Annotated in this window: 47 protein-coding genes (1 of these 47 running past the window's edge); 27 read left to right on the forward strand and 20 right to left on the reverse strand. The window is 54.7% G+C overall.

Annotation, left to right across the window (positions count from 1 at the left end):
• The first annotated feature begins 47 nt into the window (after positions 1-47).
• Complete coding sequence (locus tag B3075_RS02225) at positions 48-794, forward strand: PEP-CTERM sorting domain-containing protein (protein ID WP_290489514.1); 747 nt, start codon at positions 48-50, stop codon at positions 792-794.
• A gap of 168 nt (positions 795-962) precedes the next feature.
• Here the strand turns inward: B3075_RS02225 and asnS are convergent, their stop codons facing one another.
• The 4 genes from asnS to B3075_RS02245 form a co-directional block, all read right to left on the reverse strand.
• Positions 963-2,330, reverse strand: a complete 1,368-nt coding sequence (gene asnS / locus B3075_RS02230) for an asparagine--tRNA ligase (protein ID WP_343125171.1) — start codon at positions 2,328-2,330, stop codon at positions 963-965.
• 108 nt (positions 2,331-2,438) lie between these two features.
• Positions 2,439-3,719 (reverse strand): C39 family peptidase, encoded by a 1,281-nt coding sequence (locus B3075_RS02235; RefSeq protein ID WP_290489510.1) that lies wholly within the window; start codon positions 3,717-3,719, stop codon positions 2,439-2,441.
• A 230-nt stretch (positions 3,720-3,949) separates the two neighbouring features.
• Positions 3,950-4,267, reverse strand: a complete 318-nt coding sequence (gene trxA, locus B3075_RS02240) for a thioredoxin (protein ID WP_012419743.1) — start codon at positions 4,265-4,267, stop codon at positions 3,950-3,952.
• 38 nt (positions 4,268-4,305) lie between these two features.
• Positions 4,306-4,995 carry a hypothetical protein gene (locus B3075_RS02245; protein WP_094136768.1) on the reverse strand — a complete coding sequence of 230 codons (690 nt, stop codon included), beginning with the start codon at positions 4,993-4,995 and terminating at the stop codon, positions 4,306-4,308.
• A gap of 188 nt (positions 4,996-5,183) precedes the next feature.
• Here B3075_RS02245 and B3075_RS02250 point away from each other — a divergent pair, with 188 nt between their 5' ends.
• From B3075_RS02250 to B3075_RS02275, 6 genes are read left to right on the forward strand one after another with little or no spacing between them, the layout of a single operon-like run.
• Positions 5,184-5,864: a hypothetical protein gene (locus tag B3075_RS02250; protein ID WP_290489505.1), complete on the forward strand. Its 681-nt coding sequence runs from the start codon at positions 5,184-5,186 to the stop codon at positions 5,862-5,864.
• 15 nt (positions 5,865-5,879) lie between these two features.
• Positions 5,880-7,064 (forward strand): HlyD family efflux transporter periplasmic adaptor subunit, encoded by a 1,185-nt coding sequence (locus B3075_RS02255; RefSeq protein ID WP_290489504.1) that lies wholly within the window; start codon positions 5,880-5,882, stop codon positions 7,062-7,064.
• A gap of 19 nt (positions 7,065-7,083) precedes the next feature.
• Positions 7,084-8,310: a prenyltransferase/squalene oxidase repeat-containing protein gene (locus B3075_RS02260; protein ID WP_290489502.1), complete on the forward strand. Its 1,227-nt coding sequence runs from the start codon at positions 7,084-7,086 to the stop codon at positions 8,308-8,310.
• A 3-nt stretch (positions 8,311-8,313) separates the two neighbouring features.
• Positions 8,314-9,567 carry a prenyltransferase/squalene oxidase repeat-containing protein gene (locus B3075_RS02265; RefSeq protein ID WP_290489501.1) on the forward strand — a complete coding sequence of 418 codons (1,254 nt, stop codon included), beginning with the start codon at positions 8,314-8,316 and terminating at the stop codon, positions 9,565-9,567.
• A gap of 8 nt (positions 9,568-9,575) precedes the next feature.
• Positions 9,576-10,709, forward strand: coding sequence for a glycoside hydrolase family 43 protein (locus B3075_RS02270; protein WP_290489500.1), 1,134 nt, complete (start codon positions 9,576-9,578; stop codon positions 10,707-10,709).
• A gap of 20 nt (positions 10,710-10,729) precedes the next feature.
• A complete protein-coding gene (locus B3075_RS02275) occupies positions 10,730-11,203 on the forward strand; it encodes a hypothetical protein (RefSeq protein ID WP_290492011.1) in 474 nt (157 codons plus the stop codon).
• On the opposite strand, the gene B3075_RS02280 is transcribed toward B3075_RS02275, so the two are convergent.
• Positions 11,200-11,619 (reverse strand): hypothetical protein, encoded by a 420-nt coding sequence (locus B3075_RS02280; RefSeq protein WP_290489497.1) that lies wholly within the window; start codon positions 11,617-11,619, stop codon positions 11,200-11,202. The two genes, B3075_RS02275 and B3075_RS02280, sit on opposite strands and share 4 nt — an antisense overlap.
• A 151-nt stretch (positions 11,620-11,770) precedes the next feature.
• Here B3075_RS02280 and B3075_RS02285 point away from each other — a divergent pair, with 151 nt between their 5' ends.
• From B3075_RS02285 to B3075_RS02315, 7 genes are all read left to right on the forward strand, one after another.
• A complete protein-coding gene (locus B3075_RS02285; protein ID WP_290489495.1) occupies positions 11,771-12,694 on the forward strand; it encodes a LysR substrate-binding domain-containing protein in 924 nt (307 codons plus the stop codon).
• 118 nt (positions 12,695-12,812) lie between these two features.
• Entirely contained in the window at positions 12,813-13,835 is a 1,023-nt protein-coding gene (locus tag B3075_RS02290; RefSeq protein ID WP_290489493.1) for a YeiH family protein, read from the forward strand.
• 377 nt (positions 13,836-14,212) lie between these two features.
• Positions 14,213-15,286 carry a pyridoxal-phosphate-dependent aminotransferase family protein gene (locus B3075_RS02295; RefSeq protein WP_290492012.1) on the forward strand — a complete coding sequence of 358 codons (1,074 nt, stop codon included), beginning with the start codon at positions 14,213-14,215 and terminating at the stop codon, positions 15,284-15,286.
• A gap of 329 nt (positions 15,287-15,615) precedes the next feature.
• Positions 15,616-16,869, forward strand: coding sequence for a DUF1015 domain-containing protein (locus B3075_RS02300; protein WP_290489490.1), 1,254 nt, complete (start codon positions 15,616-15,618; stop codon positions 16,867-16,869).
• A gap of 19 nt (positions 16,870-16,888) precedes the next feature.
• The gene (locus B3075_RS02305) at positions 16,889-18,460 is read left to right on the forward strand and encodes a 3-phosphoglycerate dehydrogenase family protein (RefSeq protein WP_290489488.1); all 1,572 of its coding nucleotides are present in this window, start codon (positions 16,889-16,891) and stop codon (positions 18,458-18,460) included.
• Positions 18,461-18,604: 144 nt separating this feature from the next.
• Positions 18,605-19,654 (forward strand): hypothetical protein, encoded by a 1,050-nt coding sequence (locus B3075_RS02310; protein WP_290489487.1) that lies wholly within the window; start codon positions 18,605-18,607, stop codon positions 19,652-19,654.
• A 106-nt stretch (positions 19,655-19,760) separates the two neighbouring features.
• Positions 19,761-20,444, forward strand: a complete 684-nt coding sequence (locus tag B3075_RS02315; protein ID WP_290489486.1) for a 7-carboxy-7-deazaguanine synthase QueE — start codon at positions 19,761-19,763, stop codon at positions 20,442-20,444.
• Positions 20,445-20,537: 93 nt separating this feature from the next.
• On the opposite strand, the gene rho is transcribed toward B3075_RS02315, so the two are convergent.
• A complete protein-coding gene (gene rho / locus B3075_RS02320) occupies positions 20,538-22,520 on the reverse strand; it encodes a transcription termination factor Rho (RefSeq protein ID WP_290489485.1) in 1,983 nt (660 codons plus the stop codon).
• 51 nt (positions 22,521-22,571) lie between these two features.
• Positions 22,572-23,327 (reverse strand): YebC/PmpR family DNA-binding transcriptional regulator, encoded by a 756-nt coding sequence (locus B3075_RS02325; RefSeq protein ID WP_290489483.1) that lies wholly within the window; start codon positions 23,325-23,327, stop codon positions 22,572-22,574.
• Positions 23,328-23,864: 537 nt separating this feature from the next.
• Between B3075_RS02325 and B3075_RS02330 the strand changes: the two genes are divergently transcribed.
• Positions 23,865-25,283, forward strand: coding sequence for a cation diffusion facilitator family transporter (locus tag B3075_RS02330; RefSeq protein ID WP_290489481.1), 1,419 nt, complete (start codon positions 23,865-23,867; stop codon positions 25,281-25,283).
• Between the two features lie 151 nt (positions 25,284-25,434).
• Here the strand turns inward: B3075_RS02330 and B3075_RS02335 are convergent, their stop codons facing one another.
• Positions 25,435-27,180: a cation:proton antiporter gene (locus B3075_RS02335; protein ID WP_290489479.1), complete on the reverse strand. Its 1,746-nt coding sequence runs from the start codon at positions 27,178-27,180 to the stop codon at positions 25,435-25,437.
• Between the two features lie 509 nt (positions 27,181-27,689).
• On the opposite strand from B3075_RS02335, the gene B3075_RS02340 reads away from it, so the two are divergent.
• Complete coding sequence (locus B3075_RS02340; RefSeq protein ID WP_290489477.1) at positions 27,690-28,352, forward strand: hypothetical protein; 663 nt, start codon at positions 27,690-27,692, stop codon at positions 28,350-28,352.
• A gap of 59 nt (positions 28,353-28,411) precedes the next feature.
• Here B3075_RS02340 and queA read toward each other — a convergent pair whose 3' ends face one another.
• Complete coding sequence (gene queA / locus B3075_RS02345; protein ID WP_290489585.1) at positions 28,412-29,401, reverse strand: tRNA preQ1(34) S-adenosylmethionine ribosyltransferase-isomerase QueA; 990 nt, start codon at positions 29,399-29,401, stop codon at positions 28,412-28,414.
• A gap of 93 nt (positions 29,402-29,494) precedes the next feature.
• On the opposite strand from queA, the gene floA reads away from it, so the two are divergent.
• The 3 genes from floA to B3075_RS02360 all read left to right on the forward strand — a co-directional run bounded on the left by floA (position 29,495) and on the right by B3075_RS02360 (position 32,133).
• Positions 29,495-30,544, forward strand: coding sequence for a flotillin-like protein FloA (gene floA, locus B3075_RS02350; RefSeq protein WP_022197821.1), 1,050 nt, complete (start codon positions 29,495-29,497; stop codon positions 30,542-30,544).
• A 51-nt stretch (positions 30,545-30,595) separates the two neighbouring features.
• The gene (locus B3075_RS02355) at positions 30,596-31,243 is read left to right on the forward strand and encodes a hypothetical protein (protein WP_290489475.1); all 648 of its coding nucleotides are present in this window, start codon (positions 30,596-30,598) and stop codon (positions 31,241-31,243) included.
• A 107-nt stretch (positions 31,244-31,350) separates the two neighbouring features.
• Complete coding sequence (locus B3075_RS02360) at positions 31,351-32,133, forward strand: thiazole synthase (RefSeq protein ID WP_290489473.1); 783 nt, start codon at positions 31,351-31,353, stop codon at positions 32,131-32,133.
• 42 nt (positions 32,134-32,175) lie between these two features.
• Here the strand turns inward: B3075_RS02360 and B3075_RS02365 are convergent, their stop codons facing one another.
• The gene (locus B3075_RS02365; RefSeq protein WP_290489471.1) at positions 32,176-33,480 is read right to left on the reverse strand and encodes an APC family permease; all 1,305 of its coding nucleotides are present in this window, start codon (positions 33,478-33,480) and stop codon (positions 32,176-32,178) included.
• Between the two features lie 141 nt (positions 33,481-33,621).
• Between B3075_RS02365 and B3075_RS02370 the strand changes: the two genes are divergently transcribed.
• From B3075_RS02370 to fbaA, 4 genes are all read left to right on the forward strand, one after another.
• Positions 33,622-34,287, forward strand: coding sequence for an HAD family hydrolase (locus B3075_RS02370; RefSeq protein WP_094136743.1), 666 nt, complete (start codon positions 33,622-33,624; stop codon positions 34,285-34,287).
• Positions 34,288-34,346: 59 nt separating this feature from the next.
• The gene (locus B3075_RS02375; protein WP_143245665.1) at positions 34,347-35,459 is read left to right on the forward strand and encodes an AI-2E family transporter; all 1,113 of its coding nucleotides are present in this window, start codon (positions 34,347-34,349) and stop codon (positions 35,457-35,459) included.
• A gap of 3 nt (positions 35,460-35,462) precedes the next feature.
• Entirely contained in the window at positions 35,463-36,752 is a 1,290-nt protein-coding gene (gene lysA, locus B3075_RS02380) for a diaminopimelate decarboxylase (RefSeq protein ID WP_290489468.1), read from the forward strand.
• A 300-nt stretch (positions 36,753-37,052) separates the two neighbouring features.
• Entirely contained in the window at positions 37,053-38,084 is a 1,032-nt protein-coding gene (gene fbaA / locus B3075_RS02385; protein ID WP_012419773.1) for a class II fructose-bisphosphate aldolase, read from the forward strand.
• A 400-nt stretch (positions 38,085-38,484) separates the two neighbouring features.
• On the opposite strand, the gene typA is transcribed toward fbaA, so the two are convergent.
• Positions 38,485-40,320 carry a translational GTPase TypA gene (typA, locus tag B3075_RS02390; RefSeq protein WP_290489461.1) on the reverse strand — a complete coding sequence of 612 codons (1,836 nt, stop codon included), beginning with the start codon at positions 40,318-40,320 and terminating at the stop codon, positions 38,485-38,487.
• A gap of 207 nt (positions 40,321-40,527) precedes the next feature.
• Here typA and ilvE point away from each other — a divergent pair, with 207 nt between their 5' ends.
• Complete coding sequence (gene ilvE, locus B3075_RS02395) at positions 40,528-41,394, forward strand: branched-chain-amino-acid transaminase (protein ID WP_094136739.1); 867 nt, start codon at positions 40,528-40,530, stop codon at positions 41,392-41,394.
• 291 nt (positions 41,395-41,685) lie between these two features.
• Here the strand turns inward: ilvE and B3075_RS02400 are convergent, their stop codons facing one another.
• Together B3075_RS02400 and B3075_RS02405 are read right to left on the reverse strand one after the other, a co-directional pair.
• Complete coding sequence (locus tag B3075_RS02400) at positions 41,686-42,558, reverse strand: glycoside hydrolase family 16 protein (RefSeq protein WP_290489459.1); 873 nt, start codon at positions 42,556-42,558, stop codon at positions 41,686-41,688.
• A gap of 182 nt (positions 42,559-42,740) precedes the next feature.
• On the reverse strand, positions 42,741-43,331 hold the full coding sequence (locus tag B3075_RS02405) for an FHA domain-containing protein (protein WP_290489458.1): 591 nt from the start codon (positions 43,329-43,331) through the stop codon (positions 42,741-42,743).
• Positions 43,332-43,835: 504 nt separating this feature from the next.
• On the opposite strand from B3075_RS02405, the gene obgE reads away from it, so the two are divergent.
• The 3 genes from obgE (at position 43,836) to B3075_RS02420 (ending at position 47,228) form a co-directional block, all read left to right on the forward strand.
• Positions 43,836-44,888 carry a GTPase ObgE gene (obgE, locus tag B3075_RS02410; RefSeq protein WP_290489456.1) on the forward strand — a complete coding sequence of 351 codons (1,053 nt, stop codon included), beginning with the start codon at positions 43,836-43,838 and terminating at the stop codon, positions 44,886-44,888.
• A 30-nt stretch (positions 44,889-44,918) separates the two neighbouring features.
• Positions 44,919-46,076, forward strand: a complete 1,158-nt coding sequence (locus tag B3075_RS02415; protein ID WP_094136735.1) for a phosphotransferase enzyme family protein — start codon at positions 44,919-44,921, stop codon at positions 46,074-46,076.
• 180 nt (positions 46,077-46,256) lie between these two features.
• Positions 46,257-47,228, forward strand: coding sequence for a hypothetical protein (locus tag B3075_RS02420; protein WP_290489453.1), 972 nt, complete (start codon positions 46,257-46,259; stop codon positions 47,226-47,228).
• Between the two features lie 48 nt (positions 47,229-47,276).
• Here B3075_RS02420 and B3075_RS02425 read toward each other — a convergent pair whose 3' ends face one another.
• The 7 genes from B3075_RS02425 to B3075_RS02455 all read right to left on the reverse strand — a co-directional run.
• Positions 47,277-48,011 (reverse strand): glycosyltransferase, encoded by a 735-nt coding sequence (locus B3075_RS02425; RefSeq protein ID WP_290489451.1) that lies wholly within the window; start codon positions 48,009-48,011, stop codon positions 47,277-47,279.
• Between the two features lie 612 nt (positions 48,012-48,623).
• Positions 48,624-48,848 (reverse strand): hypothetical protein, encoded by a 225-nt coding sequence (locus B3075_RS02430; protein WP_290489449.1) that lies wholly within the window; start codon positions 48,846-48,848, stop codon positions 48,624-48,626.
• On the reverse strand, positions 48,845-49,669 hold the full coding sequence (locus B3075_RS02435; RefSeq protein ID WP_290492013.1) for a hypothetical protein: 825 nt from the start codon (positions 49,667-49,669) through the stop codon (positions 48,845-48,847). Before B3075_RS02435 ends, B3075_RS02430 begins: the two co-directional genes overlap by 4 nt.
• Positions 49,666-50,673 (reverse strand): RHS repeat domain-containing protein, encoded by a 1,008-nt coding sequence (locus B3075_RS02440; RefSeq protein ID WP_290489446.1) that lies wholly within the window; start codon positions 50,671-50,673, stop codon positions 49,666-49,668. The genes B3075_RS02435 and B3075_RS02440 overlap by 4 nt, the downstream gene beginning before the upstream one ends.
• 257 nt (positions 50,674-50,930) lie before the next feature.
• The gene (locus tag B3075_RS02445) at positions 50,931-51,404 is read right to left on the reverse strand and encodes a hypothetical protein (RefSeq protein WP_290489444.1); all 474 of its coding nucleotides are present in this window, start codon (positions 51,402-51,404) and stop codon (positions 50,931-50,933) included.
• A complete protein-coding gene (locus B3075_RS02450) occupies positions 51,392-57,217 on the reverse strand; it encodes an RHS repeat-associated core domain-containing protein (RefSeq protein WP_290489442.1) in 5,826 nt (1,941 codons plus the stop codon). Before B3075_RS02450 ends, B3075_RS02445 begins: the two co-directional genes overlap by 13 nt.
• Positions 57,218-57,669: 452 nt before the next feature.
• Positions 57,670-57,671: a 2-nt sliver of a low molecular weight protein-tyrosine-phosphatase gene (locus tag B3075_RS02455; RefSeq protein ID WP_290489440.1), read on the reverse strand. It continues 493 nt past the right edge of the window; just 2 of its 495 coding nucleotides fall inside the window; its start codon lies off the right edge, out of view; its stop codon straddles the right edge of the window (only 2 of its three bases are visible, at positions 57,670-57,671).

A 57,671-nucleotide genomic window follows, 5' to 3' on the forward strand; every position in this document is an offset into this window, starting at 1 on the left:
CGGATTGAGAATCCGTTATGTGCTCTTTTCTAAAGTATCTGCTGAATATGAAGTTATCTACATTCTGCATCTTATGCTGCCTTTCCGCGGGTCTTTCCCAGGCTGCCGTCTATGTCTGGAGCGGAGCGGCAGGAAACGGAATTTATGGAGACGCCAACAACTGGACGGTAAATGGCACGCCGAACGGCTATTTCCCGCAAAGCAGCCGGGATGAAGCCATCATCGGAGAAAATGCCGGAACGATCACCTGGTCCCCCGCCCAATCCTATTTCGGGGAAACCAGCATAGTTGGAATAGGGTCTGGAAGCACCCTGCTTTGTACCACGGGGACAGGAACGGGAGATATCAATGTTGATCTGTTCAAAGTGGAAGAGAATGCCCAATTGGTGTTTGAATCCAGCAACGCCCTCGGACTGCAACGCGACTTTACAATGGACTTCGGCGTTTTTACGGCGGAAGAACACGGTTCCTGGATTGCCACGAATCTCGCCAACTTCTGGACCAATGGAAGAACCGTCACCTTCTTCGGCACATTGGATATGCGTAAGCTTTCCGGGAGCGGAACCATTGAACTTGCTTCCCTTAAATCTTCCCAAGAGGGAGGCAATATCAACCTGGACTTGAGTAATCTGCAATTCGTCGGCAACAAGAAAATACAAGCGACCGCTGAACAGGTTACGGAGAACGACGTCACCAAGGTAGTGATCAGCTATGAAATGATTCCGGAACCCGCAACGGCCACGCTGAGCCTTCTGGGACTGGGCGGCCTGCTGCTGAGAAGAAAGAGACAGTAGCCCTTTCCGCACGTTAATTCCACCCCGGCTTATTCCCAAAGGAAAGCCGGGGTTTTCTTTTGCCGCCGCCCCGGTTCGCACGCTCCTTCCTTCTCCATTACCGCAACATTATCCTGCGGAACCGGGCAACGCCCTTCCAGACGGGGAAAATCCGTGTTCCGGGCAAGGTCAGAACTCGCAGTTCCGCGGGGTACGGGCAAAAGGCAGGACGTCGCGGATGTTGGTCACTCCGGTCACGAACATCAGCAGACGTTCAAACCCGGCCCCGAATCCGGCGTGCGGCACCGTGCCGTAACGGCGCAGATCCGCATACCAGCGGTACGCTTCCGCATTCATGCCCATGCGGCGCATGTTTTCCTCCAGAATGTCCAGCCGCTCTTCACGCTGGCTGCCGCCCACGATCTCACCGATGCCGGGCACCAGCACATCCATGGCGGTGACGGTCTTCCCGTCTTCGTTCAGGCGCATGTAGAAGGGTTTAATCTCCTTCGGGTAGTTATAAACGATGACGGGGCATTTAAAATGTTCCTCCGTCAGGAAACGTTCGTGCTCGCTCTGCAGATTGATGCCCCAGGAAACGGGGTAATCAAATGTTTTGCCGCTCTTGAGCAGGATATCAACGGCTTCCGTATAGGAACAGCGCACAAACGGCGTTTCCTTCACATGCTCCAGGCGTTCCCGCAGCCCCTTGTCCACAAAACGGGTCAGGAATTCCACTTCTTCCGCGCTGTTCGCCAAGGCGTCCCCGACGAGAAAACGGACAAACTCTTCCGCCATGTCCATGTCTCCATACAGATCGCAGAAAGCCATTTCAGGCTCCACCATCCAGAATTCCGCCGCATGGCGCGTGGTGTTGGAGTTCTCCGCCCGGAATGTGGGGCCAAAGGTATAAATGTTGCTCAGGGCGCATGCGAACGCTTCCCCTTCCAGCTGGCCGCTTACCGTGAGGTAGGCCGCCTTGCCGAAGAAATCCCGGGAGGCGTCACGGGAGGCGGCGTCTCCCACATCCAGCGTCGTCACACGGAACATTTCTCCGGCTCCCTCACAGTCACTGGCGGTGATGATGGGAGTGCTGACCCAGGAAAAATCCCTTTCCTGGAAAAAGCGGTGAATGGCGAAGGCCAGCCTGCTGCGCATGCGGAACACGGCTCCAAACAGGTTGGTGCGGGGGCGCAAATGAGCGATGGAACGCAGGAACTCCGGCGTATGCCCTTTTTTCTGCAGGGGATAGGAATCCGGAACAGCCCCCACCAGCTCCAGGGAGGCGGCGCGCAATTCCCACCGCTGCCTCCCCTGCCCGGCAACCAGAGCGCCGCGGATGCTCACGGCAGACCCCGTAGCCATTTCCCCAATCCGTTCATAGCCGGGAATGCCTGCATCCGCCACCACCTGGAGAGAGGCGACGGAGGAACCGTCATTTACCTCCAAAAAGGAAAAAGCCCTGGAATCACGGCGCGTACGCACCCATCCCTGAATCAGGACGTCCGGCATTTCCGCCTCGCTGGCCAGGACATGTTTCACCAATGTTCTGTTCATCATGGCGCAAGTATAATACAGCGCCCTGCCCATGCCAGAAGAATTGCTCTACCACAGAGAGAATATTCCGTATCTTCCGGCAGAGAAGGAGAAATACGCCGCACTCTGTTACTTGGAAGGCTGCATGACCTGCCGCCCCGTCGTAATGGCGATGGCATCCGCCAGCGGCATTTCCTTTTCCGTGTGGGCAGCCCCCCAGGAATCTGAAAAGATAAGCGTTTTCTTTTCCTCGTCAAAACCGGTGATCAGCCTCAAATGGCCTCCGCGCGTCTGGGACAAACGCAGCGGTTCCGGAACAATGCCAAGCTGTACGGACCAGAACACGGGGATGCCCGCCATGATATAGGGTTTAATGGTATTGAGCCACCTGTCCACCTGGGACGGTGACCCCGCGCGCGCCAGCTTCAGGACTTCCCCGTCCGCATTGTCCCAGAAGCCGGACCAGTCATGTTCATTTTCCACCTTCTCTTTTTTCAGCTTGGAGGCGGCGCGGTTATAGGCTTTCAACAGATTCTTGAAATCACGGGAATTCGCCAGGGAATCCAGCACTTTAATCCGTATCTGGAAGCGGGTCCCGATTTTTTTCAGGTTTTCCGCCATTGCCGCCGTATTAGTGCCTCCGCCCGCAGAGGTATTGGCCAGGGAAGCCAGTTCATGCTGATCCACATAATCCATTCCATAATAGGCAAAAATGCGGGCGGCCGTAGCCACCACGCAATAACCTTTCTGGCCCTGGTCCACCATGGGAATATCCTGAATCACCACCCGCTTTCCTTCTTTCCTGACGTGCTGTTTGATATCCGCCTTTCTGGCCCGGGAAGAAGCATCGCTCCTTGCGATGGAATCTTCCGTGGGACCGGCCTTCATCCGGATAAATTCCGCTTCAAATTCCCTGCCCTCCCGCGATGTATTGATTTCCAGGGTAATGGCCCCGTTATCCCAAATCCAGGACCAGCCGTTGACCTTGACCACCGCCTCCTTGCGGGAGGCCCGGTACTCCCTGGGCTGAATTCCGGTAAGAGCCGTCAGGGATTCCTTGATGAGCTCCAGGCGTTTGTCAAATTCATCCTTGCCAATAGCCCCGTTGTCCCCTTTGTTGTACATCATGATCGTCATTGACTGGGGGGCTCCTTCCTTCCAGTTCACCAGCATTTCCCCCAGGGACATGTCCCCTATCTTGATGGAGGGCTTCGCAATCCGGAGCTGGGTCTTGCCTTTGTCCACCCAGCCGCCGGACTCTCCGTTAAAATATTTTCCGAACAAATCCGGCTGAGGCAGCTTCCAGAACGCGCCAGACTTCAAATCCGGCGCCATGTCGCCCGCGCCCCAGGCGGAGGGAAGAAAGCAGCAGACTGAAAGGAAAGGCAGAATGGAAGAGATAAGTCGCATAACGGCAAAGAAGGCGGAGAATGATCCCGCTGCACGGAATCTACGCTGATCATGTTATTCTCCCATGATGGTTCTGCCAAGAAAAAATGAACCTTCCTCCGGCAAACTATCCCTTCTTTCCCTTTGCCCCAATTTGCCTTATTCCCATAATCCTTCCCGGTAAAAAAACCGGCCTGCCGCAGTGAATTCCGCAACAGGCCGGCCTGAATAAATCAACCCCGGTCCAGTATTTACATGAACGGACGCAAACGCTGCATGATGGCATCCTTGGAAGAGGCGCCCACCATCGTATCCATGATTTCCCCGTCCTTGATGATCAGAAGGGTAGGAATAGTGCGCACGCCATAGGTGGCAGCCAGTCCGTTGTTGGCGTCCACATCCACTTTGCCCACCTTGATCTTGCCTGCCAATTCCGTAGAAAGCTGGTCGATAATCGGGGCGATCATGCGGCAGGGACCGCACCATGTAGCCCAGAAATCGACAAGCACAGGAATGTCGGACTTCAGAACTTCATCCTCAAAATTTGCTTCGGAAAATACGTTTGCCATAGTACCGCTTAGAGTATTTCAACAGTTATTACGTTCACTTATTCTTCCGCATCGGCGCCATCATCGGAAGGCTCGTCGGCAGAAGTTTCGGAAGAATCGTCATCCTCCATCTCTTCATCGGCCGCCGCCGCGGGGGCAGGCTTGGAGTCCCCGCCCAGCCAGCCGGTCATGCTGCGGGCTTCCAGGGTATCCGTAGCATATTGATAACCGACGAAAATAAGCGCAAAGGCAAGGGCTACAAAGGAAAGGACATTCAGCAGCGTACTGGGAGCCGCTTCCGTATCTTCCTGAAACTTCCTGGCCGTAAAGGAGGTGGAAGAAACCGGGGCGGCAGCGGGTGCGGTCTTCAGCCCGATGGTGGCCTGCGGAAGCTGGGCCGTCGCCATGCCTGCTCCGGGAGGAGTCAGGGGAACGGTAGGAGCGACAGCGGCGGGCGCAGCGCCAGCAGGCGGAACCACGGGAGCCACGGGCGCCGTGGCGGAACCGAGGGCAACCGTCTTCAAACCGCCGCCAAGCTTGATGCCTCCGCCGAGGCCGGCGGGACGAAGGGGAATGGTGGGCGCAGCAGCGGCGGGCGGAGCAGCAGGCGCAGGGGCCGGCGCGACGGCTACCGGCGGAACAGCGGGAGCGGCGGGCGCCTTGGGCACGGCAGGAGCGGCCGGCGGAGTCGGAATGCTGGGCGGAGGCGGAGTACCGCCCGGAATGGGGGGGGGAGGTGGATTACTCATATCGGAAAAATAACTGTGCTGAACGATAGCTCTCGCTTATTTCAGCCCGTAAATCAAGAAAAAGAATGCGCAAAACCTGAATTCCGCGCAATTTTTTTTAATTTGAAGCGTATTCCATCTCAAACACGCTGTCCAGACTTGCCCTGAAAAGCGTTCTTTCCTACGCTGTGTATCCGGCATTATTTCATATGAAACCCATTACCAAACTAGCTTCCTCCACGCTGCCCGACGGCTCCGTTCTCGACCTATGGGAACGGGATGGTTTCCATTTTCTTCTGCGCGACGGCGTACAAACGGCGTCCAGTTTTTCCCACGGAAGCAATGAAGCGGCGGCGGCCATGGCGGCGGCGCCGGTCAAAAGGGCCAACCAGCCTTCCTTCCTTCTCGATGGCCTTGGCCTGGGATTCACCCTGTTTGCCCTGATGGATCAGATCCGCAGGGAAAAAGCCCGCTTCATCGTGGCGGAACCCTGCAAACCGCTCCTCGACTGGCACAAGGAACTGATGGACCAGGAACGGCCCGGCTTCCTGCACGATCCCCGCGTCAGCGTGGAATTTGCCCCGGCGCTCCAGATCGCACGCAAGAATCCGAAGAGCTTCCACGCCATTCTGTCCCATTCCACGCACGAGCGCATGAATCTGAGCGTCGCCGAGGCTTCCGACTATTTTGCCGCGCTCAAGCAGGGCGGCCTGCTGGTCATCACGGTAGCGCGCCCGGACGCCCGGCTTTCCCGGACACTGCAAAAAGCGGGGTTCGAAGTAAGCACGGAAGCCGTTCCTGCCTCACATAAAGGAAAGAAAACCGCTTTTCACACCGTTATTCTTGGAAAGAAGGGCCGCTTCGTCCCCTTCTCCGCTCATCAGTCCTGATTCCATTTTATTTTTATGAACCGCACCTCCCTCACCATGGCCGGATTTCTGGCCGCCCTGTTCATGGGAATTCCCTCCCTGGCGGATTCCATTGCCCCGGGCATCCTTCTTCCCAAAAAAAATACCAAATCCATTTCCTTCTCCCCCCAGGGAAGCTCGAACATTTTCCTGCTCGGCATCATGCCGCAGGGAAGCTCCGTCAAGAAAGGGGAATCCGTAGCCCAGGCGGACTTCCGCATACTGGACAGGAGCATTGAGGATTATGAACGCGCCATTAAGAGCAAAAACCTGGAAGTGCTGAAGCTCCGGTACGCCCTGGACCAGCAGAAGGAACGTTCCGCCCTGGCCCTGCAAAAATACCAGACGGCCCTGGCCCGGACGGAAGAGGATCAAAAGGATTTCCTGGAAAAACGGAAGGCCCGCATGCTGGCGGAAGAAGAAGAACGCGTCAACAAGGCCCTGCGCCACATGTCCTACAAGCAGGAAGAACTGAACCAGCTTACCAAGATGTACAAGGACGACCAGGTGGCGGAGGAAACGGAAGAGATTATTCTGAAGCGCCTGAAAAATGAACTTGGGGAAAGCGAATTCGCCGTTCAGGGGGCCAGGCTCATTGCGGAGCTGGCCAAACTGCGCAATATCCACCGCCTGGGGGAAGACTACGCGACGGCGGTCAGGGAAAAGCAGATGGATCTGGAACAGGCCCGGAAGCAGGCGGATGTTGACCTGGAACAGAAAAAAATAGCCCTGACGGAGGCGGAAGTGTCCCTGCGGCGCCTTCAGGACAAGTACAATGAACTGAAAGCGGACCGGGAAATGGCCTCTTTCAAGGCTCCGGAAAACGGCATCCTGCTGTACGGCGGATATGTGGCGGACAAATGGGTGGCCATCCCGGTGGCGGAAAAGCTGAAACCCGGCGGCAAACTGGAAGCCTTTGACAAAATCGCCACCATAGTTCCGCCGGATTCGGAACTGATTGTCCAGGCCACTCTTCCGGACTCCACCGCTACGCCCAAGGTGGGGGAACCCGTCGTCATCAAAATAACGAACATGCAGATTCCCGGCATTATTACGGAAGCCAGCCCCATTCCGGGAGCAGACGGCAAGCGCCGCATTATCATCACGCCCAAGGTTCCCGCCAGCCAGATTTTCGCGCCCGGACTTCCCGTCCAGGTGACCATCAAGGACCAGCAGACCTGATTTCTCTTAACGGATACTCATGAATAAAGCCGTCCTTTTCCTTGCCGCTCTTGGAGCCAGTACGGCGCTCTGCGCTCCTGTCCCGGCGAAAAAAACGGAAAAAAAAGATACCATTCCCATTGCCAGGGTTCCGGACGTTCCGCCTCCCTCCCGGGAAACGCTGGACGCTTCTATCCGGAAGGCGGCTGACTTTCTGTTGAAGGAACAGAACAGGGATGGTTCCTGGGGAAACCATACGCGCACCAAGGGCCTGAACGTTCTCTGCCCCTATCCGGAAGGCCCCAGGTCGTTCAGAGCGGCTTCCACCTCCCTGTGCGTCATCGGCCTCCTGACCAGCCCCCTGAAAGAAGACCCCGCCGTCAAGGCAGCCCTGGACAAAGCGGTGCAATACCTGCTGACCACGCTGCCCACCCTGAAACGGGGAGACACCCGTACCGTGCTTGGCGTATGGGGCCACGCCTACGGCCTTTCCGCCCTGAGCCGGGCGGCGCTAAACCTTCCCGCGGATGCCCCTCTGCGCGAAGAACTCAAAAAGACAGCCTCCCTTCAAATCAACGCGCTGGACCAGATGGCGGACGTCCAGGGCGGCTGGGGCTATTACACATTTAAAACTTTTTCCAAACGCCCCATTGGGGAACCCACGTCCTTCCTGACGGCCACCGTCCTGCTCGCCTACAAGGACGCGGAACTGGCCTTCGGCCTCAAGCCGGAAAACCGCGTCGTCAAACGCGCCGTCGCCTGTCTGGAAAAGCTGAGGACGCCCGCCGGCAGCTACGTTTATTCCCTTTCCCATTCCTTCTATCCCGGCAGGCCCATCAACCGCCACACCGGCAGCCTGGCCCGAACCCCCGCCGGGGATCTGGCCCTGATGCGGTATGACCCGTCCTTTATTTCCAGGAGGCAGCTGGAAGACGGCCTGGAACGCATCTGGAGCCGCGGCGGCTGGCTTTCTCTGGCCGTCAAGAAACCCATTCCCCATGAAAGCTTTGCCCAGAACGCAGGCTATTTCTTCTATTACGGGTATTATTACGCCGCCCGCTGCCTGGAGGAAGTGGCGCCGGAACATCTGGCGCGTCATGCGGCCCATCTGGCAAGCGACCTCCTGCCCATGCAGGAAAAAGACGGGTCCTGGTGGGACTACCCCCTGTACAACTACCATCAATTCTACGGCACCGGATACGCCCTGTATGCCGTCTCCCGCGTCAGGGAATCCCTGTATCCCTCCGATACTGCAACAACTTCATGACCCATGTTCCGCCTGCTGACGACCAGTTTTTTCGCCGCCTTGTGCCTGCATCTTTCCGCAGCGCAGGGGGAATCCGCGCCGGAGGAAAAGGCGGATGTCATTCCGATTGCCAAGACCCCGGATATCCCCCCCGCGAAACCCGGACAATTTGACAGGGCATTCCGCCGCGGCGTGGATTTCCTGCTGAAAACGCAAAATAAGGACGGCTCCTGGGGCGACCACCGGGTAATCGGCACCTGGAACATCCTCTGCCCCTACCCGGACGGGCCGCTCACTTTCAAAACGGCCAGCACCGCCCTGTGCATTGCAGGGCTCAACGCCAGCCCCCTGCATCATGAACCCGCCGTGCAGGAAGCCATGACCCGTGCGGAAGACTACCTCATCCGCACAATGCCCCATCTGAAACGCGGCGACGCCCTGTGCGTCTACAACACCTGGGCGCATACCTATGTGCTGGACGCCATGAGCATGAGGGCCGCAAGACTGGCCCCGGACAGCCTGCGCTACCGGGAATTGAAGGAATGCGCCCGCTCCCAGGTGAAAAAACTCAATGATCTGGCTTCCGCCATGGGGGGCTGGGGCTACCTCACTTATTCCGGCTTCAGCAAACGCCCCGCGGCCCAGCCCACCTCTTTTCTGACGGGAACCGTCCTCATCTCCGCCTGGATGGCAGGAAAATCATTCGGCCTTTCCCTTGACGACAAAATATTCGCCCGCGCGCTGAAATTTCTTAAATCCCAGAGAACGCCCGCGGGGACCTACGTTTATTCCCTTTCCCATTCCTTCTATCCCGGCAGGCCCATCAACCGCCATACCGGCAGCCTGGCCCGCACGCCCGCCTGCGATTACGCCATCAGGCTCTGGGAACCGGAGGGCATCTCCCTGCGCCAGCTTGTGGACGGCCTGGACCGCCTGTGGAGCCGCAGGGGATGGCTGACGATGGCCCTGCACAAACCCACTCCCCACGAGAGTTTCGCCCAGAATTCCGGCTATTTTTTCTATTACGGATACTATTATTCGGGAATGTGCCTGGGCATGCTGGCTCCAAACCAGGCAAAACGGCACGCGTCCCTATTGGCCAACGATATCCTCACCCGCCAGGGAACAGACGGGGCGTGGTGGGACTACCCCCTGTACAATTACCATAAATTCTACGGCACCGGATATGCCCTGTACGCTCTTTCCCGCGCCTGGGACAGGCTGTACGGACAACCGGAACCGCTTCCAGCCTCTGTTTCCACACTATCCCGGCCATGACAAACACCATGAAATCGCTTCTGGCGCTCTGCCTGTTTTGCAGCGCGTCTTCCGTATCCACCGCAGAAACTCCGGTTAAACACACCTCCTTCAGGCCCGGGGAAATCTGGACGGACAACAACGGCGCGCACATCAACGCCCACGGCGGCGGCATCCTGTACGACAAAGGCACCTATTACTGGTATGGAGAGCACAAGGTGGAGGGGGACGCGGGAAACTATGCCCAGGTGGGGGTTCACTGCTATTCCTCCAAAGACCTCTATAACTGGAAGGACGAAGGAATCGCCCTGAAGGTGGCGGAGGGGGACAATACCCACCCCATCGCCAGGGGCTGCATCCTGGAACGCCCCAAAGTGGTTTACAACAGGAAGACTGGAAAGTATGTGATGTGGTTCCATCTGGAACTCAAGGGGAAAGGATACGGTTCCGCTTACGCCGGGGTGGCAACGGCCGCAACACCCACGGGGCCATTCAAGTTCCTGAAGGCCGGGCGCGTCAATCCGGGCAAATGGCCCCTGAACATGGATCAAAAGAACCAAACCATGGAGACGTTCAAGGGAGTCCCCGGCCTGACTTCCAGCGCGCTGCCCGAAGGCGTACGTTCCGAGGATATGTTCAAGAAGGACTTTGAAAAAGGACAGATGAGCCGGGACATGACCATCTTTGTGGACGACGACGGCAAAGCCTACCACATCTATTCTTCCGAAGAAAACAGCACCACCCACATTGCGGAGCTGACGCCGGACTACACGGGGCATACGGGAAAATTCGTCCGGGTATTTCCCGGACGCTTCATGGAAGCTCCCGCCATCTTCAAACACAAGGGCAAATATTATTTCATCGCCTCCGGATGCACGGGCTGGGCTCCCAACGCCGCCCGCAGCGCCGTGGCCAGAAACATCGCCGGCCCATGGACGGAACTGAAAAATCCCTGCGTGGGGCCCAGGGCCGGCATCACGTTCGGCGGCCAGAGCGCCTTCATCCTGCCCGTGCAGGGCAAACCCGGCAAATTCATCTTCATGGCGGACATCTGGCGGCCCAAAAACGCCATTGACGGCCGCTACATGTGGCTTCCCATCCAGTTTGACGGAGACCAGATCAAACTGGAATGGAAGGACGAATGGACGCTGGATGACCTGTAAATTCACCCCTTCCCCCTTCCATGCGGAATACGGTTTATTGTTTCCATCTTCTTGCCGGAAGGCAGAAGCGAAGCTTTCTGTATGCCTTGTGCTCCGCTCTCCTTGTCGCGGCAGTCTGGCTGTTTCATCCGGAATGGCCTTTCTGGGCGGGTTATATTGCCTGGGCGCTCGCTTACGCGGCAACGCTGATTGTCCAACACACCGTCCCCCTTCCCATCCGCTGCCCGCACTGCGGAAACGCCGGGCTTCACTCCACCCAGCAAACTCCGGAAGAACAAAGCAAGCCGGATACGGGAATCATGCTGGAATGCCGGGGCTGCGGTTCCACCTTTTACACGGACGCCTATTTGCCCTGGCCGGGAAAAATTATCCGCCGGCGTCCCATTTCCCCGGAAGAATGGGAAGAAAAGTCTGTCCGTAAACAAGCCGGGCCCGCTTCCTCCGGAGAGGAAAGCAGGCCGGAAAGGTCTTTCGCCAACGGAGGAAAAATCTAACGGGCTTTTTTGGAAGCCATCACATAATTCCTCATGCGCTGGTCTGCGGGGGTGGTGGGGCGCACGCTGGTAACCCAGTTGCCGTCTTTATCCTTCTTCTTGATTTCCGTTCTGTCGTGGTACAATTTCGCGGAGAAATCGCTGGAATCAAGAACAACCGGACCCGGGCCTTGCGCGGCGATGGGAGCGGGCGGCACCTCCGCAACCACCGTCATCGGCGCGGCAAGGGAATTATACCAGTACACCAGTTCCTGCTGGCCGACAGGGTTGTCCGGATAAGGGGCATAAGCTCCGTTGTTGGTGGAAACCTTCACATAGGCCGGTTCCGGAAATGTGGTTTGATAGGAAGAAGGGGAACAGGCCCCCAATAACAAAAGGCCGGCTCCGCCGGCAATAATCATGGAATGCAGTTTCATATAAACGTTGGACTCTTTTCCGCCCGCGGTCGTTCAGAGGATGTACGGCTCCGGCCTATTACGGGCAGTCACGGGCCTCGCGCTTTAGCGCCCTGTCCAGCGCCGCACACTATCATACGGAGGAAAGGAGCTTGCCGTCCCCCCTGGAGACATGGTTGAATATTATTTTCTCTCCATGATTACGGATTTCCGGCTGAAAGTGTTTGAAACCGTCGCACGGCGCCTGAATTTTACCCGCGCGGCGGAAGAATTGTTCATCACGCAGCCGGCCGTCACCCGGCATATCAAGGAACTGGAACGCCTGCTGGACGCCCGTCTGTTCAAAAGGGAGGGACGGGGGATTGCCCTGACGGCGGAAGGGGCGCGCCTGCTGGCCCATTCCCGCCGCATCCTTAAGGAATATGAAACGCTGGCGGAAGAAATATCCTTTGGCCGGGATGCCCCTGTTTCCGGAGAATTGAGCCTGGGAGCCAGCTCCACCATGTCCCAGTATGTGCTGCCTCCGCTGCTGGCCCTGTTCAACCGCCATTACCCGGAAATACGCATATGGCTGAAAAGCGGCAATACGGAAGAAATAGAACAGGCCGTTCAGGACGAATCCGTGCAGCTTGGCATTGTGGAGGGCACGGCAACGCGCGCGGACCTGCATTACCAGCCATTTATGGAGGACGAGATTATTCTGGCGGGCGGCATGCAGGCCGCTGTGCCCAGTGAAGGGCTTTCCCTCACGCAGCTCTCCCATGTTCCCCTGATTATGCGTGAACCGGGGTCCGGCACGCGCCGGGTGGTGGAGGAGGCGTTGAAAAAACACGGAATCTCCGTTTCCGACCTCCATATTCTGATGACGCTGGGCAATACGGAAAGCATTAAAATGTACCTGGAGCATTCTACGGCGTGCTCTTTTCTTTCTTCCCTTGCCGCCCGGGGAGAATTCAAACGCGGGAATTTGAAGAAAATACATCTTCGCCACCTGGAAATCCGCCGCACCTTCCACTTCGTCTCAGGACATGGAGACCATAGCAGAATCAATGAACTGTTCATCAAGTTCTGCCGCCATTACTATAACAAAATCTAATTGGCTATAATATTTTTTAATTAGATTTAATGATAATTGAATCGTATATCATTCAACAGCCGCCCCGGTACGCTCCCGGCCAGGTACCACGGGCGGACACAACCATCACTCACCGATCATGTCTCCCAAACATCTAGCCAATCCCCTCCACGGCATCCTGCTTATTGTTCTGTTTTCCTTTTCCGCGTTTTACATTGCGGACTTTGAATGGGTGAAGCATCTTTCCCTCAGCCCGCTGATCGTCGGCATCGTGCTGGGGATGCTTTACGCCAACAGTCTGCGCAACCACCTTCCGGAAACATGGGTTCCCGGCATTCAGTTCTGCACCAAGCAGGTTCTGAGAACGGGCATTGTCCTGTACGGGTTCAAACTGACTTTTCAAAGCGTCATCGACATCGGCGGCTCCGCCCTGGCGCTCGACCTTATTGTGGTCACTCTCACCATTCTTCTGGGAGCCGGGCTGGGACGCCTGCTGAAAATGGACAGGGACACGGCCCTGCTGACTTCCATCGGCAGTTCCATTTGCGGGGCAGCGGCCGTCCTGGGAGCGGAGCCCGTCGTCAAAAGCAAACCTTACAAAGCCGCTGTGGCCGTTTCCACCGTGGTCATCTTCGGCACACTCTCCATGTTTCTGTATCCAGCCCTGCACCGGGCCGGAATACTGGATCTGACGCCGGAACAAATGGGGCTTTTTACCGGAGCCACCCTTCATGAAGTGGCGCATGTGGTGGGCGCCGGCAACGCCATGGGGCAGGCTATTTCCGATCCGGCCATTATCGTCAAGATGATCCGGGTGATGATGCTGGCCCCGGTGCTGGTCGTCCTGAGCATTGTCCTGTCCCGGAGGGACTCCTCTTCCGGCGCAAACGGGGAAAAACGGAACATTACCATTCCCTGGTTCGCCTTCCTGTTTCTCGCCGTCATTGGCTTCAATTCCCTGCACCTGCTGCCTGCCGGACTTGTAGACGCCATCAACGCCCTGGACACATTCCTGCTGACCATGGCGATGACGGCCCTAGGCGCGGAATCCAGCTTTGAGAAGTTTAAGAAAGCCGGAGCGCGGCCTTTCCTGCTTGCAGGCTTCCTGTATATCTGGCTTTTCTTCGGAGGCTACTGGCTGGTCAAGCTGATCAGCTTCTAAACTCCAAAACACTCCTTCTGAGGAAAGGGAGCAGGACCCCCGCCTTCCCTTTCCGAACGGGAAAAAGCCGTCTCGCCGACAGGACGTGAAAACCGTTTCAGCGCAGGTTCACCGTACCGCTCCATCCCGGTTCCCTGCCAGAAAATCCGGTTGAAAAGAATCAACGAAGGAACCATGCCGCCAGGAATGAGGGAACATGCGATGCGCCGCATGCTGCCCGCATCACTCCCGACTGGCCATCCGGGCCGCCCCATACAGATATCCCCTCTTTACTTTCTCCGCTGCTGCTGCGGATTTTCCCGGCAAGACTCAACAAAAATTCATAGTCAAACCGTTTGGAGACGCTTATAGTATGCGTACCCAGTTCTTAAAAACAAATGGCAACCAAATTATTCATTCCCGGACCCACTGAAGTAGCACCTGAAGTACTTGCCGCCATGAGCGGCCCGATGATGGGGCACCGATCCAAAGCGGCCTCCGCCCTGCAGCGCCGCATTTCCAACAATCTGCGCCGCATCCTGCTGACGGAACAGGAAATTCTGCTTTCCACTTCCTCCGGGACGGGCCTGATGGAAGGCGCCGTGCGTTCCTGCACCGCCAAACGCGCCGCCATTTTTTCCGTGGGCGCCTTCGGCGACAAATGGTACAAGATCGCCACGGGCAACGGCGTTCCCTCCGATATTTTCAAGAGCGAACTGGGGCAGCCCACCACCCCGGAAATGGTGGACGCCGCCCTCTCCACCGGCAAATACGACACCATTTGCATCACGCACAATGAGACGTCCACCGGCATCCAGAACCCGGTGGAGGAAATTGCGGAAGTGCTTAAAAAATACCCGGATGTCGTGTGGTGCATGGATGCCGTGAGTTCCGCCGCCGGCTCCCGGATTGAAACGGACAAGCTGGGCGTGGACGTACTGGTAACTTCCACCCAGAAGGCGCTTGCCCTGCCCCCCGGCATGGCTGTCTGCACGCTGTCCCAAAAAGCGTACGAACGTACCGCCTCCGTTCCCCACCGCGGCTGTTACTTTGACCTGCGTTCCATTTACGACACCATCCAGAAGAAGGACTACCAGTACACGAACACCCCCTGCGTCTCCATCATGTACGCCATGGACCTCCAGCTCCAGCGCATCATGCAGGAAGGCGTGGAAAACCGCTTCGCGCGTCATGAAGCCATGGCGGAATTCGTGCGCTCCTGGGCGGATGAATATTTCAGCGTCTTCGCCAACCGGGACCACCTTTCCCGCACCCTGACGGTGATCAGCAACACGAGGGACATCGACATCGCCGCCCTGAACAACGCCCTGATCGAACGCGGCATGCAGCTCGGCAACGGTTACGGGGACTTGAAGAACAAAACGTTCCGCATTGCCCACATGGGTGAGCTGACGATGGATGACATGCGCTCCATCACATCCAACATCGTAGATATCCTGAAACTCAAATAAGCGAGTATCCCTCCCTCTTTTCCGGCTCCGTCCGGAAAAGAGGGAAGAACGCCTCCGCCGGAACATAAACGGAACCATCGCCGGGAACAGGAGACTTCGCGAACATCCCAGAGCTTGTTCATCTTTGGTCTCTTCCGCATCCCGGCGGCATTCAGCATCGTCCAAGCCTTCAATCAGGCAGGAGCTTTCCGGGGCAACCGGTTCTTTCAGGATTCCATTTCACGTTATTTGCTGCTGTTCATTGCGGCATGCATTTTAGCCGGGCTTGTTTGCAGCATTCGTGCGCTATATCATCCTCCCCATTACTGACTTTCCGAACTTCTCCTACCATGTCCATTCTCCATCCCTTCCCCGCCCTGCGCCCTCCCCGGGAACTGGCCGCGCGGGTCTCCTCCCTCCCCTATGATGTCATGAACCACCGGGAGGCCAAGGAAATGGCCGCCGGAAACGACGCCTCCTTCCTCCATATCTGCCGTTCCGACATCGACACGGGCGAAGCCGCCATTCATGCCCCGGAAACCTACGCCAAAGCCAGGGAAAACCTGGAAAGGTTCGTCCGCGAAGGTTACCTCCTCCGGGATGAACGGCCGTCTTTCTACATCTACCGCCAAATCATGTGGGGGCGCGTACAGACGGGCATCGTCGGCTGCGCCTCCGTGGATGAATACGCCAGCGGCGCCATTAAAAAGCACGAACTGACCCGCAGGGAAAAGGAACTTGACCGGATCGAGCACTTTGACGCCTGTTCCGCTCAGACGGAACCGGTATTCCTGGCCTACCGCAAACATGAGGGTCTTTCCGCCATCATCCGGGAATGGATTAAATTCCACAAACCCGAATATGATTTTACCACGGAGGACGGCGTTACCCATATCCTGTGGCCCGTTTCCGAACCCGGCACGGTGGAAGACATCCGCAAAAGCTTTGAAGAAGTGGACGCCCTTTACATTGCGGACGGGCACCACCGCACGGCTTCCAGCGCCGCCGTTTCCGCCAGACGCCGCCAGGAACACCCGGACTACACGGGGCAGGAAGAATTCAATTACCTGATGGCTGTCGTCTTCTGTGATGAAGACCTTTTCATCATGGACTACAACCGCGTCGTGCGCGACCTGAACGGCCTGACTGAAGAGGAATTCATGGAAAAACTCCGTGCCTCCTTTGACGTAAATCCTGTGGATGCCATTCCCGGAGAAGGCTATGCCCCCCGCGCCAAACACGAATTCGGCATGTACCTGAATGGACGCTGGTATTCCGTCACGGCCAAACCGGGAACCTTCCCGTCCGACCATCCTATCGAAAGCCTGGACTGCGCCATTCTCCAGTCGAATATGCTGGCTCCCATTCTGGGCATTGATGATCCGCGCACAAGCGACCGCATCGACTTCGTAGGAGGAATCCGCGGCCTGGGAGAACTGGAACGCCGCTGTTCCGGAGAAATGGCGCTCGCCTTCTCCCTGTACCCCGTCACCATGGCCGACCTTTTCCGCGTAGCGGACGCCGGGGAAATCATGCCTCCCAAATCCACCTGGTTTGAACCCAAGCTTCGCAGTGGTCTTTTCATCCATACCATTGAACAATAATCTCTTTCACCGCACCAACATGAACAAGGTCCTTATTCCCACCAAACTCTCCGACGTAGCGGCCAACACGCTTAAAACGGCCGGCTATGAAGTCATCCAGGACGCTGATACGCCTCTGGAAAAACAGGTAGCCGCCCATCCGGATGCCGTGGCTCTGATCGTCCGCAGCGAAAAAGTCACTCCGGAAATCATGGACGCCCTTCCTTCCCTGAAGCTGGTCGTCCGCGCCGGAGCCGGTTACGACAACATCGACATTGTGTACGCCCGTAAAAAAAACGTGGATGTCATGAATACCCCCGGAGCCAATTCCAATGCCGTGGCGGAAGAGGTCATGGCCATGATTCTGGCCTACTACCGCCACATCGTCCAGGCGGACGCCACCACCCGGGAAGGCCTGTGGGAAAAGAAAAAATACATGGGCAGCGAGCTGACCAAAAAGACGGTGGGCATCATCGGCCTGGGCAACATCGGCCGCAACCTCGTCAAGCGCCTTCAGGGATTTGAACCCATTCTGCTGGGCTACGACCACTTTCTGGCACGCCAGCGCGCCCTGAACATCGGCGTCACCCCCACCAGCATTGAAGACATCTTCTCCCAGTGCGACATTATTACCCTGCACGTTCCGGGCGGTCCCTCCACCCACCACATGGTGAACGCGGAACTCATCGGCAAAATGAAAGACGGCGCAGTGCTCATCAACTGCTCCCGCTACGGCGTGGTGGATGAAGAGGCGCTGGCCGCCGCCAAGGCCGCAGGCAAAAACATCGGCTACCTGACGGACGTCCACCCCAAGGACGCGCCCGGAGAGAAGCCTTCCGCCCCCATTGCGGACCTGATTCTTCCCCACCTGGGAGCCAACACCCGGGAGGCCAATACGAAAGCGGCCAAACGCGCCGCGGAGCAGATGATCGCCTACTTTTCCGACGGCGACACCTCCTGCGTGGTGAACGGGGAATCCCCCAGCGGCCTCAATCCGGCCCATCTTCAACTGGCGTTTCTGCTCGCCTCCCTGGCGCGCAAGGCCGGCGGCAACAAGCCAATCCGCCGCGTGGAATGCACCTTTTACGGCAACCTGCGCATTTTCCGCAAATGGTTTACGGCCCCCATTCTGGAAGGCCTTCTGCCGCATGCGGAAAAAGGGCTCATGCCTGCCGCCGCGGAAGAATCCCTGCGGGAGCACGGCATCGTTTTCAAAGCGCGGGAACCCAAAGACGACAAACCTTATGAAGATTCCATCACGCTGGACGTGGCCATGGAAGAGGAAGAGGAATATTTCCACACCAGCGTGCGCGGCGTGGTGACGGAAGGCATCCCCATGATCTCCCGCCTGAACAATTTCAACGGATTGTACGCGGACCTGCGCGGCACGACATTATGCCTGCGCTACAAGGACCGTCCGGGTGTTATCGCTCGCATCGGCTCCGCCCTGTCTTCCCATGGAATCAACATTGACAACATCGCCGCCCCGGCCGACCACGCCACCAGGGAGGCCCTGACCGTGATCAAGACGAACCAGCCGGTTTCCGATGAGCTGCTGGATAAAATCGCGAAAGAGATAGATGCTATCTCCGCGTTCTCCCTGAATCTTTAACAGGGAAAAACGCGTTTCCGGAAACCTGCTTTCCAGACAGCCCGCTTCCTCCATCTCCGGAGGGAAGCGGGCAATTCTTATTGATGCCACATTGACAGGGCTCACCCATTTTTATACCGTTATCCGAATCGCCGGAACATGTTCATGCGTTACGTACTGCTTCTCCTGACCCTGTTAACCGCCGGATTTTCCGTCTGGTATTATCAACACCGCATTTCCCCGGAAGGAAAGGAACTGGCCGCCCAAAAAACTGCCCTGGAACAGAAGGCCGCAATATTGGAAAAAGCCGTTATCCAATCCCGAAAAAAACTGGATGCTGCCCAGGAAGCCTCCCGGGCGGCGGAAGAAGACATAGAAAAATTCCAGCAAGCTTATCTCGAACAAAAAAGGCAGCAGCATCAGGAAATCCAGGAGGCCGCCTACCAGAAAAGCGTGGCGGACCAGCAGGAAGAAGTGAAGGAACACGACCAGAAAATTGACCGGCTGCGCCGCCGCATGAAAAGGCAAAGGGAAAGCGCCAGATCCGCCAGGGAGGAGCTGCTCCGGAAGAGGGAAGGAATGAGAAACCAGCTTGACAGGCTGACCGACCAGCAGAGGAGCATTCAGACGGAACTGGAACAGGCGGAACGCGAACTGGCCCAAAAACGGGAAGAGGCCAAAAGCAGGAAAAAATTGTCCGGGACTGCCCCCCAGAAGGGGAATATCTCTGAACTTCAGGCACAAATGAACCTTATCCGCCAGAAAACCGCAGCTGCTAAGGAAAAAATGAGGGCCGCAGATGCTGCGCTGGAAACTCTGGAAGAGAAATCAGGCAAACAGGAACGCCTGATGCAGAAAGCGGAGGAAAAACTCACCGAACAGAAAAACAAGGTTCTGACGGACGATGGCTGGGACGAACCTGCCGTCCCGGAACCGGGCGACGAAGACTTGCTGGCTGCGGCCGAATACAGGGAACTGTCCAGAGACGTGCGGAAAACTCTGCAACAGGCCCGTGAAAAAGAAGAACAGGCATCCCGGGCCTATGACGAAGCCCGCGCGGCCATGCGGAAAGCCTCCAGGGAAGAAGTGAACAAGCTGGCAAAGAAGGAAAAAGACCATGCCTCCTTTCAAAAGCTGTTCACGGGCGCAGCCTCCGTCGCGGGATTCATCCTGCTCCTGTTCACGGGTGCGGCCTTCCGCAGCAGCAACAGTTGAACGCGCGCCGGAAAATAAAATGCGCGGAGAAAAAAGAAGCCCTCGCCTTCCTGCAGAGAGCCGTTGACGGGAGACGGGGATATGATAGTCTCAGGCCAGCCCGATCATGCTCACACTGGCCCAGATTCACGGACAACCGGAAATTTTTCATTCCATCCAGGGGGAAGGAGTCTCCCAGGGAACACCCTGCGTTTTCCTGCGCCTGGCGGGCTGCAATCTGGCCTGTTCCTGGTGTGACACAGCGTATTCCTGGAACGGAACGGCTCCCGTAGTGCGGCTCACGCCTGAAAAAGCGGCAAAGCTGGTGCTCCATTATCCCTGCCGCCGCCTGGTCCTGACCGGAGGGGAACCGCTTATTCAGCAAAAAGCGCTTCCCGCCCTGCTGCGCCTGCTGCCGGAGCATGCCGTGGAGATGGAAACCAACGGAACCATTATGCCGGATACGGCGCTGCTGAAACGCGTCACGCAATTCAACGTGTCTCCCAAACTGCCCCATTCAGGCAATAATGCCGTTAAAACGTGGAAACCGGATATCCTGCGCCGTCTGGCGGGTACGGAAAAAGCCTGGTTCAAATTCGTCGTGGCGTGTGAGGACGATGTCAGAGCCGTTCTGCGGCAGGCTTCCGAAACAGGCATCCCCCCGGAACGAATTCTGATCATGCCCCTGGCCTCCACACGGGATGAATTGGACGCCATGCGTGCGCAGGCGGTGGAATGGTGCCTCCGCTACAGTCTTCGTTTTTCAGACCGTCTGCACATCGCCATCTGGGACAGCAAAAAGGGCGTTTGAAGACACGCCTGATTCAATCGGGAAAGACCATGCTTCCCGCTTTTCCGAACGGAATTCCGCAAGCCTCCCAAAGCTCCGCGTCATTTGGGAAGCTTACGCTTTCTGTTTCAAATCCAGCAGCATCTGGGCATTGCTGGGGTACTTGTTCAGGAAGAACAGGAAACGCTCCATGGCTTCTACAGGTTTATGCCCGGCTAAAGCGCGGCGGATCAGGTTCATCTTGTACAGCCATGCTTCCGGCATAATCAACTCTTCCCTCCGCGTTCCCGATTTCAGAATATCCACGGCCGGGAAGATATATTGCTCCGCAATGCGGCGGTTCAGCACCAGTTCCATATTGCCCGTCCCCTTGAATTCCTGGAAAATCAGGTCATCCATGCGGCTGTTGGTTTCCACCAGGGCGGTGGCAATAATCGTCAGGGAACCGGCCTGGCGCGTATTGCGGGCGGCGGCAAAAAGGCGCCGGGGCATTTCCAGAGCGCGGGCGTCAATACCGCCGGACATCGTGCGGCCGCTTCCCTTGTCAGCGTTATTGTAGGCGCGGGCCAGGCGCGTAATGGAATCCATCAGCAGGAAGACATGCTGTCCCGCCTCTACAAGCCGCTTGGCGCGTTCAATGCAAAGTTCCGCCATGCGGCAGTGATCGCGCACCCTTCCATCATTGGAAGAGGCGTACACTTCGGCTCCGGGGAGGGAACGTTTGAACTCCGTCACTTCTTCCGGACGTTCGTCCACCAGAAGCACCATCAGGTGAATGGAATCCCTGTAATTCTCCAGAATGGCTTCCGCCATGTGCTGGAGCAGCGTCGTCTTCCCTGCGCGGGGCGGAGAAACAATCAGACCGCGCTGGCCGCGCCCGATTGGAGCAATCAGATCCAATGTGCGGGTGGTATAGCGCTCCGGCCGGGTTTCAAAGGAAATGCGCTTGTTAGGATTGACCGCCTTGAGTTCTTCAAAGTGCGGGTTTTTGCGCGCCTTTTCCGGAGCGACCCCGTTAACGGAGGCAATTTCCGTCAGAAGAATGCCGCGGTCATGGCGGCAGGCCTGCCCATGCACCCACACGGCAGGGCGCAAACCGAACTTGCGGATCATATCCTGCGGCACATAGACGGCTTCCGCAAAAGCGTCAAAATCATTATCCGGCTTCCTTAAAAAGCCGAACCCCTTATTCGTAATTTCCAGCAGCCCGTCCACCGGTTCCGGCGGAGCCAGCTCACGGGGGGCGCTGTTCTGAGGGGTTCCGCCCTCCTGGTGATTATTATTCCAGCGGTTTTTAACCCGGTCATTGCCGTTTCTGCCATTGCGGCCATCCTGGCGGTTATTCCGGTTTTTGTTGAAACGGTCGTTGTTATTCCGGCGGTTCTGCCTGTCAAAACGCTGCCTTTGAGGCTCATTCGTCCGGCGCGGTTCCCGGGCGGCATCTTCGGAAAAATCCGCCGCACCTTCCTGCACCACCTTGATGGACGGAGCGGAAGCATCCGCCTCCAGCTCCTGTTCCCTTGGTTTCCTCACAAATCTCTGGCGAATAACCTTCGGTCTGCCTTCCGCGGGCTGCTCCGGAACAGAATCGGAAGAATCGGAAGCCGGCTCGGCAGGAGCTACATGGGCGGCCATTTCCGCCTCGGGGCCTGCCGAAGCGCCTTTCTCCGGCGCAACAGCCTTGACAGCACGCCTGCGCACCGGTTTGACGGGGGCCTCCGTCCCGGAGACGACCGGAGAACCGTCAGTTTCCGGGATATCCTCCACAGGCTTCTTGCGCGGGCGTCCGCGCCGGGGCCTGGCAGGGACATCCTGCGCCTCTTCCACCGGGATTTCAGCACTGTTTTTACGGGCAGTCTTCTTCCTTGGCACATCAACACTTTCCACCCCGCCATCCGCCAATTCAGCGGCCTTCTTCCTTACCGCCCGCTTGCGGGGCGCCGGGGAAGAATCCTGTTCCGTCCCGGGCGCTTCCGCAACGGATTGGGACTTTGCCGGAGCTTCCGCCGCAGACCTGGCTTTGCGGACAATGCGTTTTTTAGGCGCCGGCTCCGGAGAAACCTGTTCCGGAGTCAAATCTGGGGGGGTATCAGACATGGAAAAGAAAATTGAACTGCAACAACAGGCGTCTTCTGAAAGACAACAGCGTTAATCAAGCTGCTCAAGGATTTCTTCCGCCACATCGAAATTGGAGAAGACATTCAGCGCGTCATCATAGTCGTCCAGCGCTTCATACAGGCGCAGGGCGGCTTTCGCCGTTTCCAGATCATTAATCACGGAAGCATTCTGCGCCACGGAAATCAGCTTCATGGAAATCACCGTATGTCCGGCTTCCCGCAGGGCGGCGCACACGTTATTCAACTCCGTTGGGCTCGTAACAAACACCCATTCATTGTCGGAATCACCCTGTTCCACATCATCCGCGCCGCATTCCAGCGCCAGATCCATTGCGGAATCCTCCGTAAGGCCTTCCGCCATAATGCGGGCCTCTCCCTTGCGTTCAAACTGGTAAGCCACGGAACCGGGGGTGCCGATGCTGCCTCCGTTTTTGGTGAACAGGGTGCGCAGCTCGGAAGCGGAACGGTTCGTGTTGTCCGTTGCCACTTCAATCAGGAAAGCCGTACCAGAGGGGCCGTAGCCTTCATAAGTAATCTCCTGGATAGTAGCTCCCCCCAGTTCCCCGGTGCCCTTCTTGATGGCGCGTTCGATATTTTCCTTGGGGGTGGACACGGCCTTGGCCCCGTCAATGGCGGCGCGCAGGCGCGGATTCAGATCAGGATCTCCGCCGCCGCTCTTGGCAGCCAGCATGATTTCATGGGCAAAGCGGGCAAAAACCTTACCCTTCTTGGCATCTTCCTTAGCCTTAACGTACTTGATCTTAGACCATTTATTATGTCCTGACATAGAATTGGGAATAATAGTAAGTGTAGGTGAAAAGAGAAAAACTAACAAGTGGAACTGTTCTTCAACCCGGGCAACACATTGTCATTTGCAAATACCACGCAGGAAGGGAATCAGGGTGCGGCCATCCGTAAATACGCTACAGGTACCGGATACTCTGCCGGGGAACATGCCGCGTGCTCTCAGGAGCTCCGGCTACCGCTTGGCAGTCACTCTCAACACACGCAAAATAACGTATTCCCCAGCATTGGCAATACTTTTTTAGGTCACGGCGACCGGCTGCTTTCAGAACTATCTCCTTCTGCCTTCAATGAATTTTTAATATATTTTGATTATTTAAAATAATAACTGCTATTTTTTTAATAGTGGAAATAAAAAAATATATCCGCGCAGCAGGCTCTTATTATGCCGTCCTGCCCCGATGATGAAGGGGGTGATTCCGTCATGGGTCAGAGCCTAAGTTTTAACGCCGCCTCTGTTATCATTGACTAAGAAAGGGAGGCGGGCTTAGATGTGCTCTTCTTTCTTTTCCCCTGTCTTATGGAACAAGCAGCGCACCAGGAAAAATCACATGCGGCCCTTTCCTCCGTCCTGTGGTCCGCCTTTTTGACGGTCATCAAACTCTGGGCCGGCATTGTAACCGGCAGCCTCGGCATTATTTCCGAGGCGCTGCACAGCGGGTTGGACCTGATGGCGGCGGCCATGACTTTTTACGCCGTAAAAGTGGCGTCCCGCCCTGCGGATGAAAGCCACCCCTACGGGCACGAGAAGGTGGAGAATCTGTCCGCCCTGGCTGAAACAGCCCTCCTTTTAGTCACTTGCGCCTGGATTGTCTGGGAGGCCGTGGACCGGCTGTTTTACAACGAGACGGAGATTACCCTCACCTGGTGGGCTTTTGCCGTCGTGGCCGTTTCCCTGCTGGTGGACGTGAACCGTTCCGCCATGCTCCGCCGGGTAGCCAAAAAGCACAAGAGCCAGGCCCTGGAAGCGGATGCACTTCATTTCACCACGGACATCTGGTCTTCCGCAGTCGTGCTCCTGGGTCTTTTCTGCATATGGCTGTCTCATCTGATTCCCGCAGAATCAGCTTGGCACGGCCTGCTGGAGAAGGCGGACGCCATTGCGGCCCTGTTTGTTGCGGCTCTGGTTTGTTCCGTGGCTTTCGGCCTTGCCAAACGCTCCATTCACGCCCTGATGGACGGAGGTTCTTCCTCCCTGACGCAGCAGGTGCTGGACGCCATGAAAAAGAATGCCCCGGATTATCCGGTCAAACGCATCCGCCTGCGCGACGGCGGCGCGCGCATCTTCGTAGAGCTGGACGTAGAAGCGCCTGCGGAACTGCACGTGGACGACGCCCATGACGTGGCGGAATCCATTGAAAACATTGTAAAGCATGAATTGCCGGAAGCGGATGTCATCGTTCATATCGAACCGGCGCGGGGGAATCCTTCCCATATGGAACCGGATATGATTATCCACCGGCTGGCCTTGCGCCACCACGTCCGCATTCACGGTTTTTATGCAAGCCACGGCAAACATGCCCCCTGTTATTTCATGGATGTGGAAATTCCTGCGGATTGGCCTCTGGAACGCGGTTACCAGGTGGTGGAGGCTTTCAGGAATTCCGTTCTGCATGAGCTCAAGCCGGAGAAAGTAATTTGCCGCATTGAACCGGATTGCCGCGACATGGAAACAAACGCCATTACGGAACAGGTTTCTCCGGAGGAAGTATGCCTGAAGGTAAATCTCATTCTCCAGCAGCACGGGAACATCCGCAAGGTTCTCAAGCTGGACCTGACTAGGGAGGACAATTTCCCGACCTTGATCTGCGTATGTTCCGTGGATGCCGCCCTGACTATTAGGAAATGCCACCAGATCGCCTCACAGCTGGAAAACCAGATAGAAAACGCACTGCACCACCTGGGACGCGTTACCGTCATTCTTAAACCGTCCAAATAGAACAGCAGTGGAATGACTGTTACCGGATTCCCGTAAAAACATATTCCGAATCCGGAGGAAGGCGGGTTCAGCAAACGCTGCCGGCATGCGGAAGGAGCACGGGAGCGCTCCGGGCATGGACGTCTCCGCCCGAACAAAGCGGAGCCAACAGTTATGAATGACCCGCAACGGAAACTCCGAGCCTTTCCCTGTCCAGCTCCGCACGAATGCGCAGGCGCTCGGAAACGATCTGTTCGTCGTCCGCGCCGCCTTCCCGCAGGAAATATTCCGCCATGGACAGGGCAACTTCCGATTCCGAGGAAAAAACCTGGGAAGCGCCGGCTTCCTTCAGAATATCCACATCCCTCATGTACTTGGTATGAATCATCACATCAATATGAGGGTTGAGATCCAGAGCCACGCCTACTATTTCCTTGGCATTCGGAATGGAAGCGGAGAGAATCAGGCTTTCCGCATATTCAATGCCCGCATGGCGCAGAATTTCCCGCTGGCTGGCATCCCCGTAAACAATGTCCCCTCCCTGTTCCCGTATAGCGGTAACCGTGTCTATGTTCATTTCCACGATGACGACTTCCACCCCGTTGTCATTCAGTATCCTTTTAAGGATGCGCCCCGTGGGGCCAAACCCTACCAGCACTACGCGCCGCGCATCCGTTGACGGGAGCGCCAGGCTGTTCACGCCTCCCAGGTCCGCAAGGCCGACGCCGCGCTTTTGCAGCCATTTGACTGCAGGCCCAATCTGCCGGTACAGGATGGGATTTAAGGAAATGGAGACAACCGCCGCCAGAATGATGGCCTGATTGGCATCCGGAGGCAGGATGTTGTACATGAGGCCTATTCCGGCGAGAATGAAGGAAAATTCACCCACTTGCGCCAGGGCCACGGATACGCTCAGCGCCAGCGGCACCGGCCGTCTCAGACAGCGGACAACCACATAAGCCGCCAGCGGCTTGCCGATCATCACCACCCCCAACGTTGCCAGGGCCAGAGGCCAGCAATCCCCCACGGACATCGGGTCAAACATCATCCCCACGGAAACAAAGAAGAGAACCGCAAAAGCATCCCTCATCAACATGGCTTCCGCCGCCGCGCGCGCGCAGAAGTCCGACTGCCCTACAACCATCCCCGCCAAAAACGCCCCCAAAACCATGGAAGCGCCAAAAAATTCCGCGGAGCATACCGCCACGCCCAGCGCAATGACCAGCACAGCCAGCGTAAACAAGTCGCGCGCGCCCGTCCGCGCCACGTACCGCAGCACCAGCGGAATGACTTTTTTCCCGGCAAACAGCGTCAGGGCCACCAGCAGCGCCAGCTTAACGAACATCCAGCCAAGCCCGGAAAGAATGCCGCCCCAGTCTCCGGCGCCGCTCTGGCGCGCTTCCATCACGGCGGGGATAAGAACCAGAAGCAGAATGGTAAACAGGTCTTCCACCACCAGCCATCCCAAGGCCACATGACCGCCGGGCGTATGGAGGTTCTGGTTGTCTTCCAGCACCCGCGTCAGCACCACGGTACTCGCCACGGAAATCGCCATGCCAAACACCAGCCCGGAAATCGTGGACCATCCGAACATCCACCCGACCAGCACACCCAGCACGGTAGCCACGGATATCTGGACAACCGCTCCCGGCACGGCCACTTTTTGCACGGCAATCAAATCCTTCAAATGGAAATGGAGCCCCACCCCGAACATCAGCAGAATAACGCCCAGCTCCGCGAATTGTTCCACCGTGTGGGAATCCGCAACAAATCCCGGCGAGTACGGACCAACCACCACTCCGGCCAGCAGATAGCCCACCAGCGGGGATAAATGCAGTTTTCTAGCAATAAGGCCGAAAAGAAGGGCAGCGGTCAATCCGCCGACAAAAGTGAGAATGAGACTGAAATCGTGATCCATACGCGCGTGACAGGGATAAGGGGTATCTTTAACCGTCGAGTCGTTTTTACGCTATCGCGTTTTATTTGCCCTCACAAGAACGCATTACGCCGCATGGAAATGCAGTCGCACTTTTTACATGAAAAAATGACCCCGGCAAATTTTCGCCATATTCTATTTGCGACCGCTCCCAATTGCATTTTCCCACACGGGATTCCTATCAAACGTGTTCATAAATTTTCGTCCTGTTCACCCTCGTGAATCTGTCGGGCCATTGTCCTGCACTGGCGGCCGGACAAACGGCCATGCATCGCCATCGGAAACCTTTACATCCCGTTTCCGGATAACGGAAATGATCCGGCGGCCCGAAAAAAATCAAACCGGGAACGACGGCCGGCCAGACGCCTTCGTTCTTGTATTCGGATATGCTCTACGCCCGCATGACGGAATTGGGAAGAATTTGCAAAATTATATCTGGATTTTCCATGAATTAATTTATTTTATATTGGAAATAATTGTTTTTTTAATCTATGCCTGAAGATGCCATATTCAAGGAGCTGTGGAACCTTCTCAAGAAGGAAATGGCCATGGGAGACGCCCCACTCCAGCAAAAACTGGAACAGTTCATTTTCCGCCAATACGGCCGGGCGGTCCTGGCGCATTATATCAAAGCCCTTTCAGCCCTGGAACTCAGCCGCCATTTCTACCTGCGGTTCCGTAGGAGGAGCCGTTCCGTCACGGAGCCCATTCTCTACTGGACCGTGCTTGCGGAAACAACCATTCACATGACGCTGGAAGGGGTAAAAGACATGCACCCCTTCATCTCCCTTCCGGCATGCGCCGGCGCAACCTTCCAGCTCGACATGTTGAAAGACTGCTACCTTCTTTATTTGAGGGACCGGGAATATCCCTGCTGGCCACGGGCCTCCCGCAAAAGACGCATCATCCGGAATAAATGGAACGCTCCGGAGCTGGAAGCCTCCTATTTCCCCCGGTTGTGCCGGAACAGCACGGACCGCCATTATGCCAACATGATGCATATTCTGCTGGAAGAAATACTGCATGCCTTGATTACCCTCCGCCAACTCAGGAACCACGGAAGGAGCCTGCTGGAATTCAGAAGAAGACAGCACCCCCATTCTTCTCCGGGCGGCGTTCCGCCGCCATCCCTCCGTCCGCAGCGCCCTTCGTAAAACAGGCTTTAACAAACATCCGCGCTTTTCCAAAAGATATTTGAAAAACCGCCGGGATGTTACAGAATCAGCATGCAGTCTCCGTAGGAAAAAAATCTGTACCGTTCCCGGATAGCTTCCAGATAGGCTTTCATGATCAGTTCCTTGCCCGCGAAAGCGCTGACAAGCATCAGCAGCGTGCTCTGCGGCAAATGGAAATTCGTGATCAGGGCGTCCACCACCTTGTAGTTGTAGGGAGGATAGATGAAGATGTTCGTTGAACCGGCGCACTCCCTCAACGGCAGACCCTCCGCCGTCGCCACATGTTCCAGAACCCGCACGCTGGTGGTGCCCACGGCAATGACCCTTCTGGCGTTATTGACCGCCCGGGCGGCGGCTTCAGGAAGAAAAAAATGCTCCGTGTGCATCTGATGGTCTTCAATCCTGTCCGCCTTGACGGGACGGAATGTTCCCACGCCCACATGCAGGGTCAAAAAATCATGAGGTACGGACGCCAGCAGCTCCGGCGTGAAATGCAGCCCGGCCGTAGGGGCGGCAATGGCCCCTTCATGCCTGGCGTAAACAGTCTGATAACGCTCCTTGTCGGAGGGGTCGCTTTCCCGGTTCATGTAATGGGGAAGAGCCAGGCGGCCGTATTTTTCCTCATCCACTTCCCGGTCAAACCGGATGAGGCGGTATCCCTCCCCATCAATGTCTTCCACGATGCCTACCGCCTCCCCGATGGCAACCGTACGCCCAGGCTTCATTTTGCGGCCGGGACGCACCATGCACTTCCATAAGAGGGGATTAAGCGCCTCTGCGCGCACTACTTCAATGGAACCGTCGTTGGAAAAATATCTTGCCGGAACCACTCTGGTGTCATTCAGGATAAAATGATCCCCTTCCCGCACATACTCCGGCAAATCGCAAAAATGCCTGTGCTCAATCATGCCCGTATCCCGATGAATGACCATCATCCGGGACGCGGCGCGATCCGGAAGGGGACGGTCCGCTATCAGTTCTTCCGGCAGCGGATAATCAAAATCAATGGTGCGCACGGCCAAGTGCATTGCCACGAATCCACTGAAAGGTCAATACCTTTAACCGCAGGTAACACAATTATATCTTTACCCCGCTTCGGCTCATATGGTATGGAAGGACACATGAACAACTTACTGTCAGCAAACATTTCCAACGCGACCGCGTGGGGAACCATTCTGGTCGTCGTCCTCGTCATCTTTCTGGTCATTTTCTTCGCCATCATCGCCAAATTCTTCAAAACATGGCTGCGCGCCCGTCTGGCAAAAGCGCCCGTCTCCATGAGCAACATGCTGGGGATGTGGCTCCGGAAAGTGCCCTACCCTCTGGTGGTGGACACCCGCATTACGGCCGCCAAAGCAGGTCTGGACATCAGCACGGATGAACTGGAAGCCCATTTTCTGGCCGGCGGTGACATTGTGGACTGCGTGCTCGCCCTGATTGCGGCGGAAAAGGCCGGCATCCCGCTGAGCTACGACCGCGCCTGCGCCATTGACCTGGCCGTGAAGGGCACCTCCAAAACCGTGCTGGAAGCCGTGCGCACCTCCATTAATCCCCGGGTCATCGACTGCCCGAACCCCAGCTCCGGCCAAACGCGCCTGACGGCGGTGGCCCGTGACGGCATCGCGGTGGCGGTGCGCGCCCGCGTAACGGTGCGCACCAACCTGGATCTCTTCGTAGGGGGCGCCACGGAAGAAACGGTAGTCGCCCGCGTTGGGGAAGGCATCGTTTCCGCCGTAGGTTCCGCCCCCTCCTACAAGGACGTTCTGGAAAAGCCGGAAGTGATCTCCCGCACTGTAAGCGACAAGGGGGTGGATGCCGCCACGGCGTTTGAAGTGCTTTCCATTGACATTGCGGATGTGGACGTAGCCGGCAACGTGGGCGCCCGCCTCCAGGCCGAGCAGGCGGAAGCGGACAAACAAATCGCCCAGGCCAAAGCGGAAGTCCGCCGCGCCGCCGCCGTAGCCACGGAACAGGAAATGGCTGCAAAAACGCAGGAAATGCGCGCCAAGGTGGTGGAAGCGGAAGCACAGATTCCCATGGCCATGGCGGAAGCTTTCCGCAACGGCAATCTGGGAGTGCTGGACTACGCCCGTTACCAAAATGTGGTGGCTGATACTAAAATGAGAGATTCCATCGCCCAACCGGATACTTCCCCCTCTTCCATCAAATAAATTCCCCGGCTTCCGGAAAGGCAGGTTCTTTTTCGGAAGCCTTTATTCTTTATGGATTTACCGGCATACATGCTCGCCTCCGGCGACGACAATAGCTTGAAACTCTGGTTCTGGCTGATTGTCGGGGTGATTTTTCTCATCAAAAAAGTAATCGAATTGTTGAAACCGGATGAAAAGGATGAGGAACCGCCTGTTCCGAATACGGAGAACCATCATGAAAAACGCGTCAAGGAAGTTATTGCGGAAATGCGCCGGACCAAGCCGCAGCCGCGGCAAATCCAGCCAACTCAATCTGCTGTACCTTCCCGCGCACCGCGCCCCTCAGCCTCTTCTGTAGAGCTTCCCTCCCCCGCCGTGACCCGCAAAACACGGCAGACCCCGACGCCAGAAGCCGCGCAACCTGTGGGAGCTGCCCGGCAGACGGAGCAAAATGTACTGGAACGCTATGTGAAAGCTACGGAAGAAGCCCGGCAGTCCATCCACTCCCTTTCCGATGCGGAACAGGAAGCTCTGCAACGTTTGCAAAAGAGCGGGAGGAAGGAACCTCAGCCTGGTTTTCTTCCGTCATCAGCCGCAGTGGAATCTCTTTCCCTGAAAAATTCCCTGCACCACCCCAACTCCCTGAAAGCGGCTGTTCTTTATCAGGAAATCCTTGGGAAACCCAGAGCCTTACGAAGCGCTTCCTTCAGCGGCGAATAAAGCATGGCCTTTCTTCCCGGATTATGTGCCGGCCAGCCGTCACGCGCTCCCTTTCTATCCATTCTCCCTTGCCTGGAAAGGCAAGCAGAGGTACTTTCCATTCCGCAATGACAGACACACCTTTGCAGATAGCCGGACGCCAGTTTACCTCCCGCCTGATGATGGGAACGGGAAAATTTTCTTCCAATGAGAGCATGAGAGAAGCTCTGGAAGCCTCCGGCTCCCAAATTGTGACGGTGGCTCTGCGCCGGGCGGATCTGACGGGGTCCCACGATCCCGCCGCCAATATTCTGGATTTTATTGATCCGGAAAAATACCTCCTGCTCCCCAACACCAGCGGAGCGACTACGGCAGAAGAAGCCGTGCGCCTGGCGCGCCTGGCGGCAGCAGCCGGACTGCCCAACTGGATCAAGCTGGAGATCCACCCGGACGCCCAGTATCTGATGCCGGATCCCATTGAAACGCTGAAAGCAGCGGAAATTCTGGTCAGGGAAGGCTTCACCGTGCTTCCCTACATTAATGCGGACCCCGTGCTGGCCAAACGCCTCCAGGAAGCCGGAGCGGCGGCCGTCATGCCTCTTGGCGCCCCCATCGGCACCAATAAGGGAGTTCTGACCCGGGAATTGATTAACATCATCATTGAACAGGCTGTTGTCCCCGTAGTGGTGGACGCCGGGCTGGGAGCGCCCAGCCACGCGGCGGAAGCTCTGGAAATGGGCGCGGATGCCGTGCTCGTCAATACGGCTATCGCCGCCTCCGGCTCTCCCTTCGCCATGGCGGAGGCATTCGCCCTGGCATGCCGGGCCGGACGCATGGCTTATCTGGCCGGCCTTCCCGCCGTTTCTTCCAAAGCCGCAGCCACCAGCCCCCTGACGTCCTTCCTGCATTAAAAAGGCCGGAAAAGGGCCCCGGTTTTCTCCCTCACCTGCGGTTCAAGAAACTTTAGGAGCATTTTTCTCGATCTTTCTGCGTATCAGGAACTCCAGAATGAAACAGGCGGCTACAAACAGCACAATCAGCGGAATCAGGTAAGGCTGGCTGAAGAACATCTGGTAAAAGAACGCCCCCAAAATAAACAGCATCAGAAGAAAGCCTAGGATAATAAGCAGCACATTTCCCCGCGTCTCTTTCCGGAGCCGCCAATGGGCGACAAACACCGCCAGATAGCTGATCAGGAAACAGGCCCCCGCCAGATTGGCGATGGCTACCAGATTAAAGGCATTCGTCATCACCAGAATCCCCAGCAGGAGATAGAAAAACCCCTCCGTCCCGTGTCCCCAGAAAGGCTGTTTAAAAATAGCTCCCAGCTGGCCGTTGCGCGCCAGCGCCCGGGAAATGTCCAGCATGCTGAACATAGTGGCATTAATGGCTGATGCCGTGGCAATGAGCGCCGCTACGGATACGGCCATGAAGCCCCACATGCCTAAAACCGGATAAGCGGCCTGGGCCACGGCTGTTTCCGTATGGCTCTCCAGGGAAGTGGCGGGAACGTTGGACAGTACTACATAGGAAAGGATCAAATACAGGACCAGTACAAGGCCAATAGCCAGAAAAATGGCTCTTGGCAACGTTTTGGAAGGATTTTTCAGATTGCCCGCCGTATTGGCCATCATTCCGTAGCCGGCAAACGCGAAAAATGTCAATCCCACGCTGCCCAGCAAACCGTCCAGTCCTTTCACCGGAATGGAATCCGCTCCCACTGGTACGGAAGAACCGAAGCTGGCAAGCATTAAAACAGTCAAAATCAACAACTTGAACGCGACCATGATCACTTCCGACTTTCCGACGGCCCTGGCTCCCCCCATATTCAATGCTCCCAGCAGCAAAATAGCCACACTGGCAAAAAGGGCCGTGGAATAAATGGTGACTGCCCTGTCCGGCAAAAACAGGCGGGACGCATAAGCCCCGAAGGACTTGGCCACCAGGGCCACGGTAATGACCAATGTCCCCAGATAAATAAGAGTCAATGCGCCGGACAGGGTTTTATGGGAAAAAGCTTCGTTGAAATAATCCATAATTCCTCCGGAACCGGGATAACGGGACCCCAGTTTGGCGTAAGTGTACCCGGAAAGCAGGGCTGCAACGCCTCCCAGAAAAAAGGACCAGTACACGTTTTTTCCCGCCATCAGGGTTGCCTGCCCCATGAGGGCGAAAATCCCCGCTCCCACCATGGACCCTATTCCCAGCGCGATGACGCTCCACAGGGACAGATATTCTTTTGGGGTCTTCCCGTACATAAGGGATTTAGAAAGACTACGGGAATGAAACGTTGACCTTTCCGCACGGGATGACACGTCCTGCCGATTCAGTTTCATCATGACTATTCCGGCACGGCTTTCCCCTTGAACCGGCCGTTGTCGGCATGTAGGGTACGGCTGATGATCAAAACCGCCATTTTTGATTTTGACGGAACTCTTGCGGACACCATACCCCTGTGCCGGGAGGCTTTCCGCCGCGCTATCCGGAAGCTGGACGGCAGAATATTGACGGATGAAGAAATTGAACTCCAATTCGGCCCGGACGATCTGGGAGTTATCCGGAAATTGATTCCCGGGAAGCCGGAACTGCATGAACGCGGCAGGGAATTATTTATTCACTATTACCGCAAGCTACACGCAGACCTGGCGCCCGTCCCCTTCCCCGGAGCAGCCGAACTGCTGAACACTCTCCGCAACCTCGGCATTCGGCTGGCCATGGTCACAGGCAAACGTCTGGAAAGCGCGGAAATATCCCTCCAGTTCTTCCATCTGTCCGAATTCTTTCCCATTCTGGAAACAGGTTCCCCGGAGGGAGGCGTAAAACCGGATCGCATCAAACGGGCTTTGGCCCGTTTGAATTCCGTTGCCTCGGAAGCCATCTATATTGGAGACGCCCCCACAGACGTGGACGCATGCCGATCTGTCCCTATCCGCATTCTCGCCGCAGGATGGGCTGCGGAGGCGGACATCAACGGCCTCAGGGAAAAAAAGCCGGACTTTCTCCTGACCCGTTTTGAAGACCTGGAACGTTTCTTCCGGGAACATCATGGGAATAAAGGCCTTTAAGATTGCAATCCCACAGAAAACAGGCTATTGCTATCCACCCCGTTCACATCAATCCTTCCATGACTTCCCAGAAAGAATCCGGAAAAGAGGGCCTGAAAGTTCTGCTCATGCTCGCCAGTGTCATTGTCATCACGGCCGGGTTGCAGGCGGGGAAACCGGTGCTCCTGCCCATTGTTCTGTCCAGCTTTCTGGCAATCGTCAGTTATCCGCTGACAACCTTTTTCAAGGGCCGACTTTGCTTCCCGCACTGGCTGGCGGTGACTTTCACGGTCATCATGGATTTTGGAATTCTGGTGGGCCTGGGCTATCTGGCCCAATATCTTGGGCAGGATTTAGCCAAAACGGCCACGGTCAAATACCAGCCCCTCATGATGGAGAAAATTCATGAACTTCGCGCTTTCCTGATTGAACGGGACTGGAACAACCTGGCTGACCAGATGCTTCAGGAACTTCCGGATCTGCTCAACGGGCAGCGCATCGTGGCGTTTTCCACAGGGGTGATGGGGCAGTTGGCTTCCATGCTGACCTTCACTACCCTGATTCTGATCCTGATGACCTTCTTTCTGGGGGAAGCACCGCGCTTCCGTGCGAACATCAACAAGCTTGGGCATAACAGCGACACTGGCATCCGCAAATTTTCCAAAGCTCTGGCCGGAGTTCAGAAATATCTGATTATCAAAACATTCATCAGCGCAGTTACAGGGCTTCTGGCATTCCTGCTTTGCTATTACATGAACGTGGACTTTCCGCTGCTGTGGGGTATCGTGGCTTTCGCCCTCAACTTCATTCCCACCTTCGGCTCCATCATCGCTGCTATTCCCCCCACGCTTCTTGCCATGCTTCTGATCAGCCCTACTGCGGGCATCATTGTAGCCGGCGGCTACCTGGTGATCAACACAGCTCTGGGGAGCTGCCTGGAACCCATGCTTCTGGGGCGGCAATTCGGCATTGTGACCAGTATGGTTCTGCTCTCCGTCATCTTCTGGGGCTGGGTATGGGGCCCCATCGGCATGTTGCTGGCCGTACCCATTACCATGTTGATTAAACTAGGGCTGGAAAGCTCCAAGGATCTCGCCTGGATCGCCCAGCTCATCGACAACCCTCCCACTCCCAGATTCCCTCTCCCTCCTCTCCATTCCGGGAAAACCAACGAAAGCACAACCAAGGAATAATCCATGCATTCATTCGCTTACAAAAACGGCACGCTCTACTGTGAAAACGTCAACCTTCAGGAACTGGCGGACAAGGAAAGCACACCCTTGTACGTTTATAGCAAACAAACCATTTTAAACCACTTTCACCGTCTCAGGGAAGCTCTGGCGCCGCTTAACGCGGAAGTGGCCTACGCCGTCAAGGCCTGCTCCAACATCGCCATCCTGAGCCTCATGGCCCGCAACGGGGCGGGATTCGACATCGTCTCCGGCGGAGAACTCTTCCGCGTTCTCAAAGCCGGCGGAGATCCGTCCAAATGCACTTATGCCGGCGTGGGAAAAACCGAGCAGGAAATCCGTTATGCCCTGGACCAGGGCATTTATTGCTTCAATGTAGAATCCGAAGCGGAACTGCGGGCCATTAACGCCATTGCCGCCTCCATGGGAGTCAAAGCCCCGGTAGCCGTGCGCGTCAATCCCAACGTAGAAGCGGGAACGCATAAATACATTACGACCGGCAAGGCTGAAAATAAATTCGGCGTGGATTTCGAACGCATTGAATCCCTCTATGAAATGGCGGCGCGCGAGCTTCCGAACCTGCATCTGAAAGGGCTGCAAATGCACATCGGCTCCCAGCTCACCCAGGCGAGCCCCTTCCTGGAAGCCGTCAGGAAAGTTGCCCCCCTGGCTGCTTCCCTGAAAGAAAAATACGGCATTGAATTCTTATCCATCGGCGGAGGCATTGGCATCGTTTACCAGGGCACGCTGGATTCCGGCGTTCAGGAATGGTGGAATGAGGACTGCGCTCAGCTCACGCTGAGCACGTACGCCCAAGCCGTCGTCCCCACACTGCAACCGCTGGGATTACACATTATTGTGGAACCGGGCCGTCTTATCGTAGGAAATGCAGGAGCGCTCATCACGCGTTGCCTGTATGAAAAAACCGGAAAAGCCAAAACCTTTAAAATTGTGGATGCAGGGATGAACGACCTTATCCGCCCCGCCCTCTACCAGGGATATCATGAAATTATTCCGGTCAAAGAACATCCCTCAGCCCCCTGCGTCACAGCGGATGTCGTGGGTCCCATCTGCGAATCAGGAGACTTCCTTGCCCAGAACAGGGACATGGCGGATGTGCGCCAGGGAGAGCTTCTGGCCGTACTGTCCGCCGGAGCCTATGGTTTTTCCATGTCTTCCAACTACAATTCACGGCCCATGGCGGAAGAAGTCCTGGTGGACGGGGACCAATGGAACGTCATTCGTAACCGCCAAAGCTGGGAAGACCTCATCCGGGGAGAATCCATTCCGGAATAATATCTCTCATCCCACCCCCATCTTTACTACGGGATGCCCTTCCAACGGCAAAACGAAGGAGGGGCATCTCCTTTCAGCCGTACTGAGCGGAAAACAAAGCAGCATTTTCAGGTCCGCCAATCCACGCGGAGCCCTTTCCGGAGACGCCGCACGCCACTGCCGTACGGACTCCGGAGGACCGGTCCTGCCGCAAGTAAAAATGCGCCGGACATGAACATGCCCCCAAGAGCGCCGCAACCCCGGCGTGCGCCTGAGTTCAGCCTTGCCCTTCCGGAAAAAAACACCTATCATATCCCCGTTATGCCAATAGCCACACCAGAACAATACATTACCATGCTTGAAACGGCCAAAAAGGAAGGCTACGCCTATCCGGCCGTTAACGTGACCACGATCGAAGTCATCAACGGCGCCCTCCGCGCTTTCTCCGAAGCCAAAAGCGACGGCATCATTCAGGTTTCCATCGGTGGCGGCAAATTCGCCTCCGGCAGCTCCGTAGGCAATTCCGCCCTTGGCGCCATTGTTCTGGCGGAAGCCACGCGCCGTCTGGCTGAAAAGCACAACGTTCTTGTGGCCCTCCACACGGACCACTGCCAGCCCGAACACGTGGATACCTTCCTGCGTCCTCTGATCGCCGAATCCCGCCGCCGCGTGGAACGCGGTGAAGCCCCCCTCTTCAATTCCCACATGCTGGACGCCTCCACGCTTCCCATGGCGGAAAACCTCAAGCTTTCCCGGGAACTGCTGAAGGAATGCGCCGAACTGGGCATCGTTCTTGAAATCGAAATCGGCGTTGTGGGCGGAGAAGAAGACGGAGTGGACAACTCCGGCCATCCCGCCGACAAGCTTTACACCTCTCCGGAAGACATGCTGATGACGTATGAAGCCCTTGCTCCCCTCGGCAAATTCATGCTGGCCGCCACTTTCGGCAACGTGCACGGCGTGTACAAGCCCGGCCACGTCAAGCTGAAACCCAGCATTCTGCGGGACGGCCAGGAAGCTGTGGTCGCCAAACACGGCGAAGCGGCTCGCATGCCCCTCGTCTTCCACGGCGGTTCCGGTTCCGAACTCTCCGATATCCGCGAAGCCGTTTCCTACGGCGTCGTCAAGATGAACATCGACACCGACACGCAATACGCCTTCACCCGCCCGATCGTCTCCCATATGTGCGAACACATCAACGGAGTGCTCAAGATTGACGGTGAAGTGGGCAACAAGAAGGATTACGATCCCCGCTCCTATCTCGCCAAGGGTGAAAAGGGAGTCGCCGCCCGTCTTCAGGAAGCCGCAGACAACCTCATGTCCGCCGGCAAGACCCTCTTTGGCAAAATCTAAAAAGAGTTCCCTCAACGAATTTGATGCCATGCCCGGTTTCTTAAAAGAAACCGGGCATTTTTTCTGGAAAAACCCGCCAGCAGGGTAAGGAGGGAAACACTTTCACCGGGTATCTATCCCTCTGAGACGACGGGAAAAACGAACCGTTCTCCGTCTTCTTCTTTTCTGCCCTCCAGCTTCCTCGCCCTCCGATTGATTATGGGGGGACCATTAACACGCATTCTTCCACAAGAGAACAGTCACGGGCATATAAAACGATAGCCGTACAGGAAAAACGGGAAACATTTACAATGGAACAAGGATATTCCTCCGCTCAGAGGAATACAGAAAATCCGGCAGGGAGGCTCTACCTCGGCCCGCTTGTAAAACACAGGCACCTTTCCCCAGCGCTTCAGGCCCCTTAATTTCCAGCTTTGCGGGATTCTCTTACCCGGTCATTGGCGTTCAGGATGCGCTTGCGCAAACGGATAAAATGAGGCGTAGCCTCCACCAGTTCATCAGGTTCAATGTATTCAATGGCACGCTCCAGGGAAAAAATGACGGGAGGGGAGAGCTGGATGCCGTCTCCCTTCGTGGCTGAACGGATGTTGTTCAGGTGCTTTTCCTTGCACGGGTTGACCGGCATATCCATCTGCCGCGGGTTTTCACCTACAATCTGCCCTTCGTAAATATCTTCCTGCGGCCCCACAAACAGACGTCCGCGTTCTTCCAGCGCCACCAGCGCGAACGGGGTGGAAACGCCCGTTTCCATAGAAACCAGGGTGCCGGTGGTACGCGTCGTGATGTCCCCGGCGTAAGGCCCGTAATCCCGGAACAGGTGGGAGAAAATGCCGTGGCCGGACGTCAGGTTAACCAGCTCAAATTCAAACCCGATAATACCGCGGGTGGGAATATAAGCCTGAATGAACGTATGGCCCGTGCCTTCCCTGCATACCATGTCTTCCATCTGTCCCTTGCGGGCGTTAAGGAGTTTCATGACGCCGTTGGCGTGTTCGTCCGGAACTTCTACGTACATCGTTTCATACGGTTCCGTAAGACGGTCGTTTTCATCCCTCTTCATGATCACGGTAGGACGGGAAACGCACAGTTCGTAATTCTCCCGGCGCATAGTCTCCACCAGCACGGCAATCTGCATGGCGCCGCGGGCGGAAACGGAGAAAACGCCGGCCTTGTCCGTATCTTCCACCTGGATGGAAATATTCGTCCGCATTTCCCTCATCAGGCGGTCGCGTATCACGCGGGAAGTCACGTTCTTGCCGTCTCGTCCCCCGAAAGGCCCGTTGTTGATGGAAAATTCCATGGAAATGGTAGGAGGATCAATCGCCACGAATGGCAGGGGTTCCGTATCCGCGGAACCGCCCAGGGTTTCCCCGATGTTGACGTTTTCAAACCCCGCCACACCCACGATGTTGCCTGCCACGCCAATGGCCGAATCCGTAGTGTTCAATCCGGAATATTCAAACATGCGGGTCACTTTTCCGGAAATGCAGGAGCCGTCGCTCTGATGGAGCCACACGGTATCCCCTTTCTTCACGGTGCCGGAAGTAATGCGCCCGATGGCCACACGGCCCACATAATCGTCCCAGTCAATATTGGAAACGAGCATCTTGAATTCACCCTCCGGATCGGCATCCTTCGGAGCGGGGATATGTTCCACAATCTTGAACAAAAGAGGCGTGCAGTCCACGGGGGGATCCCCTTCCATGGAATTCATGAAGTAGCCGTCGCGGGCGGAACCGTACACGAAGGGGGCTTCAAATTGTTCATCCGTGGCGCCCAGCTCCAGAAAAAGCTCCAGCACCTGGTCATGCACGGCGGCGGGATCGGCATGCGGACGGTCAATCTTGTTAATGACGACAATGGGCATCAGCCCTTCCTGCAGGGCCTTGCGGAGCACAAAACGCGTCTGGGCCTGCGGCCCTTCAAAAGCGTCCACCACCAGAAGCACGCCATCCACCATTTTCATCACGCGCTCCACTTCCCCGCCGAAATCCGCGTGGCCGGGAGTATCCACAATGTTGATCGTGTACCCATTCCAGAGGATGGATGTATTCTTGGCCTTGATCGTGATGCCTTTTTCTCGTTCCAGATCCATGGAATCCATGGCGCGTTCCTGCACGGCCTGGTTGGCACGGTAGGCGCCCCCCGCCTGCAAAAGTTGGTCAACCAGGGTCGTCTTCCCATGGTCAACGTGAGCGATAATGGCGAGGTTGCGGAACTTGGAAGGGTCTGACATTGCGCGCGAGAGCTAAAAACACTGGAAAATAAATGTCAAGCCTGCTCCATGAATACCGCTTATATTTTCAGCATTTGCAAGTCACCGTGCCCTTATTGCCGCAAGTGCTGGAACTTTTATGTTCCTCCGGTGCATTTATAGCTTTCCCCCCTCCTGAAATAGGAGTATTCTGCTTGGGCACAAGTAATTTCTCAATTCTAGATAACAATGAAGATTTGGTTAGATGGAAAGCTGGTGGAACAAGAAGAAGCGAAAACCTCGGTTTTTGACCACGGCACACTCTACGGAGACGGCATCTTTGAAGGTATCCGGTTCTATAACAAACGCGTTTTCCGCCTGGAAGACCACATGGACCGCCTGTACGACTGCGCCCATTATCTGTTGCTGGATATTCCTTACACTCAGGAAGAACTCTCCAACGCCGTATGTGAAACGGTCGCTGCCTCCGGCCTGAACGACGGCTATATCCGTCTGGTTGTTACCCGCGGCGTCGGCAATCTGGGACTCAACCCATTCAACTGCAAACGTTCCTGCGTCTTCATCATTGCGGATAAAATCTCCCTGTACGATCCGGCCGTATATGAAAACGGACTGGCCCTGATTACCAGTTCCGTACGGCGCAACCGTCCGGATACTGTCTGTCCGCAGGTCAAGTCGCTCAATTATCTCAACAACATCCTGGCCAAAATGGAAGCTGTTCGCCAGGGTGCGGCGGAAGCCCTGATGCTGAATGACCTGGGTAATGTGGCCGAATGCACGGGCGACAACATTTTCATTGTGAAGGACGGCGCCGTATTCACGCCGCCAGTTACAGACGGCTGCCTGGACGGCATCACGCGCCGGGTAGTGCTGGAAATCTGCCGGGAACTGCAAATCCCGGCGAAGGAAAAAACCATGAACCGCTTTACCATCACCTGTGCGGATGAATGCTTCCTGACCGGTACTGCTGCGGAGTGCGTTCCCGTAACCAAACTGGACGGCTATCAGTTGGGTTCTGGAAAAATCGGTCCTGTCACGGCCCGAATCCTGGCCCGCTTCCAGGAACTGACCCAGACCACGGGAACATCCTGCTAGAATCGGCATCTCCCCTTTGATTAAAGAAAACGGCCCGTCATCCGGCGGAGCCGTTTTTTTGCGTTACTGTGTAAATATAAAAAAGAAAACACAGGCAAACACATTCCCAAGGCGGCAATACGGCAGGCTCCTCTGGAAATAAAAACCCGCAGCTTTCATGGCCTCCCCATCCCGAGATGCAGCAGAAAGCTCAAACACTAAGAACCGCTCCGCCTGTGACGTAACAAGGCAAGCGGCATCTTGCATGTCCGGCCACCGGCGCCGGACATGCCTCAACCCGGAAAAGCAACGCTATTTCTTTTTGGGCAGGCCGGTTTCCGGATCAAACTGCTTGGCTTGCCGGACATGTTCCTTCGTCTGATAGAATCGAACGTAATCAATCAGGAATTTTACAGGATACCCTTGCCCGTCTTGAGGAGCTTTCTCGCACCAGGTGCCGCCCACGGCGGAATTGAGAATGAGGTAAAACGGCGTACGGAACGGATTACCCGCCCCATTGGCATAATTGGTGGTGTTCAGGTCAATGGACTTCACCAGCTTGTCATCCACCATCAACTTGATGGAATCTTTGTCCCATTCCATGACATAAGTATGAAAATCATCGGAAAGATGATCAATCTTCACCGTCCCTCCGCGGGAAGCATCCCTATTGGACACGCCGTCCGGACTTAAGTGGAAAGTGGAATAAACCACATCCGGCTGTTGGGAAATATTCTCCAGCATATCAATCTCTCCGTTGGCGGGCCAGCCCCATTTATTCTTGCCAAGCAGCCAGATAGCTGGCCAGATGCCCTTGGTTTTGGGAACCTTGGCACGCACTTCCAGTCTGCCAAACATGAAATTTTTGGTCTTGATCGTCGTAACGGAACCGGAGGTATAAGGCATGAACTTGGTATTCTTGATCCAATCCGCCGAACTTTTTTTGTAATTGATATTAGCGAACTTTTCAAAATGGGTTTCCAAAACAAGGCAGCCATCCTCCAGTCTCATATTCTTGGGCCGGCCTGTATAAGTCTGCTGGGATCCCTGGTTTCGGATTACTCCCAACTCCGGCTTCCATTTCTTGGCGTCTATCCTGGAACCATTGAACTCGTCACCCCAGACATAAACCCACCCGCCTGGGAGGGTCTTCGGTGGTTTGGAGTCTTCTCCTTTTACAGACATGCAAAGGCATGCAGTCAACAACACGGCAAACAGGCTCTTCTTCATACGGAGCAATACTGCACCTGATTCCGCAGCCTTTCAAACAAAATACATCTATCCGGGGTCTCATGCCTCCTTTCTCCTGCCAAATGGCGAAATACCATGCAAAAGAAAATGGCAGGACTGAGAAATTCCGGTCAGTATTACATGCCGTTTTCCGCCTGGTGAAGAGACATGGTTTTCAAGGCGGCCTTGGGAGATTCAATACCCAGCCATTGAAGAGGCAGCAATTCGCCCGTCACCCTGTAATGTTTGTAGGTTAATCCGGCAAAAACAGCCAGAAAAAATATCAGGACGGCATAAAGGGACATCCATAAATAATGATTCCGGGTCGTGCGGGCGGCTTCCTCCGCCAACTGCTGCAAATTCCGCATGGCGGCCGAAGGAGCGGCCTTTTCCTCCTTTCCGGAAGATTCGGCAGGAAATCCCGGAGAAGGCTCTTCTGCAAACCGGAGCCTGGCATCCCCCAGAGCGATTTCATCGCCATGGTAAAGAGTGGCGGCGCCCATCGGCGTCAGACCGTTGATTTTAGTCCCATTAGTAGAGCCAAGATCTTCCAGGACATATCCCCCTTCCTTGAACTGAAGCAAAGCATGCTCTCCGGAAACCGACTGAAAGGGAAGCGCTATCTCGCAATGTTCGTCACGTCCGATGCGTGCGAAATATTCACCGTTCTTCGGAAGAACTATGGTTTTTTCGGAACCGTCGGGAAGGTAGATGAAAAGGCGTGGCATGATTTCCGGGAATCATGCCACGCCCATGTTCATTTTCAATCCAAAAGACCGTTCCCCCGTCACGTATAAGAAGAAACGTCCATATCCTCCTTCTCTCTGAGACAGAATTCCATGCGGATTCATGCTACGGCCCCATACTCCCCGATTTCTATTTTTCCCGCCCCTCCCCCGGCATGGAGCCTTTTTACTCCCGGCCCCTCTCCGTCCGTCACGCGCAGAGACTGCATGGCGCCAATAAAAAAGCGGCATGTTGCCGCTATCCCCGGGTTTCTTTAACAAGAGGAATCTTTTCTTCATCTATTGCTGTGAAAACAGCCGGCACGGCACAAACCCATCCGGGCGGGCCATCGTAAAAACATCCGGAGTTTCCATGATGAATATGAACTCCTTTTTCATCAAAAAGCCTTCCGACGCATCGGAAAAATCAGCGGCCCACACCATGGAAAAGCCGTGCAGTCCTGCACATGTCTTGCGTTTTGAAGAAAAATGATTCATATTTAGAACATGTTCGTTGACAACATCCGCATATTCGCCAGGGCAGGAAAGGGAGGAAACGGGCTTGTCAGCTTCCGAAGGGCCAAATTCGTGCCCAAGGGAGGCCCGGACGGCGGTGATGGAGGCGATGGCGGAAGCGTCATTCTGGAAGTGGATCCGCACACGAATGACCTGCGTTCTTTTTTTTATGATCCCAAATTACTCGCCACAGACGGAGTAGGCGGCCAAAGCGCCAAAAAACATGGCAAGAACGGCAAATCCGTCATCGGGAAAGTGCCTCCCGGCACCATTATTTACCGCAGCAATGCCTCCTCCATGGCGGAGGCAACCTGGCTGGAACGGGAAGGTGAAGGCATTGAACTGGAAAAAATCGCGGATCTGACGGAAATCGGCACCCGGTTCACGTTGTGCCAGGGCGGCCTCGGCGGCAAGGGAAACTGGCATTTCCGCTCCGCGACCAACCAGGCGCCTACGGAAGCCGAGATGGGAACGGAAGGGGAGGAAGGCGTCTTCTTCATGGAATTGCGCCGCATTGCGGACGCCGGGCTGGTAGGCTACCCCAACGCGGGCAAAAGCACATTGCTGGGAGACATTTCGGAAGCCAAGCCCAAAGTAGCAAGCTATCCTTTTACCACGCTTCAGCCTATCATTGGAGTGGTGGAATTCGACAGCTTTCGCCGTTGCATTGTGGCGGACATTCCCGGCATCATTGAAGGCGCGCACAACAACCGAGGCCTGGGGCATGAATTCCTGCGCCACATCACGCGCTGCAAAGTGCTCGTCTTCGTCCTGGACATGGCTGGCAGCGAAGGCCGCGACCCCATTGAAGACCTTCAGAACCTCCGCACGGAAATTAAACTGTACAGCGAAGACCTGGCCAAACAGCCCTGGTTCGTCGTCGCCAACAAAATGGACCTGGAAGGAGCGGAAGAAAATCTGACTAACTTCCGCATGCGTTTTCCGAAAGTGGACGTCATCCCCATTTCCGCGCTCAACGGGGACGGTGTTTCCCGTCTCAAAAGCAAGCTTGATGAGCTTGTAGGTTACAAATTCATTCGTTAACTCCTTCACTCAACTCTCTCAAAATTAGACATGACTGACCATCCCTCCGTAACGACAGACCCTGACCAGATTTTGAACCGCATCGCCGGAATTGGAGACCTCTTCGCCATTGAAGGGGAATTCGTCATCGGCAAGGAAATCCCCAGCGGGCATATCAACACCACTTACAAGGCCACCTATCGTAAAAGCGACGGGCGGAAAGACTCCTACATCCTCCAGCGCATCAACGATTACGTCTTCAAAGACCCCAAAGCAGTCATGCGCAATGTGGAAAAAGTGACGCGTCACATCAACTGGAAAGTCCTGCGTCGTATAAAACATTCTGCCGGGCAAACCCTCAACCTCTATCCGGCGCGAGGAGGACGCAACTACATTGACATTCCCGGCGACGGTATCTGGCGCTGTTATAACTACCTGGCAGGCACCCACACTTACGATGTGGTGGAAAACACCCGCCAGGCCTATCAGGCCGGGTTTGCGTTCGGCTCCTTTCAGGATTTAGTCAGTGACATGAACCCGGACGACATTGTGGAAACCATACCTGGCTTCCATCATACCCGGAACCGCTTCAACCGCCTGATGGAAGTGGCGGCACAGGATCCTCAGGGGCGTCTTTCCTCCTGTCTGCCTGAATTGGAATTCATCAAAGCCCGTGAGCAGGATGTGGATCGGTTGCTGGATCTTCAGAAAAACGGCGTGCTTCCTACCCGCATCACTCATAACGACACCAAAATCAACAATGTCATGCTGGATGAGGACACCGACCACGCCGTCTGCGTCATTGACCTGGATACGGTCATGCCCGGTCTGGTGCTTTACGACTTCGGCGATATGGTGCGCACCGTCACTCCGCCTACAAAAGAAGACGAAGAAGATCTGGACAAGGTGCGCATGCGCATGCCCATGTTCCAATCCATTGTAGAAGGCTATTTGACCGCTGCCCACGGTTTCCTCACCCAGGCGGAAATAGACCAGCTCGCCTTCTCCGGAAAACTCATCACGCTGGAAATAGGTATCCGGTTCCTGACGGACTATCTGGAAGGAGACCAATACTTCAAGGTCTCGCGCCCTAATCACAATCTCATCCGTTGCCGTACGCAGCTCAAACTGGTGGAATGCATTGAACAGGAACTTCCGGCCATGGAACAATATGTTCAGCGCGTCGCCAGGGGAATGTCCAAAAAATAAGGAAGAGATTCTCCCCTTTCTATTCCACCTCCTCCGGGGACGGCTATGCCGTCCCTTATTTTTTATATTTGAACATGGCGGCCAGTTCCATAATCCAAAAAACATCGCACGCGACAGCCACAAGCCATGTTTGAAATACCAGACATCCAACTCAATCAATATGGCAAGCCGGCAAGGATCATGTTCCTGGCTCCATATGCACCCGACGCTCCCGATTTTTCCAAAAAACCTTACACCGGCAATGGAGGCTATCCCCAATACCACTACAACATTTATAAAGCCATTCAGGATATAGGTTACGACGTCGTCTCCTCCTCCAAACCCTATTCCGTCCAATTCGCCAAAGGAAACGTGGACTACGTATTCTCCCTGATGAACAGGTTCGCCATGTCCAGGCCTGAAATATTCATTTCCTCCTACTGCGAATTCATTCAGATTCCCTACCTGGGCGCCCCTCCCAACATCCGTGCCATAGCGGAAGACAAATTGCTGACCAAGATGGTATTCCGCTCCCTGGAATTAAACGTTCCGGAAGGCATTGGACTTTCCGGGGAAAAAGGCATTCCGGCCCAGGAGCCCTTCCCTGGACCCTATTTTGTCAAAAAGCGTTTTGGAGCCGCTTCCGGCGGCATCCGGGAAGACAGCATCTGCAGCTCATGGAAAGCCGTGGGAGCATGCGCCCGGCGCCTGATGGAAGAAGGGCACGAAGTGCTCGTGGAACAATACTGCGAAGGCATTGACGTCACCGTTCCCGTACTGGGCGGAGAAAACCCCGTTATCCTGGGGTACGTGCAGCCGAAATCCGACAAACCGGGCAGCATCATCACGGAAGACCTGAAACTGCACGACCATCTGGGTTATCAACTGGTCTCCGTCCGGGATATGGAGCAGGACATCGCCAGTGACGTCCGGAAAATCTGGAACGCTCTGGGGCCGATGGACTATTTCCGCATCGACTACAGAATCGACTTCGAAACGGGAGAACGGCGCATTCTGGAAATGAACATCTGCTGCCACCTGGGCAAAAGCGGATCCATCTGCCTGGCGGCCGCGGAACACGGCTATTCCCAGGCGGATCTTCTCAAATACATTATTGCCTACAGCATGAACAGGCAGAAAAATCTTCGCCAATACGGCACATGGCTCATCTGACCCGCAGAGAGGAAGCGGTTAGCATTCCGGTCAGGGTAAAAGCGGCACTCACGAATCCGGTATCCGGCTGATTGCCTCAAACACCTCCCGCCAGCTTTCTATGGAAGCTTCCTTCCCGCCCAGGACCATGCCCCGCTCACGGGCGGCGGCGGCCATGTCCTCCCGGTAGTGGGGTTCCCAAGCCATCTTAGTGGCGTACGTGATGAAATCACCGGGGCATTCGCACAGCCATCCGGTCTTCCCGTGTTCCACCATCTGTTCCCACCCTCCGCGCCTGTCCACAATAAGCACACTCCCGCTTGCCATGGCCTCAAAACCCACACGCGGCCAATTCTCCGTCGTATCGGTGGGTTGCAAAACGATGTGGCAGCGCCGGTAAAACTCCTGTTGGGACAAAGATTTTTGATCATGGAAGGTCTCCACCCAATCGGGAGGCTTGCCGGTCTTCGCCTCGCTCCGCCGGTCAAAACCGAGAAAAGTGCCCTTCTTCCGGACAGGAGAAGCAAAATGCTCGTAAATATGCCACGTATCCTTGCTGAACTTATCTTCATCCTGCCGGGAAATGTGTCCGGCTCCAAACCAGTCCGTGGAACGCCCTGCAACAAAAGGAAAATCTGCCGCATCAAAATACGGCCTAAACGTCATGAACCGGATGGCCGGATCAGGATTTAAAGCCCTCAGGCGAGGCATGACGTTTCTCATTACGTTGCTATTTTGATAAAGAAACAGGGAAATATCTCCCCGCCTCATGGCTTCCTTTTCCCTGCCGAAAAGCCAGGTCATGCAATTGACGAAAACTGTCCTTCCCGTCCGTTTTCGTATCTTCGGTAGAGCAGCTAAAAACTCTTCATTACAAAAGCTGATGACGGGAGCCCCTGCCGGAATGGCCTCCCAATCATAGCCTTCATGCACCGCAACACCCAATTTCACCATCTCCGGATAAAGTCCGGTACCGTGTGCATTTTTCTGGGTGGGGATAAGATGCATTTCCACCCCCATCTGCTTCCAAACCTTAATCTGGTGATAAAGTTCGGCCCCCGCACCGCCGTAAAGTGAAGGAAATCCAATGATGTAGAGAGAATATGTCATTAATTAATTCATGCCTGAATGATATTTCCCCGGAACTGCATGGAATAGTCTTGCCGTAAGGTTTTCAGAACACTTTAATTATTGACATTCAATAAATTGATCTGAAAAAATCAATAAAACAAGACTAAAGTAAACAATTCCGTATTATTAACTATTGCCATTTGTTAGATAAATCATCTCTTCGACAGTAGGGCTTTCTCTTCATAGACGACTTTTTTCATATCATTATGAATGATTTTCTTTCCTCTTGCCCAAATCGTTTTTTATTTTCCAAAATTTCTAAGAAATAAAAGGTATACTGGATGGTTAGTCAAGTATGTAGATCCCTATTTTTTTAATAACTTTCTCTATCGTTCCTGGAGCAATAACTCCAGTAATGGCTACGGTGGTTACTGCAACAGCTGCAACTGTCAATCCAACTGGATTCAACAACGCCGGCAATGCAAACCCAAACTTTCCTTGTACGTCTATAAAAGCGCTGGGGAAATTTCCCACATAGCCACACAGATTTTCCTGAAGCCTTTCCATCATCGGCTCCCGGGACAACCATCCAAAGTTTTAGCAGTTCCAAAGAGAGAACTATTCAAAATGATTTTTTCAATATTTGAATTTAATCCATTAATAAATAACGAATCACATCTAGGTATATCATTATTTTTCAAATTTTCAAAATATGCCATCATTGAGTTGAATAGTGAATAAATTTTAAAGGCTGTTGAATCCTCACGTGGTAATAACAGTCCCCCAAAAACTACTCCAAAAATTTTTGAATTGTATCCGTATGCAACCAGAGGAGTTCCAGAAACTTCATTTCCATATGCCCCAAATAAATTAATTATAAACTCCAGATTTTCTAACGACACTTGCTGATTAATCATATTTGATAATTTATATTGTTTCATTATTTTCATCAAAGCGCTACTGACGACGTCTTCAGAATCGGAAACCATAATGGAATATTGTTTCATCATTTTATTTTCAAGAAGACATATATAATAAAAATATATTTTATTATCATTCAAAAATAAAATATTATATTTTTTTCTTTCTTCATCTGCTTTCAAAAATAAAATATCATACTTATCAGGAAATTCAGCCTTTAAGCAAGGATGTTCTTCGACCCAACATTCATAACCAAGAAAAGGCAAAATACTTCTCTCTCCACATGAAAAGGGAATGTATGTAGACAGACTTTTATTTATTATTTCAATATCTGAACTGATTTCTTTTATCTTATGCAAAGCGGTTTCTACAGCTGCATCCAACGGGGTAATATTATTGTTTCCCGCAAATAAAATATTACCTGCCGAAATAAAAAATAATAAAAATAAATAAATAATATTCATAGTCACTGTCTTATTCCATTAATAAATGTTGCATTTGTTTTTCCTGCAGGTCTGTTAGGGTTATAGAGATGAGTACGAATATTACCTTTCCCATCTCTTACAGATGCTGTCATAATAATTCTAGGGGGGATTTTTATATTTTCATCTATGTTAAAATTACCTCCAAATCCTTCTTCTGCAATTTTTCTGTCATTATCACTTAATGAAGCGTTTTTGTCCGGATGACTATGTGCATATCCAATCATCTTGTCGCCATCATCGCACGGAGGCACACTTAAAGGAGAAACTTCTCTATGTCCGCCGGAAGTCCCAACTTTTCCTACATAATATTTACAATCTTTCTGACAAATACGAACGCCAAATTCGACTTTTACAGGTTTATTTTTCTTTGTTTTTTTCTCTATCGGAGTATTGTTCCATTTTTGCAGATCCTGTTCATAACGTTTTTCCATAGCTTCTACTACCATTCTATTCGCTGCCGCAAATGCTTCCGATTTTTTTTCATATAATTGAAGACCTAATATATCACAATATATTATAGAACTATTATCTGAAAATCTGTATAAATTATTACTTTCTTCTTCTCCAATGGGATCCCTGCTTACCCACCTGCCATTTTGGGGATTATAATAGCGGTAATTGTAGTAAACCGGCCCCAGTTCGTCATCAGCGTATTCGCTGGAGAACCGGAACGGATTGTCCTCTGCGGCATTCCCTTCCATCCTGAGAATATTACCATACGGGCCGTATTCGTACAAGGCACGGCGTCCCGCGCGGATGCCGAAGAGCGCCGTAGCGTTTTTCAACAGGTCGTGCGTGCAGTACAGGTCTTCCACATAAGTTCCCGTTTCATCAAAGAGGCTCATGGCCAGAATGCGCGTGGCCACCGGTTCCAGCGGATCCCACAGATAGGTTTTTCGCAGTACGGGCATTGCTGTTTCCGTCGCGTCGGCGGCGTCCAGTTCCGCGATTTGCAGGTAGCCGTGATAGATGAACCGTTTCTTCGACATCAGGACTTCTCCTTCATAGACGGCTTTCTCAATCCGTCTGTTCAGATAGCCGTAATACGTATCGCATGCTCGTTTTTAAAGGCATGGTAAAAACAGTTATTTCTATCTCTTCATATCATTCATGAGTTATTTCCTTTCATCTTATCAAAATCAATCATTCTAATTTATCAATATTAAATAATTTTAGAATAGTAGTAATTTTTATAGTTTTGACCTAACATCATTAATAATATATAAAAAAATCTTATGAAATTACTCTATATAGTTTCAATATTTTTCTCCTCCACTAATAGTGATAACCAAGTAACACATTCTTTATAATCATATGGGTTAAGTCCACTATTTTTTTCGCCAAGATCAAGTAGCCATTCCAAAATGGTTCGTAACTGAACAGAAGAAAACTTTTTAAAGATATCCAAATCGTCACGCATTCTACCGATCATATTCTGACATGTGCAATCTACTAAGAGATTTGAATCTTTCAATTTTTGAAATTTAATCAGCTCTTCAAATGAAATATAAATAACAGCAGGCAAATAATATCTAAAAGCCTCGTTGCTGAAAACAGAAAAAAAATCCCATATATATTTACAATCACTAGCTTTCAAAGATATCCACGATTTCCCTTGAATATATGTTATATCTTCAAATTCATTTTCATCTTTAATGTTATTTGGAATCGGCAATATCGGAAAATTTATTTCTAAAGATTCTTTTTTTAATAATTGCATTTTTCTTCTATGAATTTTTCACATTTTGATAAATTATTCCAAGCATCTTTCGCTTGTTCTTGATGAGTTTTATTTCCACCCTTAAAACATTTATTATTAATATGACTCCTAGCACTAGCAAGCATTAACCATGATTTCTTTTTCATTTTTAATATATAGCAACAGTCATCGCCCGTACACTTTCCACTTTTACCAACCTCTTTCTTTGCTCTATTCACTTTGTCTTGTAAATATTTTTGTTCTGCTTCCGAACAATCACCAGGTTTTGGAATATCTGGATAAGGCACGGCAATTGGCTCGACTTTAGGAATTACATTCTCAGATATTTTTTTAATAACTTTTTCTGTCGTTCCTGGGGCAATAACTTCAGTAATGGCTACGGTGGTTACTGCAACAGCTGCAACTATCAATCCAACTGGATTCAACAACGCCGGCAATGCAAACCCAAATTTTCCTTGTACATCTATAAAAGCGCTGGGAAAATTTCCCACATAGCCATACAGATTTTCCTGAGGTCTTTCCACCATTGGATCCCTGCTTACCCACCTGCCATTTTGGGGATTATAATAGCGGTAATTGTAGTAAACCAGCCCCAGTTCGTCATCAGCGTATTCGCTGGAGAACCGGAACGGATTATCCTCTGCGGCATTCCCTTCCATCCTGAGAATATTCCCATACGGGCCGTATTCGTACAAGGAGCGGCGTCCCGCGCGGATGCCGAAGAGCGCCGTAGCGTTTTTTAACAGGTCATGCGTGTAGTACAGGTCTTCCACATAAGTTCCCGTTTCATCAAAGAGGCTCATGGCCAGAATGCGCGTAGCTACCGGTTCCAGCGGATCCCACAGATAGGTTTTTCGCAGTACGGGCATTGCTGTTTCCGTCGCGTCGGCGGCGTCCAGTTCCGCGATTTGCAGGTAGCCGTGATAGATGAACCGTTTCTTCGACATCAGGACTTCTCCTTCATAGACGGATTTCTCAATCCGTCTGTTCAGATAGTCGTAGCGGCACTCCACCCTCTTGTTCCCTTGAATGAACCTTGCCGCCTGGTTCAGGGCATTATAAGAAACTTCCCATTCTCCCGTAGACGTTTGAATCTTCGTCTGGTTGCCGTCAGCATCATAGCCAGGCGCAAAAGACGCTTCTTCCTCCCGGGTGATGGCCGTGTACTGGTTCAGACTGTTGGCCGTGTACGCCGCCGCTGACGCGCCCGAACCTTCCCGGGAGGTGACGCGGTTGCCGATGTTGTCATACGCATAGGAATATGTCCCTCCCCGGCTCATCGCGTCGGCGGCCAGTTCGCCGCGGCCGTTGTAACTGTAGCTGTGCATCAGGCCGGGAGCAGGGGTATTGAAGTAGTCCTTCTTTTCTGTGGGCCGCCCCAGCGCGTCATAGGCGTAGTCGGTTTTGGCCGGGTAGTTGGCGCTGCCGGGACGCAGATAGTCGATTCTGGTCAGCAGATCCCGTTTTTCTTCCCGGGTGTACCATCTCCGGAGGGTATTGGGGTAATCGAGCGTTTCCAGCAGTCCGTTGACGGCGTGGTAGCCATAGACGAAGGGATCGGAGCCGTTATTGAGCGAGACCGTAGAAAGACGTCCGCAACCGTCATATTCCCAGGCCGTCTGCTGAACAACGCCCTCCCCGTAATGCAGACTGTAGCCCGAAGGCCGCCCCAGACCGTCGCGCAGATAGTTGAGCGCGCTTGCCGCCAGCCCTGCCGCAGTTTCCGATTCCGCTTCATTATATTGGTTGTAAGCCAGCGTCCTCGTGCCGGAATCGTCCGTGACCTGCGTAAGCAGGTTAAGGTGATTGTAGGTGCAGGTGATGGAAGGAGTCGCGTCGTTGTGAGTGACGGAGACCAGGTTGCCCGTCTGCGGATCGTAGGCATAAGAAGTCGCCAGAGGCGTTCCCTGCCCGTCCACCGTCCGGGCCTGTCGTTTAACCGCCAGCCTGTTCCAGTCATCGTAAGAGTAGCTTTCCCCATGGCCGTCGGCATAGGTTTTAGCCGTCATCAGGCCGGAGGCGTCGTCATAGCTCCACGCCGTCACGTCCCCGTCCGTCCGTTCCCGCGGATCGGCAGCGATGGTTTCCCCCGGAACGCGGAACGTCATGAGGGATACCAGCCTGTCCGCATCGTCGTAGCCAAAGACGGAGGGCTGAAGGGCCGTACCGTATTCGGCGGTTTTGCGTCCCCGCGGGTCATAAGCGTAGCAGGCCGTGTTGCCCAAAGCATCCGTGACGCAGGAGGGGGAAGCCGTGGACGGGTCATACTGGATGGCGGTCGTATTGCCGGCGGCGTCCGTCCTGGCTGTTTCACGTCCGGCGATGTCAAAGACGGTAACGGCGGCATTGCCGCGGGCGTCCGTATAAGTCTCCGTGCTGCCGCTGGCCGTATAAGCGCGGGAAGAGGCGGTCAAAACTCCCGCATGGTCTTTCCGGGATACGGCGTAACCGTCTATGACGACAGTTTCCGCAATGACGGAAGAAGCCGGAGACTGCGTTTTTACCGTCCGTCTGGCCGGAGCCGCGTATTCCGTCCATTGCAGGGTTTCATTGCCCCGCGGATCGGTAGAGATGTTTTTTCCGGCCAGCGAGGGGGACAGGAAGGAAACCAGTTCAGCCGTGCTTTCCGTATATGTTGTTCCCTGGCTGTTGCAGCGCGTGACTGTGGTTACCCGGTACACGCCGTCTTCCCGCTGCCGGCGGGCATAGGCGTACTCCGTGACTAGGGAGTTGGCGGATGTGGGGTTTTCGGCCAGCTTGAGCGTGGTTTTGACGATATTGCCAAACGGGTCATAGTCATAAAGCAACGGAGCCATTCCATCCACCTGCTGCCGCAAAAGCCTGTTGTTCAGATCAAAAGCGCGCCGGTCATGAATAAGGCCGCCGTTGGCGTTTGCCCGGGAGACGCGCACCATGTTGCCCCTGCCGTCCGTGACGGTTTGTTCCACCAGCGCCGGTTCTCCCTCCGCCCGGGGAAGCAGCGTGGAACGGACCACGCCTTCCGCGGAGTATTCCGTACGGTAGAGGAGATGCCTCTGCCCCGTGCCGCTCTGTTCCAGTACGGTTCCGTCCGCATGGCGGATAGTGACGAGCGTCGCGCCCGTCGGCGTGGTGACGGTTTCCGTCAGGCCGTCCGCACTGTAGGCACGCGTATTGCTCCTCCCTAATACGTCCGTTTCCTGCACCAGCTGCCCCAGCAAATCATAAGCCCTGCTTTCCATCGTCGTCATGGGGCCGACGTCCCGGCGCGTTTGCAGGATTCTGCCGAAGGCGTCCCGAGTGTAGCTGACGATGGTTTCAGGCGTGACGATTGTTTCTCCGTCCGTGACTTCCGACCGGCTGACTTCCACCAGCTGGCGCGCCGTATTGTAGGAGTAAGTAGTCATGATGCCGTCTTCATCCTTTTCCCACAAGGGGCCGCAGCACATCATCTCCCGTTCCGTCACCCTGCCGTTGCCGCGCGTACGCTTAATCCACCGGTTTTCCTTGTCGTATTCGTAATCCGCCGTATCCGTCAGCGCCCAGGTTCCATCCGTCAGCAAGGCGTATTTCTCAACGCGCGTGTTATTTCCGTGAGCGGAAACGTACGTGACTTTCCTCGTGCTGTGCCCCGGCACGGCCTGCCCCGCTATCTGCGTTTCCCTGGTCTCCCTGTAGAGGGCGCCGTACTGGCTGGCCGCCTCATAGCCATAGACCGTCTGCACGCCGCTGGCGGACTGCTTCATCTTCAACCTCCCCCGGGCGTATTCGTTAGGCGCCGCCGGCAGCCACGTTTCCGTCACTTCCAGCTGCTCTCCCTCCGCGCCCAACGCCGTGGTGCGTTTTTCCACACGGCGCACATGGTTGGCTTCCGTATAGGCGTAATGCGTATCCGTCAGCCGGGCGGCGTTCATAGTGAGCACCACGTACTGGTACGCAATATCCGGATCGGCATGGTCGGAGCAACGGTAATAGGTATAGGTGCCCTTCCTTCCCCCGCCCGCCCAGGGTTCCATCCGGACGGTTTCACGCCCGAAGACGTCGTAGGACCAGGTCTTTTCGCCTCCGTCGGGAGCCGTCTCCCGGATCAGTTTGCCCACGGCGTTATAAGCGTAAGTCGTTTCACGGGCATAGTCGGTTCCATAAGCCTCAATACGGCTGGTGCACAGGTTGCCGCTGCGGCCCTGTTCATAGGTTTCGCACACCCGGGAAATAGGAGCGCCGTTTTCCCCGCGCTGCACGGTAGTAAAGAGCTTCCAAATCCCCGAAGAAACCTCCTGCCTTTCACGGATCGTGTAAATCGCGTCTTCCCCTTCCCCCTGGGACATGCACCAGGCCCTTCCCGTCCCCTGCCAGTAGCGGGTGACGTAAGGCGCGCGCCCTTCCGCCTGCTCCGTGACGGTGAGTTTGCCGGTCTCCGCATTGCCCTCAATGGTGAAGGTTTTAAAAGGCGCCCCCGTAACGGCGTAAAGACCGGTGGAAACGTTTTTGGCCCCCACCTGCTCGGGCAGATAAAAGGCGATCACATAGCCCGTATCCGTCACGTTCTCAATATTGGCCAGACCGTCCCACAGGTTCCAGACCTGGCAGATGACATCATCTGCGCTTCGGACGATGTCCAGGTAATTGGCAAAATCCTGAGCCGTCCATGAAGAACCCAGCCTGGTCCGGTAGCCGGAGGCCGCGCCCAAAGCGGAAACGGAAGAACCGCCGTAGATGACTGTATTGCCCCCGGCGTTGCTGACCCTCATTTCCGCCGCGCTGGCGGAAGCCGAGACGGCACGCCCCTCTGCCGCGGCATACGCCATGGAAACAGAACCCGTCCTTTTCCGCGAGCCGCCGATGGAGCCTGCACTGGCCGCGCCGGCATAGCAGTAATAGTTGGCGCAGGTGCCTCCGTTCCGGATCTGGAATGCCATATCAGCCCCCAGCTCCCGACCGGAAGGGGGCAGAATACAGCTGGCCATGGGATGCAGGTATTGCAGGGCTGCGGGCGTCCACAACCTGGAAGAGAAGTGATAAGCCACAATTTCCAGCATCCCGTACGGCACGCCTTCCATACCGCGGAAGGAACCGAAGCTGGTGCGCCATACCATGCTGGTTTTCCGCGTCTGGGCAGTTACCCGTTTGCCTGCGGAAGAGAACTTTCCATAGGCGGAGGAAACCAGGCTGCGCACGGCAGACGCGCTGGGGGAACCGCCCCGGTTGTCCATGCAGTCATCCGGGGAAAAAGGATTGTCCGGATCAGTCTCATCCTCATCCCCGCCGTTGTCGCCATTAGGGCATGGATTGCTGGAACTGCTGTTGGGAGAACTGCTGCTTCCGCTGCTGGAGCCTCCGCATGGATCATCGTCGCCCTCGTCGTTGTTGTCCACTGGCTCCGTTTCCGCCTCCGGGGGCACATAGGAGGAAGAAGAACCCGTTTGCCGGTTGGTAATTTCCACCTTTAGGTCAAAGGAGAATTTGGCAATGTTGTTATTGGCATTGGGAATGGAAATATTGCTATAGTCCACATGCGCCCGATGCATTCCGGGCTCAATGCTGAAAGAAGCCGTCTGCGGCTCGTAACTGCCGCCTCCGTACTGTCCGCGCGGGCCGATGTCCAGCCGTTCTTCTCCATCCACGGTCAAGTTAGCCAGATCGTCGGCGCCCATGGTCACCTTGCATTCGGCCATCTCATCAGGCCCCAGCTCCCTGACTTCAAAATCCCAGTCCCAGCTTCTTTCAAAAGCGTCCGTTGGCGCTTGTTCGTCGATCGCGGAGGGAGCTCCGCTATTGGAATTGCTCGTGCCCGTCAGGGAATTGACATCGTTATCAAAGGATTGTTCTTTCATGGTTTGAATCGGATTAGCTATTGAAACGCAAACATTGCATCATCCCCATCTTGGAAAAACTGCAATAATTTTTATCCGTTCCTTATCCATAACAACAAAACCTCCTGTTTCAACACGTCCAACACGGGATGCCCCCTGGCCTCAGCCGTGGTTCAATAAATGGTAAAAATTTCTTCTCTGCGCTTCCGAATGGAAAACTCTGGCCCATATGGAAAATTCCGGAAGCAACATATCCAAATGGCCTTTAACTGCGCGCCATGAAACACAGCAATTTTTCATTTAACATGGATTCATGAACTCTTCAACGAAAAAGCATGATCTCCCTGAATTGGAAAAGAAATCCAAAATCCATAAAAACGGTTATCGCCTGCGGGCATGTTCAGCAACCCCGGCATGTCTGAATGGAGAGAAAGCAGGATAAACCACCACTTTCCCAGCCTCCACGCCTGAATTT

Source organism: Akkermansia sp. UBA7090 (assembly GCF_002493465.1).
Classification (GTDB): Bacteria; Verrucomicrobiota; Verrucomicrobiia; order Verrucomicrobiales; family Akkermansiaceae; genus Akkermansia; species Akkermansia muciniphila_A.

What these genes read in the sequence shown, in the direction of transcription:
- B3075_RS02225 (WP_290489514.1), top strand. Translation starts at nt 48, where the DNA reads ATGAAGTTATCTACATTCTGCATCTTATGCTGCCTTTCCGCGGGTCTT.
- asnS (WP_343125171.1), bottom strand. Translation starts at nt 2,330, where the DNA reads ATGAACAGAACATTGGTGAAACATGTCCTGGCCAGCGAGGCGGAAATG.
- B3075_RS02235 (WP_290489510.1), bottom strand. Translation starts at nt 3,719, where the DNA reads ATGCGACTTATCTCTTCCATTCTGCCTTTCCTTTCAGTCTGCTGCTTT.
- trxA (WP_012419743.1), bottom strand. Translation starts at nt 4,267, where the DNA reads ATGGCAAACGTATTTTCCGAAGCAAATTTTGAGGATGAAGTTCTGAAG.
- B3075_RS02245 (WP_094136768.1), bottom strand. Translation starts at nt 4,995, where the DNA reads ATGAGTAATCCACCTCCCCCCCCCATTCCGGGCGGTACTCCGCCTCCG.
- B3075_RS02250 (WP_290489505.1), top strand. Translation starts at nt 5,184, where the DNA reads ATGAAACCCATTACCAAACTAGCTTCCTCCACGCTGCCCGACGGCTCC.
- B3075_RS02255 (WP_290489504.1), top strand. Translation starts at nt 5,880, where the DNA reads ATGAACCGCACCTCCCTCACCATGGCCGGATTTCTGGCCGCCCTGTTC.
- B3075_RS02260 (WP_290489502.1), top strand. Translation starts at nt 7,084, where the DNA reads ATGAATAAAGCCGTCCTTTTCCTTGCCGCTCTTGGAGCCAGTACGGCG.
- B3075_RS02265 (WP_290489501.1), top strand. Translation starts at nt 8,314, where the DNA reads ATGTTCCGCCTGCTGACGACCAGTTTTTTCGCCGCCTTGTGCCTGCAT.
- B3075_RS02270 (WP_290489500.1), top strand. Translation starts at nt 9,576, where the DNA reads ATGAAATCGCTTCTGGCGCTCTGCCTGTTTTGCAGCGCGTCTTCCGTA.
- B3075_RS02275 (WP_290492011.1), top strand. Translation starts at nt 10,730, where the DNA reads ATGCGGAATACGGTTTATTGTTTCCATCTTCTTGCCGGAAGGCAGAAG.
- B3075_RS02280 (WP_290489497.1), bottom strand. Translation starts at nt 11,619, where the DNA reads ATGAAACTGCATTCCATGATTATTGCCGGCGGAGCCGGCCTTTTGTTA.
- B3075_RS02285 (WP_290489495.1), top strand. Translation starts at nt 11,771, where the DNA reads ATGGTTGAATATTATTTTCTCTCCATGATTACGGATTTCCGGCTGAAA.
- B3075_RS02290 (WP_290489493.1), top strand. Translation starts at nt 12,813, where the DNA reads ATGTCTCCCAAACATCTAGCCAATCCCCTCCACGGCATCCTGCTTATT.
- B3075_RS02295 (WP_290492012.1), top strand. Translation starts at nt 14,213, where the DNA reads ATGGCAACCAAATTATTCATTCCCGGACCCACTGAAGTAGCACCTGAA.
- B3075_RS02300 (WP_290489490.1), top strand. Translation starts at nt 15,616, where the DNA reads ATGTCCATTCTCCATCCCTTCCCCGCCCTGCGCCCTCCCCGGGAACTG.
- B3075_RS02305 (WP_290489488.1), top strand. Translation starts at nt 16,889, where the DNA reads ATGAACAAGGTCCTTATTCCCACCAAACTCTCCGACGTAGCGGCCAAC.
- B3075_RS02310 (WP_290489487.1), top strand. Translation starts at nt 18,605, where the DNA reads ATGCGTTACGTACTGCTTCTCCTGACCCTGTTAACCGCCGGATTTTCC.
- B3075_RS02315 (WP_290489486.1), top strand. Translation starts at nt 19,761, where the DNA reads ATGCTCACACTGGCCCAGATTCACGGACAACCGGAAATTTTTCATTCC.
- rho (WP_290489485.1), bottom strand. Translation starts at nt 22,520, where the DNA reads ATGTCTGATACCCCCCCAGATTTGACTCCGGAACAGGTTTCTCCGGAG.
- B3075_RS02325 (WP_290489483.1), bottom strand. Translation starts at nt 23,327, where the DNA reads ATGTCAGGACATAATAAATGGTCTAAGATCAAGTACGTTAAGGCTAAG.
- B3075_RS02330 (WP_290489481.1), top strand. Translation starts at nt 23,865, where the DNA reads ATGGAACAAGCAGCGCACCAGGAAAAATCACATGCGGCCCTTTCCTCC.
- B3075_RS02335 (WP_290489479.1), bottom strand. Translation starts at nt 27,180, where the DNA reads ATGGATCACGATTTCAGTCTCATTCTCACTTTTGTCGGCGGATTGACC.
- B3075_RS02340 (WP_290489477.1), top strand. Translation starts at nt 27,690, where the DNA reads ATGCCTGAAGATGCCATATTCAAGGAGCTGTGGAACCTTCTCAAGAAG.
- queA (WP_290489585.1), bottom strand. Translation starts at nt 29,401, where the DNA reads ATGCACTTGGCCGTGCGCACCATTGATTTTGATTATCCGCTGCCGGAA.
- floA (WP_022197821.1), top strand. Translation starts at nt 29,495, where the DNA reads ATGAACAACTTACTGTCAGCAAACATTTCCAACGCGACCGCGTGGGGA.
- B3075_RS02355 (WP_290489475.1), top strand. Translation starts at nt 30,596, where the DNA reads ATGGATTTACCGGCATACATGCTCGCCTCCGGCGACGACAATAGCTTG.
- B3075_RS02360 (WP_290489473.1), top strand. Translation starts at nt 31,351, where the DNA reads ATGACAGACACACCTTTGCAGATAGCCGGACGCCAGTTTACCTCCCGC.
- B3075_RS02365 (WP_290489471.1), bottom strand. Translation starts at nt 33,480, where the DNA reads ATGTACGGGAAGACCCCAAAAGAATATCTGTCCCTGTGGAGCGTCATC.
- B3075_RS02370 (WP_094136743.1), top strand. Translation starts at nt 33,622, where the DNA reads ATGATCAAAACCGCCATTTTTGATTTTGACGGAACTCTTGCGGACACC.
- B3075_RS02375 (WP_143245665.1), top strand. Translation starts at nt 34,347, where the DNA reads ATGACTTCCCAGAAAGAATCCGGAAAAGAGGGCCTGAAAGTTCTGCTC.
- lysA (WP_290489468.1), top strand. Translation starts at nt 35,463, where the DNA reads ATGCATTCATTCGCTTACAAAAACGGCACGCTCTACTGTGAAAACGTC.
- fbaA (WP_012419773.1), top strand. Translation starts at nt 37,053, where the DNA reads ATGCCAATAGCCACACCAGAACAATACATTACCATGCTTGAAACGGCC.
- typA (WP_290489461.1), bottom strand. Translation starts at nt 40,320, where the DNA reads ATGTCAGACCCTTCCAAGTTCCGCAACCTCGCCATTATCGCTCACGTT.
- ilvE (WP_094136739.1), top strand. Translation starts at nt 40,528, where the DNA reads ATGAAGATTTGGTTAGATGGAAAGCTGGTGGAACAAGAAGAAGCGAAA.
- B3075_RS02400 (WP_290489459.1), bottom strand. Translation starts at nt 42,558, where the DNA reads ATGTCTGTAAAAGGAGAAGACTCCAAACCACCGAAGACCCTCCCAGGC.
- B3075_RS02405 (WP_290489458.1), bottom strand. Translation starts at nt 43,331, where the DNA reads ATGCCACGCCTTTTCATCTACCTTCCCGACGGTTCCGAAAAAACCATA.
- obgE (WP_290489456.1), top strand. Translation starts at nt 43,836, where the DNA reads ATGTTCGTTGACAACATCCGCATATTCGCCAGGGCAGGAAAGGGAGGA.
- B3075_RS02415 (WP_094136735.1), top strand. Translation starts at nt 44,919, where the DNA reads ATGACTGACCATCCCTCCGTAACGACAGACCCTGACCAGATTTTGAAC.
- B3075_RS02420 (WP_290489453.1), top strand. Translation starts at nt 46,257, where the DNA reads ATGTTCCTGGCTCCATATGCACCCGACGCTCCCGATTTTTCCAAAAAA.
- B3075_RS02425 (WP_290489451.1), bottom strand. Translation starts at nt 48,011, where the DNA reads ATGACCTGGCTTTTCGGCAGGGAAAAGGAAGCCATGAGGCGGGGAGAT.
- B3075_RS02430 (WP_290489449.1), bottom strand. Translation starts at nt 48,848, where the DNA reads ATGATGGAAAGGCTTCAGGAAAATCTGTGTGGCTATGTGGGAAATTTC.
- B3075_RS02440 (WP_290489446.1), bottom strand. Translation starts at nt 50,673, where the DNA reads ATGTCGAAGAAACGGTTCATCTATCACGGCTACCTGCAAATCGCGGAA.
- B3075_RS02445 (WP_290489444.1), bottom strand. Translation starts at nt 51,404, where the DNA reads ATGCAATTATTAAAAAAAGAATCTTTAGAAATAAATTTTCCGATATTG.
- B3075_RS02450 (WP_290489442.1), bottom strand. Translation starts at nt 57,217, where the DNA reads ATGAAAGAACAATCCTTTGATAACGATGTCAATTCCCTGACGGGCACG.